Here is a 56992-nt window from a genome sequence, read left to right on the forward strand (position 1 = left end):
ATCCCTGCCACCAACCCGAAGGACAGTGGCACGGGGTGGTCCAGCCAACTAATGACCGAACCGATTAAGGCACTGGCTTTTAACACGCTGTTGAGTTCTCAAGAAACGGACACCCACCGCGCTCCACCCACTCTCGCGGGCCTCACTCCGGGGCAACCCTTCTAACTTACCAGGATCTTCCCGGCTGTCAAGTCCAGATCCGAAGATCTTTTTCGACGGTCAAGAATCACCCGATCCCCACACACCAACCACACAGACCGAAGCCTGCGACTCGATGTACCGGGGGCGCCCACCGGGCCGGCCACCTTGCGGCGTCCTGCATCCCGTTCCGGGCTGACCTTCTCATCGTACATCAGTCCGAGCGAGGCTCGAACCGATTTACCGAGCTGGTCTCCCCGGGGCCGTCCGCCTCTCGGCGTCCCGCATCCCTCGGGGCATTGAGAACATTAAATGCGCTCTCCGAAAGCGTCAAATCGGGGCTCGCGCGCTCCGAATTCCCTGTCCGTGTCCGCCGGCGCCCGGCGACGTTCACGCCGCGCCTGACACCAGGTCGGCCCAGTTCACGCGCTATATGGGCCAGGTCACCGCGCGGTACGGTTCGGTCGGCCTCGCCGAGAGGCGCCCCTTCCCGGGCGCCGGGGCTGGGGCCATCGGACCGTCCCGCGCTCCGGCTCGCCGCCGCGCAGCTCGGGCATGAGGCGGTCGTCCGGCATCTTCCCGACCCCGGCCGCCGGACGCTGCTCGCGACCGTCAGGCTGGCGGAACCTCACCGCGTGACGCGATCCAAGAGGCTCCCGTACGCGGCGACTTACGCGGTGACGCTGCGGCCGTATTCGGCGGCGGCACGGGCGTTCTCGACCTCGGTGGCGACAGGCCGGGCAGGGCAGAGCCCTCGGATGGCAGGACCCGGCCTTCCCTTCCTGAACGAACTCGGTGAGGCGGCACGGCTCGAAGGGGCGTCCTTGCGCCTTCTGCCGGGAGAGGGCGCGCAGCGCGCGGTGCTCACGACCGCTGGGGACTCCCGTTCCGACTGGCTCCGCGTGGGACAGGCGCTACAGCGCGTCCTGTTCGGCGGTACGGCCCGGTCTGTCTCGGTGGTGTTCCGCCGTCCGCCGTTCGGCCTCTCAGGCGCCGAGGACCTCGTGTCGCCCGGCGAGGTTCTCCAGGTGATGCTCGAACTGTCGCTGGACTCCCCCGCTCCCGCGCAGCCACCCGTACTAGTCGAGCCTGCGGAAAACCGATAGGACGAAGGACAGCGGCACCGGAAGCGGGTCCGGTAGTGACGCCAGCCGTTCCCGGAGCAGTTCGTCCGGGACGTGGTGCGCGCTGGGGCCCATGCCGACCAGCGTCGCGGTCTCCTCGTGTGTGAGGAGCGCTTCGCTCTCCAGCTCCTCGCGCGCGTCGAGCGTGAAGTAGCCGGCGACCGCCGCGTCGGTGCGCGCGGTCTTCTGCTCGTCCACCGACAGGATGCCGAGTGGCTCCACGAGCGAGCCGAGGTGACGCGGCGACGGCGTGACCGTGTAGAGGGCTCCCTGCGGATCGAGCACCCGATGGAACTCGGCCGCGTTGCGCGGGGCGAAGACGTTCACGATCGCGTCGGCCGCGCCGTCGCGGACCGGGAGTGGACGCCACAGGTCCGCGACCACTGCCCCGGCCCGGGGATGGGCACGCGCCGCTCTGCGCGCCGCGTGCTTGGAGATGTCGAGTGCCAGGCCGACCGCCGACGGCGCGCGGTCGAGGACCGCGCTCAGGTAGTGACCCGTGCCGGCACCCGCGTCCAGGACGCACGCCTTGCCGTCCAGCCGGGCGGACACGCGGTCGGCCAGCAGGTCGGTGGGCGCTGCGAAATGCCCGGCCCCGAGGAACCGGTCGCGGGCGCGCACCATCTCGGGGGTGTCGGCCGTGCCGGGACGGGCGTTGCCTGGCAGGAGGTTCGCGTACCCCTGCTTGGCGATGTCGAAGGTGTGCCCCTCGGCGCAGCGGAGCCCGCGTTCCTCCAACGCGAGGCCGGCACCGCACACCGGGCACACCAGGTAGTGGACGACGTCGGCGAGCATCGTTCCATCATCGACCATGGCGGGGCGGAACGCTGCCGAAGCCCCCGGACGGCCATCCGATGTACACACGCCGGCACCCGTGCCCGCGGCCGGGCGGGCCGGTCAGGACTCCAGGCGGCTGCGGACGTCCTCCATGTCGAGGCCCCGCACCTGCTCGATCACGTTCTCCAGCATGGTGTCGGGCAGCGCCCCCGGCTCGGCGAAGACGATGACGCCGTCGCGGATCGCCATCAGCGTGGGGATCGAGGCGATCCCGAACCGCTCCGACAGCGCCGGCTGGGCCTCGGTGTCGACCTTGGCGAAGACGATGTCGTCGTGCTTGGCCGCCGACTTCTCGAAGATCGGGGCGAATCGGCGGCACGGGCCGCACCAGGAGGCCCAGAAGTCCACCAGGACGATGCCCGTGCCCTGCGCGACCTGGTCGAAGTTCTCCGCGGTCAGTGTGACCGTCGCCATGTCATTTTCTCCTCGGTCGGGGTATCAGAACGGGTAGAGCCGCTGTCAGCGTCGCAGTATTCCCGAATCGGGAATCACAGAGCGGTAATTAGACGTTGTCCTCTTAGGGAGATCGCACCGGAGAAGGGTCAGGATGGCTGCAACCCGTATCAAGGGCGACAGGGTCGACGCCCCCGACAAGGACCTGGTCGGGGCGTACCTCGACCGGATCGGCCGTACGCCTCTGCTCGACGCGCACGAAGAGGTCGATCTGGCGAAGGCGATCGAGGGGGGCCTGTACGCCGAACAGCTGCTCGACGAGGGGACCGTGCCCAAGGGCGCGAGCCGCGAGGAGCTGGAGGACCTGGTCTCGGCGGGGCTGCGCGCCAAGCAGCGCTTCGTCGAGGCCAACCTGCGCCTCGTGGTCTCGATCGCCCGCAAGTACCCGACCGACTCGCTGCCCCTCATCGACCTCATTCAAGAAGGCAATCTGGGCCTGATGCGCGCGGTGGAGAAGTTCGACTACCGCCGCGGCTTCAAGTTCTCCACATACGCGACCTGGTGGATCCGGCAGGCCATCGGCCGGGGGCTGAGCCACACCGCCCGCACGATCCGGCTGCCGGTGCACGTGGAAGAGGAGCTGTCCCGGCTGCGCCGCGCCGAACGGCAGCTCAGCCGCGAGCTCGGCCGCGAGCCCAGCCGCGAGGAACTGGCCGGGTCGGTCGGCGCCGAGCCCGAGCACGTCGACGAGCTGCTGCGCTGGCGGCGCGACCCGGCGAGCCTGGACGCGACCGTCGACGACGCCGGGGAGACGCCGATGGGCGACCTGCTCCAGGACCCGGACGCGGTGACGCCCGAGGCCGAGGTGGTCGCCCTGGACGATCTGGAGGGCCTGTCCAGGCTGCTGGACCGGCTCCCCGAACGTGAGGCGGCGATCGTCCGGGCCCGGTTCGGCATGGACAACGGACAGCCGCTCTCGTACGCGCAGATCGGGGTCCGCTACAACCTGAGCCACAATCGGGTGCGGCAGATCACCGACCGATCGCTGCGGCGGCTCCGGCAGCTCGCTGGGGAGACCGACCTCGCCGGGCGCCGGGCGCTCGCGGGCGCACCGGCACCGGCCGCCGAGGAACGAGAGCGGGAGCGCGCCGCCGCCGGGAGCAGGGCGGCCTGAACGAGTGGAACCGGTCCGGACCGGACCGGACCGGTTCCCCCCATGTCACGCGGATAGTGCCGCACGGCGGAGCGTGTCATAGCCTTGTGGACTGTGAGTACATCGAACGTCACTGGGGAGCTCGACGCCTGGCGCGCCCTCCCCGCCCTTCAGCAACCCGACTGGGACGACCCCGCCGAGCTGCGCGCGGTCGTCGCGGAGCTCGCCGCGCAGCCCCCGCTGGTCTTCGCGGGCGAATGCGACCAGCTCAAGGACCGGCTCGCCGAGGTCGCCCTGGGTGAGGCGTTCGTCCTCCAGGGCGGCGACTGCGCGGAGACGTTCGCCGGTTCCACGGCCGACGCCGTCCGGAACAAGCTCAAGACCCTCCTCCAGATGGCGGTCGTGCTCACCTACGCCGCCAGCGTGCCGGTGGTGAAGATCGGGCGGATGGCGGGGCAGTTCGCCAAGCCCCGGTCCAAGCCGCTGGAGTCGCACGGCGGCCTGGAGCTGCCCGCCTACCGCGGCGACGCGGTCAACGGCCTCGACTTCACCGAGGCGTCCCGCCGGAACGATCCGAACCGGCTGCTCAAGGCCTACCACTGCTCGGCGGTCACGCTGAACCTGTGCCGGGCGTTCACCAAGGGCGGCTACGCCGACCTGCGGCAGGTGCACGCCTGGAACCGCGACTTCGTGGCGCAGAGCCCGGCGGGCCGCCGCTACGAGCAGGTGGCCGGGGAGATCGACCGGGCGCTGACCTTCATGAAGGCGTGCGGGGCCAATCCCGACGAGTTCCACGGGGTGGAGTTCTACTCCAGCCACGAGGCGCTGCTGCTGGACTACGAGCGGGCCCTGACCCGCATCGACAGCCTCAGCGGCAAACCGTACGACGTGTCGGCGCACTTCCTGTGGCTCGGCGAGCGCACCCGGCAGCTCGACGGCGCGCACGTGGAGTTCCTGCGGCACATCCGCAACCCGATCGGGGTGAAGCTCGGGCCGACGACCACCGCCGACGACGCGCTGGCGCTGATCGACCGGCTCAACCCCGAGCGCGAGCCCGGCCGGCTGACCTTCATCACCCGGATGGGCGCCGGGAGGATCCGCGACGTGCTGCCGCCGCTGATCGAGAAGGTGCACCGCAGCGGCGCCCCGGTGGCCTGGATCTGCGACCCGATGCACGGCAACACCTTCGAGGCCCCGAGCGGGCACAAGACGCGCCGGCTGGACGACGTGCTCGACGAGGTGGCCGGGTTCTTCGAGGTGCACCGGGCGCTCGGCACGCACCCGGGCGGCATCCACATCGAGTTCACCGGCGACGACGTCACCGAGTGCGTCGGCGGCGGCTCCCCGATCGTCGAGGACGACCTGCACCAGCGCTACGAGACGGCGTGCGACCCGCGGCTCAACCGCGGGCAGTCGCTCGACCTGGCCTTCATGGTGGCCGAGCTGTACCGCAAGACCCAGTGAGGCGGGAGCCGGTGCCGCTCGACGACCGGTGACGCTCCGGGACCAGTGACGAACGGGCCCGTGCCGCTCGCCCCCGCGCCGGGGAGAGCGACACGGGCCCGCACGTTCACCCGGAGACGGCACCGCCGGGCGCGGGTGCGCCGGGGCGTCGTCCCGGGAGACCAGCGTCCCGGGAGCGTGGGATCAGATGGTGACCTCGGCCCAGACGACCTTGCCACCAGTGACCGGGTCGGCGCCCCAGGAGGTGGCGAACCGGTCGACGATGAACAGCCCGCGGTGCGACTCGTCGAGCGGGCCGGGGACGGTGAGCCTGGGCAGCTGGGCGGCGCGGTCGCGGACCTCCACCCGGACCCGGCCCTGAGCGCGCAGCAGGCGCAGCTCGAGCGCGGTGCCCGCGTGCCGGACGGCGTTGGCGACGAGCTCGGCCACGATGGCGGTGACGAGCTCCTCGCGCTCCATCAGCGCCCAGGTGCGCATAGTGCGGGCGGCGAGCCTGCGGGCGTACTCGACCGCCTCGGTCTGCGGGGCCGCGCGCAGCGTGGTCTCGGTCATCGGGCCGGTCACTCCGCCCGCTCGCCGCACGCCGTCGGGTCGCCGCCCATCAGCTCACTCCTTCGGTGGGACCGCCGATGAGGAAACGGTCGAGCCCGGTGGTCCGCAGGACGTTCTCGACCCGGCCGTAGGCGCCGGTGACCGTCAGTGAGGCGTTCTGCGCCCGGGCGTGCTTGTAGGCCCGGACCAGGACGTTGAGACCGGAGGAGTCGCAGAAGTCGACCGCCGTGAGGTCGACGACCACGGACCGCTCGCCCGCGTCGACGAGCTCGGTCAACCGCGACCGCAGCTCGTCGGAGGAGTGCAGGTCGATCGAGCCGCGCGCGGCGATCGTCGCGCGGCCGTCCTGTCGTGTCGTGTGCAAGGCAAGCCCCACGCCACCCCACCTTACCGATTGTCGGTCTCCATCATGATGCCCGGAGAACTATGAGAGCAACGTCGTCGTTCGAGGGTTCGGGGCCGAAGTCGCGGACCGCGCGCTGGATCCGCGCGGCCACCGCTCCCGCGCTGAGCCCGGTGCAGCCGGCCAGCAGCCGTTCGAGGCCGTGCCCGTCGCCGAGGAGGCGGGTGCCGGAGCGGCGCTCGGTGACGCCGTCGGTCACGCACAGCAGCACCTCGCCCCGGCGGAGCTGGACGGTGTCGGTGTGGAAGTCGACGCCGTCGAACACGCCGAGCAGCGGCTGCGGGGTGGCGGCCTCGCGCACCCCGCCGTCGGGGTCGAGCAGCAGCGGCGGCGGATGGCCCGCGCTGGTCAGCCTGATCGTGACCCCGTCGCGGCGGGCCCGGGGCGTGATCTCGCCGTGCAGCAGGGTGAGCAGCCGGCCCCGCTCGCCCTCGCCGAGGATCAGCCGGTTGAGCCGGGTGAGGACGCCGGGGACGGACATGTCCTCGGCGGCCAGGATGCGCAGGGCGTGCCGGGCGAGGCCGGTGACGGCCGCGGCCTCCGGGCCGGTGCCGCACACGTCGCCGATGGCGAAGCGCCAGCGGGGCACGGGGGCCGGGGCGGCCCGGCCGGCGACGCTCTCGAAGACGTCGTAGAAGTCGCCGCCGACCTCGCTGCCCTCGCCGGCGGGCTCGTAGACCACCGCGACCTCGAGTCCCGGGATGTCGGGAATGGCGGGCGGCAGCAGGCTGCGCTGCAAAGCGCTGCTCATCGCGGTCTGGGCGGAGAACAACCGGGCGTTGTCGACGGCGAGGGCGGCGCGGCGGCTCAGCTCCTCGGCGAGTTCGACCGCGCTGCGCGGGAACCGGTCGCCGGCGGGGCGGCCGATGACGATCGCGCCGATCCGGCGGCCCCGGGCGATGAGCGGGAACGCGTACGCCTGGTCGTTGGCGGTGGGACCGGCCGCGGCCCGGTACTGCACGGGCGCGGTGGCGGGGCCGTTCCAGGGGCCGGGGGCGTCGGTGGGCGGGGTGGCCTCGGCGTGGTCGAGCAGGTCGCGGAGCCCGTCGGCGAGGGTCTCGTCGGCGTGCCACACGTAGGCGAGCCGGACGGCGTCGGCGTCGGTGACGGTGTAGACGGCGCACCAGGACGCCAGCCGGGGGACGACGAGCTGCGCGACCAGGGCCATCGTGCGCTCCTGGTCAAGGGTGCCGGCGAGCAGGTCGCTGGCCTCGGCGACGAAGCTGAGCCAGCCCCGCCAGGACCGTTCCAGCTCACCCACCCTGGCCTTCTCCAGAGAGAGCGACATCTCGTCGGCCAGCCGGCCGAGCCGGGCGCCGTCGGCCTCGTCGAAGCGGCCGGGGGCGGCGGCCACCGCGACGACCAGTCCGGTGAGGCGGCCCTGGGACTCCAGCGGGGCGGCGGCCAGCGACCTGGCGCGCAGGGCGGCGGCGAGCGGGTCGGAGGTGTCGGTGGAGACCCACGGCGAGCCGGCCCGGGCGTGCGGGCCGAGGCTGACCACCGACAGCTCGCCGAGCGGGACCTCCTCGGGCAGCCCGGCCGAGGCGCCCATGATCAGCCGGCCGTCGCGCTCGGTCAGCAGGACGGCCGCGCCGTCGGCGCCGAGGACCTCGCGGACGGCGGTGACGGCGTCCTCCATGGACTCGCGGGCCACCGGGGAGCGCAGCAGCTTGTCGCCCGCCGCCGGCACCTCGGCGGGGGCCTCGCCGCCCGTCCGGGCGTCGCCGCCGCCGAGCCGCCCCTCGGCGGCCGTACGGGAGGCGGTGCGGGGCTCGGCCGCCGCGCGCGGGCCGAGGATCCGTTCGGCGGTGCGGGTGGTCCCGTCGGCACCCGCGGGCGCCCCGGCCTGGGCGCCGCCGACGGGGCGCTCAGGCGTCCCGGCCGTGCCGGAGGCCTGGGCTGCGGTGCCGTTGGCTGCGGCGGGGCGGGGCAGTCGGAACCACACGCCCTTGGTGCGGTTGTCGTAGGAGACGCCCCAGGACGCGGCGAGGCGCGCGATGGAGGGCAGGCCGCGCCCGCTGGAGGCGGTCACGCCGGGCATCTCGATGGTGCGGGTGGGGTGCCGGTCCCGGACCTCGATCTGGATCTCGCCGTCGCCCAGGTGGCAGGTGACCTCGAAGGAGGTGCCTGCGTAGGCGACGGCGTTGGTGGCCAGCTCGCTGGTGGCCAGGATGGCGTCGTCGGCGGCATCGTCGGCGTTCCAGTCCGCGAGCACCCGCCGGACGAAGCGGCGCGCGTCCGCCACCGCGGCGGCGGTGGACGGGAAGGTGGCCGACACCGTCTGCCGATCCAACTGTCGTCCCTCATTCGAAAGCGTCGTTTACCAGGGCCCGGCTATCGTGGCAGACCGGTCGACCGCTCGGCCAGGAGAAACCGGACCGCGCCGCCACATGGAGGCGCATGTCACCGTGGCCGGACCGGTCCGGGCGGGCTGCCGGGCCCTCCCGCCGATGGCCTCGGGCCGCCTCCCCGGGGGGAAGGCACCCTCCGGGGCCGGATATCGGCGGGTCCGCCACCACAACACGACAGACCGTAACACGAAGGCTACAAGCGCAGGACCCTGCCCCTTGCCCGTTACGTCCCGTGCACGGTCGGGGCCGGGGCTCCAGGGCAACGTAGAGTACTGATGCAGCCCTACCAAGGTGTCCGTGGATTCCGGGTACCCACTCATCGCGGGCCAGGAGGATGAACAGAATGCCCCGTACCGCGTCTCGGTCCCGCCGCATCGGCGGCGGGTCCCGCGACACCGCTCCGCGCTACAGCGACGCCGACCTCGAACCACTGCTCAAGGCGCTCGTGGCGGTGCGGGACGGCAAGGCCCGCGCGGAGCTGAAGGTTCCCGGCGAGGGCGCCGTGGCGGAGGCCGCCGCGCTCCTGGAGGAGATCCGGGAGAACGGCGAGCAGCTGACCTCCGGGCTGAGCCGGGTCCGCCGCGAGATCGGCCGGGAGGGCCAGCTCCGGGGCAGGCTGACGCCGGGGGTGCTCCAGGGCACCTGGGCGGCGGCCGCGGAGGACGCCAACGCGATCATCGACAAGCTGACCGAGCTGGCCACCGGGATGGCGCAGGTGGTGGAGGCGGTCGCGGCCGGCGACCTGAGCCAGCGGGTCGAGCTGCGGGTCCGCGGCCGACCGATGCGCGGCGAGCTGCTGCGGATGGCCAAGTCGGTCAACGGGATGGTGGAGCTGCTCGACGGGTTCACCTGGGAGGTCACCCAGTTCGCCCGGGAGGTCGGCACCGAGGGCCGGCTCGGCGGGCAGGCCACCCAGCGCGGCATGACCGGCCGGTGGCGGGACGTGACGGCCGCGGTGAACGTGATGGCCAGCCGGCTGACCGCGCAGGTCCGCGACATCGCCGAGGTCACCACGTCGGTCGCCAAGGGCGACCTGACCCGCAAGGTGACGGTGGAGGCGACCGGTGAACTCCAGGAGCTCAAGCTCACCGTGAACACGATGGTCGACCAGCTCTCGGCGTTCGCCGACGAGGTCACCCGGGTCGCCCGCGAGGTCGGCACCGAGGGGCAGCTGGGCGGCCAGGCCAACGTGCGGGGCGTCAGCGGGGTCTGGAAGGACCTCACCGACAACGTCAACGCGATGGCCAACAACCTGACCTACCAGGTCCGCAACATCGCCCAGGTCACCACCGCCGTCGCGGAGGGCGACCTCGGCAAGAAGATCACGGTGGACGCGCAGGGCGAGATCCTCCAGCTCAAGGACACCGTGAACCAGATGGTCGACACCCTGTCGGCCTTTGCCGACGAGGTCAGCCGGGTCGCCCGCGAGGTCGGCACCGAGGGACGCCTCGGCGGGCAGGCCCGCGTCCCGGGCGGCGCCGGGGTGTGGAAGGACCTGACCGACAACGTCAACGGGATGGCGTCCAACCTGACCTACCAGGTCCGCAACATCGCCCAGGTCACCACCGCGGTGGCGCAGGGCGACCTGACCAAGAAGATCACGGTCAACGCGCAGGGCGAGATCCTCCAGCTCAAGGACACCGTGAACCAGATGGTCGACACCCTGTCGGCCTTCGCGGGCGAGGTGACCCGGGTCGCCCGCGAGGTCGGCACCGAGGGACGCCTCGGCGGCCAGACGAAGCTGCACGGGGTGAGCGGGGTCTGGAAGGACCTCACCGACAACGTCAACGGCATGGCCAACAACCTCACCGTCCAGGTCCGCGGGATCGCGCAGGTCACGACCGCCGTCGCGCAGGGCGACCTGACCAAGAAGATCGCCGTCGACGCGCAGGGCGAGATCCTCCAGCTCAAGGACACCATCAACACGATGGTCGACACCCTGTCGGCCTTCGCCGATGAAGTCAGCCGGGTCGCCCGCGAGGTCGGCACCGAGGGACGCCTCGGCGGCCAGGCCCGCGTCCCGGGCGCTGGCGGGATGTGGAAGGACCTCACCGACAACGTCAACGGGATGGCGTCCAACCTGACCTACCAGGTCCGCAACATCGCCCAGGTCGCGACGGCGGTGGCGCACGGCGACCTGACCCGGCGCATCGACGTCAACGCACAGGGCGAGATCCTGGAGCTGAAGACCACGCTGAACACGATGGTCGACACGCTGTCGTCGTTCGCCTCCGAGGTCACCCGCGTCGCCCGGGAGGTCGGCAGCGAGGGCCGGCTCGGCGGGCAGGCCGAGGTCGAGGGCGTGTCGGGCACCTGGAAGCGGCTGACCGAGAGCGTGAACGAGCTGGCCGGCAACCTGACCACCCAGGTGCGGGCGATCGGCGAGGTGGCGAGCGCGGTCGCCACCGGCGACCTGACCCGGTTCATCTCGGTCGAGGCGCGCGGCGAGGTCGCCGAGCTCAAGGACAACGTCAACCTGATGGTCGCCACGCTGCGCGAGACCACCCGCGCCAACGACGAGCAGGACTGGCTCAAGACCAACCTGGCCCGGATCGGCGGGCTCATGCAGGGCCATCGCGACCTGCTCCAGGTGGCCGAGCTGATCATGCGGGAGCTGACCCCGACGGCCAGCGCCCAGTACGGCGCGTTCTACCTCGCCGAGAACACCGGCGAGGAGACCGAGCTGGTCCTGATCTCCGGGTACGGCAGCCGCAAGAGCCGCACCGGCGCGGCGCGGTTCGCGCTGGGCGAGGGGCTGGTCGGGCAGGCCGCGCAGGAGCGCCGGACGATTCTGATCGCCGACGCGCCCGCCGACTACGTCAAGATCGGTTCGGGGCTCGGCGAGGCGGCCCCGGTCAACATCATCGTGCTGCCGATCGTGTTCGAGGACAGCGTGCTCGGCGCGATCGAGCTGGCCTCGTTCAGCCGGTTCACCGACGTCCATCTGGCGTTCTTCAGCCAGCTGATCGAGACCATCGGGGTCACGCTCAACGCGATCCGCGCCAACACCCGCACCGAGGCGCTGCTGGCCGAGTCGCAGCGGCTGGCCCAGGAGCTCCAGGAACGGTCCGACGAGCTCCAGCGCCAGCAGGGCGAGCTGCGGCACTCCAACACCGAGTTGGAGGAGAAGGCGGCGCTGCTGGCCCAGCAGAACCGGGCCATCGAGATCCAGAACTTCCAGATCGAGCAGGCGCGGCGCACGCTGGAGGAGCGGGCCGAGCAGCTCGCGATCTCCTCGCGGTACAAGTCGGAGTTCCTGGCGAACATGTCGCACGAGCTGCGCACCCCGCTCAACAGCCTGCTGGTGCTGGCCAAGCTGCTGTCGGAGAACCCCGGCGGGAACCTGACCGACAAGCAGGTCGAGTTCGCGCAGACCATCCACGACTCGGGCACCGACCTGCTGGAGCTGATCAACGACATCCTGGACCTGGCCAAGGTCGAGGCCGGGAAGATGGAGCTGCACCCGCAGCGGCTGTCGGTCGCGGCGCTGGTCGACTACGTCGAGGCGACGTTCCGCCCGCTGTCGGTCGACAAGGGGCTGAGCTTCAGCGTGGAGGTGGCGCCGGACGTGCCGGCCACGCTCAACACCGACGAGCAGCGGCTTCAGCAGGTGCTGCGCAACCTGCTGTCGAACGCGGTGAAGTTCACCGGCGAGGGCGAGGTGCGGCTCCGGATCGAGCGGGCCGGTGAGATCGACTTCACCCTGCCGGTGCTGTGGAACACCCCGGACGTGATCGCCTTCCGGGTGATCGACACCGGTATCGGGGTGAGCGCCGACAAGCTCCAGGTCATCTTCGAGGCGTTCCAGCAGGCCGACGGCACCACCAGCCGCCGCTACGGCGGGACCGGCCTCGGCCTGTCCATCAGCCGCAACATCGCGCGGCTGCTGGGCGGCGAGATCCACGCCGAGAGCGAGCCCGGCCGGGGCAGCGTGTTCACGCTGTTCCTGCCCGCCCAGTACACCGAGCCGGACGGACGGCGGCGCTCGACGCTGCCGATGGACGAGGCCGTCGGCGCCGCGGACGCGCCCGGCCTCATGCCGGCCGGGATGCGTGGCATCGCCCCGAGCACGGCGCGGCCGTCGATGGAGGCGGCGCTGCCGGCCGACCGGCAGGCCAAGCCCGCCGACCGTCCGGGCAAGGCCGAGCCGGAGCTGAACGGGCTGATCGAAGAGCCGCCCGCCGACTTCCTCGACACGATGCTGTCGGGCCGCAAGGTGCTCATCGTCGACGACGACGTCCGCAACGTGTTCGCGCTGACCAGCGTGCTGGAGGGGTACGGGATGGAGGTGCTGTACGCCGAGGACGGCCGGGCCGGTATCGACGTGCTGCACCGCAACCCCGACGTGGCGCTGGTGCTAATGGACGTGATGATGCCGGGGCTGGACGGCTACGCGACCACCGCGGCGATCCGCGAGATGCCGCAGTTCGCCGAGCTGCCGATCATCGTGATCACGGCGAAGGTGATGAAGGGCGACCGGGAGAAGAGCCTGGAGTCCGGCGCGTCGGACTACGTCCCCAAGCCCATCGACGTGGACCATCTTCTTGACGTCATGCGGAACTGGCTGCAACCCTCCATCGTCCGCTGAGACGGGAGGAGCGCGGACAGTAAGGTCACCCGTGGGCCCGCTGCCCGGCGATGGCCTGCGGGCCGTATTGGGATCGGAGAGATAGCGCGCGTGGACGACAAGGCGAAGATCCTGCTGGTGGATGATCGCGATGAGAACCTCATCGCGCTGGAGGCCATCCTCAGCTCGCTCGATCAGGACCTGGTCCGGGCCCGCTCGGGCGAGGAGGCGCTGAAGGCGCTGCTCACCGACGAGTACGCGGTCATCCTGCTGGACGTCGTCATGCCCGGGATGGACGGCTTCGAGACCGCCCGCGACATCAAGCGCCGCAAGAAGACCCGCGATCTGCCGATCATCTTCCTCACGGCCGTCAACAGCGATCCCGACTACGCCTTCCGCGGCTACGCGGCGGGCGCGGTCGACTTCATCTCCAAGCCCTTCGACCCGTGGGTGCTGCGCGCCAAGGTGTCGGTGTTCGTGGAGCTGCACAACAAGAACAAGCAGCTGCGCGACCAGACGACGCTGCTGCGCGAGCAGGCGGCCCTGCTCCGCGAGCAGGCGGCGCTGTTGCAGTCGCGGGACGGCGACGGCCCGTCCGGCGGGAGGGGCGGGGCGAGCGGTGTCCGGCCGGGCGAGGCCCCCGAGGTCCTCACCCGGCTGGCGGCGGTGCAGGAGCAGGCCGACACGGTGGCCAAGCGGATCCCGCCCGCGCTCCGGCCCGAATACGACGAGCTGGAGCAGCGGCTCGGCGACCTGCGCTCGGTGCTCGGCCCTTCAGAGGACCCGGGGCTCTGACGGCCCGGGACGCCGCCCCGCGGCGTCCGTGACCCGGCCCGGGGGCGAGGCGGTCGTGATGGCCACCCCCGCCCCGGGTCCGGGGCGGTCGCGTCAGGACGCGGCGAGCTTCGCGCGGGCGGCGGCGAGGCGGGCCAGGGTGCGCTCGCGGCCGAGGATCTCCAGGGACTCGAACAGCGGCAGGCCCACCGTGCGGCCGGTGACGGCGACGCGGACCGGGGCCTGGGTCTTGCCGAGCTTGAGGCCGCGCGCGGTACCGACGGCCTCGAGCCGGTCCTTGAGCTCGTCGGCGCGCCACGGCGCGTCGCGATAGGCGTCCTCGGCGGCGGCGAGGATCTCGGCGGCGGGCTCCTTCATCGCCTTCCGCCAGGACTGCTCGTCGTAGGGCGGCTCGTCGAGGAAGGCGAAGTCGACCATCGGCACGATCTCCGACAGCACCGCGACGCGGGTCTGCGCCAGCGGGGCGAGCAGGGCGAACACCTCCGGGTCGGCCTCGAACGGGGCGTCCTCCAGGAAGGGCAGGCACTCGGCGGCGAACCGGTCGGCGGGCAGCGCCCGGATGTAGTCGCCGTTGATCGCGCGGAGCTTCTTGACGTCGAAGAACGCGGGCGAGGTGTTGACGTCGTCGATCCGGAACTCCCCGACGATGACGTCCCACGGGAGGATCTCGCGGTCGTCGGCGGGGGCCCAGCCGAGCAGCATCAGGTAGTTGCGCATGGCCTCGGGGAGGTAGCCCTCGGCCCGGTAGTCCTCCAAGGCGACCTTGTCGCGCCGCTTGGACAGCTTCTGCCGCTTCTCGTTGACGATGACCGGGACGTGCGCCCACACCGGCGGCTCGGCGCCGAGCGCCTCCCACAGCAGCTGCTGCTTGGGCGCGTTGGACAGGTGCTCCTCGCCGCGGACCACGTGGGTGATGCCCTGGCTGATGTCGTCGACCGCGTTGGCGAGCAGGAACGTCACCGATCCGTCGGCGCGGGCGATGACGAAGTCCTCCAGCACGGCGTTCTCGAAGACCGGCTTGCCGCGCAGCAGGTCGACGACGGTGGTCTGGCCCTCGTCGGGGGTGCGGAAGCGCAGGGCGCGGCCCGGCCCCGGCTCCAGGCCGCGGTCGCGGCAGAAGCCGTCGTAGCCCTTGTGCTGGTCGCCGGTGCGGGCCATGACGGCGTCGCGGGTGCAGTCGCAGTAGTACGCGCGCCCCTGCTCGAGGAGCGTGCGGGCCGCGCCCTGGTGCTTGTCGGCGTTGGCCGACTGGAAGTAGGGGCCCTCGTAGGCGCCGCCGTCCATGCCGAGCCAGGCCAGCGCCCGGATGATGCCCTCGGTCCACTCCGGGCTGTTGCGGGAGGCGTCGGTGTCCTCGATCCGCAGGACCAGCGTGCCCCCCGCCTGCTCGGCCATCGCCCAGTTGAACAGGGCCGAGCGGGCCCCTCCGACGTGGAACATGCCGGTCGGGGACGGTGCGAAGCGCACCCGGATGGGAAGAGAGGATGACGGCGTGGAAGACATGCTCCCAGCCTAGAGCGTCCGGCAGGTCAGGGCTTCCAATCTGGGTCGCGGCCGGACAGCCCGAGCAGCCGGTCGAGCTGCGGGGACTCCTCGGGGACGGGCACCTCGGGGCCGAACACGGCGTACTCGCGGGCCATCGCGGCCGTCGGCACGAGCTGCCGGTGGGCGGCTTCCACGAGGTCGGCGGGCAGGTCCGGGTGCTGGCCGGTCGCGACGGCGAGGTCCCAGCCGTGCAGGACGAACTCGCCGAAGACGATCCCGCCGATGTAGGCGGCGGACATGCCGCCGCCGCCTCCGCTCAGGCTGGTGTCGCCCTCCCAGGCGGCGGGGTCGGTCCACGCCTCGGCGGTCTCGCGCGCCTGGACGGCGAACCTCTCGGCCCAGCCGGGCTCGGCGGTGAAGTCGTGGTCCTCCCCAGGCGCGGGCGGCGGCTGCTTGCGGGCGGCGGTCCCGGCCCGTCCGGTCCAGAGGATCAGATGGTTGAGCAGTGCCCGCACGTCCCAGTCCGGGCAGGGCGTGGGCGAGCCGAGCCGGCCGTCCGGGACGCCCCGCACGATCCGGGCCACCCCGTCGGCCGCGGGCACCATCAGGCTCCGCAGTTCCATGACATCCCCCTCGATCATCAGTTCGAACGACGGCCCCACGGTAGGCACCGGTCCCCGCCGCCGTCTTGAACAAACGCGCCAGTCCTGATCATTACCCTGGGGGCATGACCGGTATCCCGCCGAACGGCGCGCGGGGGATCCTGCACGCGCGGGCCGCCGAGGAGCGCTTCCAGGTCCGCCGGATCGCACCGCCTGCGGGGCTGGCGGCGCTCGTGGAGTTCTTCTGGCTGCTGCGGTGGGACCTGCGCGGCCGGCCCGCGCACCGCCAGCGGGTGCTGACCCGGCCGTCGGTGCACCTGACCTTCACGAGCTACCTGACCACCGGCGCGACCCGCGCGCGGATCGTGGGCGTGGTGCGGGACGACTTCGTGGAGGAGATCGCCGGGGAGGGCCGGGTGGTCGGAGCGGCGTTCCGCCCCGGCGGGTTCCGCCCCTTCCTGGACGGGCCGGTCTCGTCGGTCACCGGCCGGTTCGTCCCGGTGCCGGAGGTGTTCGGCGGGGCGGGCCGCGCGCTCGGCGAGAAGATCTTCGCGACGCCGGACGGCGGCGCGGCGCTCGGGCTGTTGGAGGCGTTCCTGTCCGGGCTGGGCGCCGAGGCCGGCCCGCAGGGGGAACGGGCCGCGCGGGCGGTGGACCGGATCGCGGCGCGGCCGGGGCCGGTCCAGGTGGGCGAGCTGGCGGACGGCCTCGGCATGAGCACGCGCAGCGTGCAGCGGCTCTTCCACGAGTACGTGGGCATCGGCCCGAAGTGGGTGATCCGGCGGTTCCGGATGCAGGAGGCCGCGGAGCGGGCCGCCGCGGGCGGCGGCGTGGACTGGGCGGCGCTCGCGGCCGAGCTGGGCTACGCCGACCAGGCCCATTTCACCCGCGACTTCACCGCGTCCGTCGGCACCTCCCCCGCCCGCTACGCGCGGGACGCCGGGCCGCGTCCGGGGGGTGCCTGAGAGGATCGGCGCATGACCGCCCCCTCGTCCCGGCCCCCCTGACCGATCTCGCCGCGTTCCGGGACTCGGCCGCCCGGCGGCTGGGCGCGTTCCGGCACACCTCCGTCGCCGACGCGGCCGGGCTGCGCCGGGCCGGTGTGGCCGTGTGCGTGCTCGACCACGGCGGCGTCCCCTCGGTGGTCGTCATCAAGCGCGCCTACCGGGGGCGGAACGCGGGCCAGTGGGGCCTGCCGGGCGGCCGGGCCGAGGAGGGCGAGGCCCCGGAGGAGGCCGCGCTGCGCGAGCTGGACGAGGAGGTCGGGCTGGCCGCGGGGACGGCCGACGTGCTCGGCCGGCTCGACGACTTCCCGGCCGCGTCCGGCTTCGCGATCACGCCGGTGGTGGTGGTCCTCGACGATCCGGGGCCGCTGCGGCCCAGCCCGGACGAGGTGCACTCAGTGCACCACGTGACGCTGGAGCTGCTGGCCGCCGACGGCACGCCGCGGTGGGTCCCGCAGCTGGACGGGGGGCGGCTGCTCCAGATGCGGCTCGGCCCGGAGTGGCTCGTGCACCCGCCTACGGGCGCGATGCTGTGGCAGTTCCGCGAGGTGGTGCTGCTCGGCCGCGAGGCGCGGGTCGCCGACTTCGTCCAGCCCGACTGGACGCGCAACTGAGGCGGGTCCGGGAGCGGCCGGTCAGAACGTCCCGCCGTCGACGACAACGCGCTGGCCGGTGACGTAGGAGGCGGCGCCGGAGACCAGGAACCGCACGACGTCGGCGACCTCCTCGGGCGAGCACACGTGCCCGTACGGTGAGGTGGCGTCGTGCTGCCGGATGTCGTCGACGCCGGTGGTGGCGCGAGCCAGGCGGCGGCCCATCTCGGTGTCGACGAGGCCGGGCGCGACGATGTTGACGTGCGCCCCGTTCGCCCGTTCCTCCTTGGCGAGGGTCCGCGCGAGCGCCTCCATCGCCGCCTTGCCCATCGCGTACGGGCCGCTGAACGGCGGGAAGACGTCGGTGATCACGCTGGAGACGAAGACGATGTCGCTGCGGCCCTCGCGGCGCAGCAGGGGCAGCAGCGCCTGGGTGAGCTGGTGGGGGCCGAGGGCGTGCACGCCGAGCACCCTCGCCGGCTCGGCGGGGTCGGTGTCGGCGACGGAGTGACCGCGGCTGGCGATCCCGGCGCTGTGCACCAGGATGCCGAGGGCGCCGAGGTCCTCCTCCACGCGGGCGGCCAGGCTCCGGCAGTCGTCGAGGGAGTCGACGGACGCGCGGAACGCGTGCCCCTTGGACCCGGCGGCCTCGATGCCGGCGACGGTCTCGGCCGCCGCCGCCTCGTCGCGCCGGTAGGCGATGGCGACCTCGGCCCCGTCGGCGGCGAGGCCGAGGGCGATGGCCCGGCCGATCCCCCGTCCGCCTCCGGTGACCAGCGCGACACGGCCGGCGAGAGAACTCATCGGACACTCCTTCGTCAGGGCCACTGCGGCGGTCCCCATCCTGCCGGTGGGCGGCGCCCGGCGTAAGTGGCCCCCGGCTCGCCGGGCGGGCGCGTGAACGTCACCCGATCGTGATCTGCGCTTACCAAATAGACATATCGCCTTTATCCAACTATTTCAGACTGGCGGCTCGTGCTCCCGAGCGAAAAGGAGTTCCCGTGAAGCGCACGGGGATCATCGCCACCGCTCTCACCGCCGCCGCCCTCTCCTCCACCGCGCTGCTCGCGCCCCCCGCCCTCGCCGATCCGCCCGCCCCGCCCAGCGCGTCCGTGGCCGCCCAGCACCTCGCCGGGCTCACCGTCGCGGCCGAGGGCTCCATGACGGGCTACACGCGGGAGAAGTTCCCGCACTGGATCACCATCTCCGGCACCTGCAACACCCGCGAAACCGTCCTCAAGCGGGACGGCAGCGGCGTCCAGGCGGGCGACGACTGCGCCCCCACCTCGGGCACCTGGACCAGCCCCTACGACGGCGGCACCTGGACCCAGGCGTCCGACCTCGACATCGACCACATGGTCCCGCTGGCCGAGGCGTGGCGGTCCGGCGCGAGCGGATGGACCACCGCGCAGCGGCAGGCGTTCGCCAACGACCTGAACAGCTCGCAGCTCTGGGCCGTCACCGACAACGTCAACCAGTCCAAGAGCGACAAGGACCCCGCTCTGTGGACGCCGCCCCTGGCGTCGTTCCGCTGCATGTACGCCCGGTCGTGGATCGACGTGAAGTACCAGTACGACCTGACCGTCGACTCGGCTGAGAAGCAGGCGCTTTCCGGGTTGCTCGACTCCTGCTGAGCACCCGCGCCCTCCCGGCGGGTCCCGGCCGATCCCCTCCCATCGGCCAGGGCCCGTCGGGCCCCTCCACCCGCCGCGCCTCCCGCGCACGCGGGGACTGTCAGTCGGCCACGCCCACCAGATGGGTGCGCAGCCTCCCCAGCGACGGCGGACCGGAGGCAGGGAGGGATCAGCCGGAGAGGCGGGCGAGCCACTCGGCGGCGCGTTCGATGTGGCCCTCGTCGAGGCCGGTCGCGGGGTCCACCCAGACCAGGAGGTGCTCGCCGGAGTCCGGTTCGGCGGCGACGGAGCCGGCGGCGTCGGGCTCGTCCTCGAACCAGGCGAAGGGCCGCCCTTCGGCCCAGGCCACCACGTGCCGCGCCTTCCAGGCGCCGAGGGTGCCGCCGTCCGCGGGGCCCGGGAACCACGGGATCGGCACGAACGGCAGCTCGGGCAGCCCGACCAGCGGCGCGATCCACTGGTTGGCCTCCTCGCACCAGTAGCTGGCCCAGGTGAGCTCGGCGCCGGTGGACTCGGCCAGATCGAGCAGCATCCGGCCGTGCCCGGCGTTCAGCCAGAGGCGGTAGGAGACGCCGCGGGGCGAGCATCGATGCCGGCGGAAGCCGCGATGCGGCCGTTCCAGCGGATTGAGCACGCCGTCAACGTCGAGGAGAATCACCGGCGACCCCATACCGGGACCGTACGTCATCATCGCCGCGCGGTGCGGCCTCTCCGGACACGAGCTTCATCGCGCCCGGTCAGCGGGGCGGCCACAGTCGGCCCCGGGCGGCGGCCCGCCGCTCTGGCCCGGCCGTGCCGCCCGGGACCGTAGGCTGGGTGGAATGGAGCCCGAACTCACCCTGATGGCGGTCCACGCCCACCCCGACGACGAGGTCCTCGGCACCGGCGGCCTGCTCGCGCGCTGCGCCGCGGAGGGCATCCGCACCGTGCTGGTCACCTGCACCAACGGGGACGCCGGCGACGATTCCGGCGGGCTCAAGCCCGGCGACGCGGGGCACGATGCCCCCGAGGTGGCCCGGCGCCGGCTCGCCGAGTTGGAGGAGTCCGCCCGGCTGCTCGGCATCGACCACGTGGAGGTGCTCGGCTACCGCGACTCGGGCATGGTGGGGTGGGCGACCAACGACGACCCCGCGGCCTTCTCCAACATCGCGGCCGGGGAGTCCGCCGGGCGGCTGGCCGAGCTGATGGAGCGGTACCGGCCGCAGGTCGTCGTCACCTATGACGAGAACGGCGGATACGGGCACCCCGACCACATCCAGGCGCACCGGATCGCGGTCGCCGCGGCCGAGAGCACCGGCATCCCCGACAAGCTCTACTACACCGCGATGCCGCGCAGCGGCATCAAGCAGATGCTCGACTACGCGGCCTCGGCCGGCCTCGACCTCGGCTTCGAGCCGGACGACGACTTCGGCACCCCCGACGAACTCGTCCACGGCGTCGTCGACGTGTCCGCCCACTTCGACAGCAAGCGCAAGGCGCTGGAGGCGCACGCGAGCCAGGGCGACAACATCTTCCTGCTGCGCCTGCCCGAGGAGGTCCAGCGGCTGGTGTTCGGCACCGAGGCGTTCACCCGCGTCTTCAGCCGAGTGGCCGTCCCCGACCACGAGGACGACCTGTTCACCGGCCTGCGTGCGGCCGCGTCGGGGTGACCCGCTTGGGCCGCTGGACGGTGCGGCCCCTGCGCGCATCCGCGCGGTAGCGGTTCAGGACGTCCTTGCGCAGGAGGTAGCCGAAGCCGGCGCGCTCCAGGCGCAGGCCGAGGCCGGTCGCGTCGGTGCCGAGGGCGGCGGCGGTGTCGGCGATGTTCCAGCCGTGCGCGGCGAGCCGGCTGAGCAGGTAGCCGCGCTTGACCTGGCTGTCCGACAGGCGGAACGTCTTCAGGTAGGCGACGCCGCCGCCCTCGCCGGTAATGACCTCTCCGATGTGGTTCTCGCGGCGCAGCGCGAACGATGGCAGGAACCGCGAGAGGACGAAATCGTCGATGTACTGGACGTGCTTGTACGAGCCTTCCCTGTCGAACAGCCGCCCCGCCATGACGTCGTCGTGGAACTCCGCCCATTCCCGCTGCCGCAGGGCCGCCTGGGCGCGCAGGTCCGCCAGTGAGCGCACCGACGTGTCGTCGATCCTGGCGGCCATGTCCTGCACGTGCAGGCCGAGCAGCCCGTACTGGTAGATCTGCTCGCCGTACAGGTCCTCGATCAGCGTGGCGTGCAGGGCCCGGTAGTCGTCGGGGTGCGGGACGGCGAACGCGCCGGCCAGGGCGTCGAGGACGTAGACCAGCACACCGCACTGGCCCGGCAGAATCTCGAAGACGCGCAGGGCGTCCTCCAGACCCTGCACCCGGGCGCCGGTGTAGGCCCTCTCGGCGCGCGGCGAGAGGCCGTGCGAGAGCGCGGAGCGCGACCACTCCTCCCAGGCGATCTCGGGACCTCCGAAGTGGAGCGCGAGGTAGCCCTCGACGGCCAGGTGCTGCGGCAGGAACCGCAGCCGGTCCTTGGCCACGCGGCGGGCCATGCGGCGGGTCTTCTGCACCGGCACGCGGGACGGCGGCCTGCGGAGGTCCTTGTCGAGCAGCCGGGTGCCGTAGGAGGCGGCCGGGTCCTCGCCGTCGACGTAGGTCGCGACGAACGCGTGCGGGATGAAGGAGGTGTAGGACGTGCCGTCGCCCACGTCGACGACCGGGGAGCCCTCTGCGTAGGCGCGGCGGTGCAGGCGCAGGTGCGGGACGGGCTCGTCGCGGACGAGCGGCACGAGCCGGACCGAGCCCCAGGTCTGCGCGGGACCGGTGTCCAGCCCCTCCAGGGTGAACGGGATCATGCCGGCTCCCCCAGGAAGCGGGCCGCCTGCTCGTCGAAGTAGCCGCGCAGGTCGTCCAGCCCGACGCGGCCCTCGGCGAAGCGGGCCAGCTCGACCAGCGCGGGCAGGTCCTCGGCGTCGCGGACGCCCGCGGTGGGCACCGACGGCGCGAGGCGGCGCACGTCGTAGCCGCTCGCGTCGTACACCGGGTTGAGGTGGGTGATCGCCACGCGGCCCTCCGGGTCGAGCCGGGAGCGCCAGATCCGCAGCACGTCGGCGGCGAGGCCGGGCGGCGCGTTGTCCCAGCCGTCTGAGACGACGATCAGACGCTCGGGCGCGGTGTCGAGCGCGTCGAGGAGGCGCATACCGAGCGGGGTCGGGCCGTGCGGGAACAGCAGCAGCGCGTCGGTGCGGCCCGACAGCCACAGCGGCCTGTACGCGCCGGGCGCGGCGAGCGCCTCCAGCAGGTAGTGGCCGGCCAGCGCGACGGCGAGGGGACGGTGCCGCTTCTGCGCGGAGCCGGAGGTGGAGTGGCTGTCGTCGAGCACGGCGGTGACCCGGCCCCACGTCCCGGCGCGGTGGCCGGCGACGCGGCGCGCGGCGGACCGGAGCGCCCCGGTCAGCTCGGTGCGGCGCTTCGAGCGGTCGTCCAGCGTGAGCGACAGGACGTAGGAGGCGAGCCGGGTCGGGCCCATCGCGGCCAGGTCGGTGTTCCGGCGGATCGCGCTGGTCTCGCCCACCTGGGCGTTCTCCTGGAGGCGGAACCGCTCGAGCCGCGTCATGCGGGGCTCGATGCGCTCCAGGAAGCGCTCGCGGGGGATGCCGTACTTGGCGGCGAAGCCCTCGGCGACGGTGAACGGCAGCTCGTACAGGGCGGCCTGCTCGTAGTGGGCGCGGCGCCACGTCTCGAAGAGCGGGGTGCTGAACCGCTTGACCGACTGCGGGGCGAACAGGAACCGTGCGAGCTCGCCGTCCAGCGGCAGGTGCGCGTGCCGGGCGGCCGACTTCACCCCGGCGCGGTACTTCACCGCGTCGAACGCCGGGTCGCGGCGGCCGGCCAGCCAGTCGCGGATGATCGCGCGGGTGCGGCGGTTGTTGACCCCGGCGCGGCGCAGCGCGCCGAACAGGTGGTACACGCGGTGCTGGGGCAGCAGCTCCAGCCGGCGCGCGATGAGGCGGCCCTCTCGGCGGCGGGACTCCACGTCCACGTCGCCGGCGTGCACCAGCAGGTTGAAGACGATCAGCATCGCGTTGGTGTCGTTGACGTTCAGCGCGAGCGCTCCCGCGTACAGGTCGCGGTAGTTCTCCCGCATGTACGCGTGCAGGAAGCTCAGCGAGAGCTGCTGCTCCCTCGCATCGTGGTGGAACTCGCGCTGGCCGGTGGAGGTGATCGCCGCGTTGACGAACATCAGTGCGTCCTCGCAGGCGATCAGGCCCGCGATGGTCTCGCTCATGGCATCCCGCGATCGGCGACGGTGGTCGGGGGCCGGCCGGGGAATGGGGGCGCGAACGGCGAACAGACGCGATCGAAGCGGGTTGCGGAAGTCGCACCGGAGTCCCGCGGCCGGCTCCCGAACCGTAGCACCACCGGATGTGGGTCTTCCGCCTATTTACGGACGGTACGTGGCGGGGTGCCGGTCGGCGCGGATCCCGGTGTCGTGCGAGTCCGGAGCCTGACTGCATGCGCGTGCGGCATTGTTGCTCTCCGGAACGACCGTGCGCCTGAAAGGGGTCGCCGTGGAGCAGCCTGAGCAGATCGACCCGGAGCTCGTGGACTTCGCCGTCCTGGACGGCTGGATGGACGCGGAGGGGCTGCCGGGCGGGCCCTTCGAGAACGCCGCGCACCTGTCCGGCGGCACGCAGAACGTGCTGATCCGCTTCAGCCGCGGGGGCCGTGACTACGTGCTGCGGCGCGGCCCCCGGCATCTGCGGGCCAGGACCAACGAGGTGCTCCGCCGCGAGGCGCGGGTGCTGGCGGCGCTCGACGGCACCGGCGTGCCCGCGCCCAGGATCATCGCCGCCTGCCCGGACGAGCGGGTCATGGGCGGCGCGGTGTTCTACCTGATGACGCCGGTGGAGGGCTTCAACGCCTCGGTGTCCCTGCCCGAGCGGCACACCCGCGACGCGGCGGTGCGGCACGCGATGGGCCTGAACGCGGCGCGCGCGCTGTCGGCGCTCGGGGCGGTCGACCACGAGGCCGTGGGCCTGGCCGGGTTCGGCAAGCCCGAGGGGTTCCTGGAGCGGCAGGTCGGCCGCTGGACGTCCGAGCTGGAGTCCTACCGCGAGCTGGCGGGCTATCCCGGGCCCGACATCCCCGGCCTTGGCCGGGTCGCGCGGTGGCTGGAGGCCGGGCGGCCCGCGACCTGGCGTCCCGGGGTCATGCACGGCGACTACCACCTGGCCAACCTGATGTACTCCCACGGCGGGCCCGGCGTCGCGGCGATCGTCGACTGGGAGATGTGCACGATCGGCGACCCGCTGCTCGACCTCGGCTGGCTGCTGGCCACCTGGCCGGGCGACGACGACGAGAGCGCGGCGCTCGCCGGGCCGCTCGGCGACGCGGGCGGGCTCCCCGGGCCGGACGAGCTGGTCGCCGCGTACGCCGAGCGGGCGGACGCGACGGCGGGCCGCGACCTGTCGGCCATCACCTGGTACGCGGTGCTCGCCTGCTTCAAGCTCGGCATCGTGCTGGAGGGCACGCACGCGCGCGCGTGCGCGGGGAAGGCCCCGAAGGAGACCGGCGACCTGCTGCACTCCATCACCTTGGGCCTGTTCCGCCGCGCGGAGGCGTTCATCGCCGCCTGAGCCGGTGTCTCCGGGACTCGCGGGATATGCCAGTATTCCGGGCAGTGGAGGTGGGCATGGAGATCATCCGAGGCGGTGCCGCGGACGCGCCGCTGATCCTGGCGATGCTGGACGGTGCCGTTGCGTGGCTCGTGCGGAACGGGCGTCCCGGCCAGTGGGGCTCCGAGCCCTGGTCGGCGGACCCCAAGCGGGTGGAGCGCATCACCGCCATCGCGCGCGACGAGGACGTCTGGGTCGCGCGGGTGGACGGCCGTCCGGCGGGCGTGATGGCGACCGGTCCGGCGCCGCCGCACTACGTCTCGGCCGCGGACGAGCCCGAGCTGTACATCGGCCTGCTGGTGACCGACCGCGAGTTCGCCGGCCACGGCGTCGGCTCGGCGCTCATCGCCCACGCCCTCGACGAGGCGCGGCGCCTGGGCGTCGGCCTGGTGCGGGTCGACTGCTATGGGGGCGACGACGGCCGCCTGGTCGGGTACTACCGGGGCAACGGCTTCGACCCGGTCCGGACGTTCAACGTCGGTGAATGGCCCGGGCAGCTGCTCTCGCAGCGCGTCGACTCGCCTCCCGCGTCCGCCTAGCACCTAGGCGGACGCACGGGTGGCGGGAGCCCCGGCGTCGTCCGGCTCGGCGCGGACGCGCAGCAGGTTGCGGCGCGACGGGATGCCGCACTCCTCCAGCCGGGTGTGCAGGTCGGCCATCAGCTCGCGGGTCTCCGGCTTGAACGCGCGTGCCCGCAGCTTCGACGGGACGGCGATGACGCCGAGCCGGGCGAGCCTGAGGCCGACGCCGACCAGCGGGCCGGCGCCGGGGAACTCGGGCAGCGCCCGGTAGTGGTCGCGGGCCCAGCGCGGCAGCGCGTAGTAGGCGAGCGCGCCGACCGGGAACCACAGCGCCTTGAGCGGCGCGAGGAACCGCAGCTTGTGCGGCACCCTCGGCCACAGCAGGAAGCGCACGGTCGCGCGGGACTCGGGGATCACCCGCAGGTCCAGGTCGGTCCGGGCCGCCGCGAAGTAGGCGTCCATCTCGGCGACGCCGCCCGGGACCTCTTCGGCGTGCAGGCCGACGTAGGTGGCGGTGTGCCGCTGCTCGTCGTAGTAGCGGTCCTTCTCGGCGCGGGTGAGCTTGAGGCCGCCGCGCTCGATCACCTCCAGGTAGGAGGACACCTCGGCGCAGTGCACCCACAGCAGCAGCTCGGGGTCGTCGACCCGGTGGGTGCGGCCGGTGTCGGGGTCCTCGATCCGCAGCCGCTTGTGCACGCCGCGGACGCGGGCGCCGAGCCCGGCCGCCTGCTCCGGCGTGCCGACGGTGGTGACGGCGACGAAGTTGGCGGTGTTGAAGAGCCGTTCGAGGGGTTCCCGGAGGAAGTCGGAGTTCTGCCAGACCCCGCGCATCGTGGTCGGCTGCAACGCCTGCAACATGAGCGCCCGCACCCCGGCGATCATCATCAGCGGGTCGAGCACCACCCGCCAGGACACGGTCTCGGGGCCGTGCACGATCAGTCTCCGCGTGTTCACCATAGTAAGCACAGGCTTACCCCATCCGGGCCGTCCGGTCCAGTGGTCAGCGGCCTCCCCCCGAGAGCAGGGCGTGCCAGCCGGCGAGGGTGGGCGTCTCGGCCAGCTCGGCGAAGCCGATCTCGGCGCCGCGGTCCCGCCACCGCTCGATCAGCATCATCACCCGGATCGAGTCGAGCCCGGCGTCGATCAGGTCGTCCTCGAAGCCGAGCTCGGCCGGGTCCAGGTCCAGCAGTCCGGCCACGTCGGAGCGCAGCTCGTCGCGCGTCTGGTGCATGGTCTTCCTCTCCTTCAGGCGGTGCCGGCGGCGACGCCGCTCAGGGCGTCCGCGAGGCGGGCGGTGGTCGTCGTGGTCGCGCAGCGCTGCGCGGCGTAGGTGAGGGCGGCGCGGTGGTGGCCGGCGGAGAAGTCGGCGACGGCGTCGGCGACGAAGAACGGCTGGACGTCGCGCGAGAACGCCTCGACCGCGGTGGTCTGGCAGCCGATGTGCGCGTACACGCCGGTGACGATGAGCTGGTCCCGTCCGGCGGGCAGGAGCAGATCGGCCAGGTCGGTCCGGACGAACGCGCTGTAGCGCCACTTGGTGAGGACGGTGTCGTCCTCACCGGGCGCGAGCTCGTCGACGATGCCGCGCTCGCGGGCGGTGGGGCCGATGCCGTCGCCCCAGAAGTCCCGCAACAGGCCGCGCTGCTCGCGGGTCTGCGCGCCGGGCTGCGCGGAGTACACGACGGGGACGCCGGTGGCGGCGGCGACGGCGCGGAGCCGGGCGATGTTCTTTAGCAGGGCGGGCAGCGGGTCTCCGGCGTAGGCGTCCAAGAAGTAGTTCTGCATGTCGTGGACGAGCAGGACGGCGCGGCGCGGGTCGGGCGTCCAGCGCACCCGGGGCTCGGGCAGGTCGTGCTCGGCGGGCATCGGGTACGGGGCGATGGCGGGGATGGCCATGGGCCGGCTCCTATCGAGGGGGCGGGATGGACGGGCCGCGGGCGAGCCCGCGGGCGAGGGCGGCGCGCAGGTCACGCTTGCTGACCTTGCCGACGCCGGTGTGCGGGAAGCGCTCGGTGAACTCGATCCGGTCGGGGATCTTGTACGCGGCGATGCCGCGCCCGCGCAGGAACGCCTTGAGCTCGGGGGCCCGAGGCGGCGCGCCGCGCGGGATCACCACGGCGCAGGTGCGCTCGCCGAGCAGCGCGTCGGGGACGGCGACCACGGCGGCGTCGTGCACCGCGGGATGGGCCAGGAGGTGGTTCTCGACCTCCTCCGCGGCGATCTTCTCGCCGCCGCGGTTGATCTGGTCCTTGGCGCGGCCCTCGACGATCAGGTGCCCGTCCGCGGTGCGGCGGACGACGTCGCCGGTGCGGTAGAAGCCGTCCGGGGTGAACGCGGCGGCGTTGTGCGCCTCGGCCCGGTAGTAGCCGCGGATCGTGTACGGGCCGCGGGTGAGGAGGTGCCCGGTCTCCCCCGGCCCGACGTCGCGGTCCGCGGCGTCGACGACGCGGACCTCGTCGGCCGGGGAGATGGGCCGTCCCTGGGTGCCGACGCGCACGTCCTCGGGGTCGTCCAGCCGGGTGTAGTTGACCAGGCCCTCGGCCATCCCGAAGACCTGCTGGACGGCGCAGCCGAGGGCGCCGCGCACGCGGGCGGCGGCCTCGGCGCCGAACTTGGCGCCGCCGACCTGGAGCACCCGCAGCGACGACAGGTCGTGCCGGGCGGCCCGCGCCGCCTCCATCCAGACCAGCGCGAGCGGCGGGACGAGCCCGGTGATCGTGACGCCCTCCCGCTCGATCAGCGGGAAGGCCGCGTCCGGGCCGGGCCGCGGCGCCATCACGACCTTCGCTCCGGCGGCGAGCGCGCCGAACACGCCGGGCGAGCTCATCGGGAAGTTGTGCGCGACCGGCAGCGCGCACAGGTAGACGCTCTCGGGGGTGAGGCCGCAGATCTCGGCGCTGGCGCGGAAGCTGTAGAGGTAGTCGTCGTGGGTGCGCGGGATGAGCTTGGGCGTCCCGGTCGTCCCGCCGGAGAGCTGCATCAGCGCCACGTCGGACGGGTCGGGGCCGGGCAGTCCCACCGGGTCGGCGTCCAGGTCGGCAAGCGCGGTGAACTCCTGCGCCTCGCCCGCGACGATGACGCGGCGGGCCTTCAGCTCGCGGGCCAGGGCGCGGTGGTCGAAGCCCGCGTGCCGGTCGGGGACGATGTAGGCGGCGGCCCCGGCGTGCTCCAGGAAGTAGCCGATCTCGGCGGCGCGGTGCGAGGGCAGCGCGAAGACCGGGATCGCGCCGAGCCGGAACAGCGCGAAGCAGACCGCGAGGAACTCCGGGACGTTCGGGAGCTGGACGACGACCCGGTCGCGGTCGCCGATCCCGAGGCCGCGCAGCCCGGCGGCGAGGCGGTCGGCGCGCCGGTCCAGTTCGGCGTAGGTCCAGCGGGCCTCGCCGCCGACGACGGCCGCGCGGTCGCCGTGCTCGGCCGCCGCGTCCCGCAGCAGCGTGCCGAGCGTCCGGCCGCGCCAGTACCCGGCCGCGCGGTAGCGGGCGGCGTACTCCTGCGGCCAGGGGACGGCACCGGGCAGCATCAGGCCGTCGCCTCCATGTCCCCGGCGTCGTCCAGGCCGAGGGCGCGCAGCAGGGTGCGGAACTTGGCGGCCGTCTCGGCCAGCTCGCCGGCGGGTTCGGAGCCCGGCACGATCCCGGCGCCGGCGAACAGCCGCAGCACGCGGCCCTGGGCCTCGGCGCAGCGGATGGTGACCGCCCACTCGCCGTCGCCGGACGCGTCGCACCAGCCGACGGCGCCGCCGTAGAAGCCGCGGTCGAAGGGCTCGAGCTCGGCGATGACGGCGCGGGCGGCGGGGGCGGGGGTGCCGCAGACGGCGGGGGTCGGGTGGAGCGCGACGGCGAGGTCGAGCGCGGTGACGCGCGGGTCGGCGAGGCGCCCGGTGACGCGGGTGCCGAGGTGCCACATGGTGTCGGTGCGGACCAGCGCGGGCCGGGACGGGACGTCGAGCCGCGGGCAGTACGGGCGCAGGGCGCGGGCGACGGCGTCCACCACGAGGGCGTGCTCGTGCAGGTCCTTGGCCGACTCCAGCAGCGCGGCGGCGCGGCGCTCGTCCTCGGCGGGGTCGGCGCTGCGGGCGGCGGACCCGGCGAGCGGATGCGAGACGACCTCGGACCCGCGCCGGGAGACCAGAAGCTCGGGGCTCGCGCCGAGCAGCGTGCGGTTCCCGGGGTGCCCCGCGACGGTCACGGCGTAGAGGTGGCCGTGCGGGTCGCCCGCGGCGAGGTTGCGCAGGAGGCGGGCGGCGTCGACCCGTCCGGCGGCGGTGAGGTGCAGTGCCCGTGCGAGGACGACCTTCTGGAGGCCGCCGCCGGCGAGCCGGCCGAGCGCCTTCGCCACGGCGCGCTCGTACTCGGCCGGTTCGGGAAGCGACCGGATCGTGACGCGCGGGACGGGCGGCGGCTTGTGGTCGTGCCCGAAGCGGGCGGGCGGCGCGCCGGTGGCGGGCCCGGTCCGCTGCACGGTGGCGGGGACGAACAGCCGCGCGGGCGCGTCGGGCCGGAAGGGCAGGGCGCCGACCACGATCGGGTCGCGGTGTCCCGACCGGGCCGCCGTGCCGAGGGCGCTCGCGGCCCGTCCGGGCAGGGTGCGCGGGGCGTGCGGGGCGGCGGGGACGTCGGCCCAGGTGCCCTGGGCGAGGAGGGTGCGTTCGGGCGAGGAGAAGAAGAACGAGGATCCCGGCCGGTAGTCGGTCAGCAGCCCGGCCGCGTCGGTGGCGACACCGTGGGCGGTGGTCATGGGGCAAACGGCCCTTTCGCTCGGGGACGGAGGTCCGGGTTCGCTCGGGGACGGAGGTCCCCGGGGGGGCGGTCAGCCGCGCAGGGAGGCGCCGCCGTCGACGTAGAGGTCGTGCAGGGTGATGTGCCGGGCCCGGTCCGACACCAGGAACCGGACGGCGTCGGCGACGTCGGCGGGATCGGCGACGCGGCCGAGCGGGATGCCCGTCCGGTAGGCGGCGGGGTCGCCCTCGACGGCCGAGCGGACGCCTTCGGCCGGGTCGGCCCACAGGTCGCGCTGCATGGCGGTGTCGGTGGAGCCGGGCGAGACGATGTTGCAGCGGATGCCGTGCTCGGCCAGCTCCAGCCCGAGGCACTTGGTGTACTGCACCGCGGCGGCCTTGGACGCGGCGTAGGCGGCGAGCTGAGTGCGGGGTACCCGGGCGGCGTTGGAGGCGACGGTGACGATCACGCCCGCGCGGCGCGGCACCATCCTGCGGGCGACGGCGCGGCAGGTGTGGAGGACGCCGCCCGCGTTGACCGCGAGGGTCGCGGCCCAGTCGGCGTCGGTCACCTCCAGCGCGGGGCCGGGACGCAGGATCCCGGCCGCGTTGACCAGGACGCCGATCGGGCCGAGCTCGCGTTCGGCGCGTCCGGTGAGGTCCTCGACGGCGGCGGGGTCGGACACGTCGGCCGGGCAGGCCAGCGCGGGGCCGGGGAGCCCGGCCGCGACCGCCGCGGCGCCGGCCGCGTCGACGTCGACGACCGCGACGCGGGCGCCGGCCTCGGCGAGGGCGCGGGCGACGGCGGCGCCGATGCCCCGGGCCGCCCCGGTCACCACGGCGGTCCTGCCCTCGATCCCGGTGCGGTCCATGCGGCTCCTCGCTCGGCGGCGAACTGACTTAGGCAAACCTAACTTAGGGATGCCTTGCCTAAATTCGCGGATCGGGCGGCGGCCGTCAACCCCCGGCCGCGGGTGATCGTCATCACTGGGGTTCGAAGGAAAGTTAGGTTAGCCTTCCCTCATGTCTTCGTCGTCCGCCGTGTCCGCCGCGCCCCGGGCGACGCCCCCGGCGCCCGCCGCGCGGCCGTCCCGCACCGGCGGCCCGCGGGTGCTCGCGGTGCTCGGGGGCCTCGCCGCGCTGGTCGCCGCGCTCGCGCTGGTCTCGCTGCTGGTGGGCGCCGGCGACACCCGTCCGGGCCAGGTGATCGGCTACCTGCTCGGCCGGGCGGACGCCCGCGACGACGGGCGGCTCCACACCGTCGTGGCCACCCTGCGGCTGCCGCGCACGCTCGCGGGCCTCGCCCTCGGAGCGGCGCTCGGGCTGGCGGGCGCGCTGCTCCAGGCCGCCACCCGCAACCCGCTCGCCGAGACCGGCCTCCTCGGGGTGAACGGCGGCGCGGCGCTCGGCGTGGTCGTCGGCATCTCCGCCTTCGGCGCCGGAGCGGGCTTCGGTTACGTCCCCTGGGCGCTCGGCGGCGCCCTCGCCGCCAGCCTGCTGGTGCTCGTGCTGGCCGGCGCGGGCCGCGCCGGCGCCTCGCCGCTGCGGCTGGTGCTTGCCGGCGCCGCGATCACCTGCACCGTCGGCGGCCTGATCAACTTCATCGTGCTCGGGTCGGGCCGGACCTACGACGAGTACCGGTTCTGGGTGCTGGGCTCGCTGGCCGGCGTCACGGCCGAATCCCTCACCGGCGTGCTGCCCGTGCTGGCCCTCGGCGCGCTGGCGGCGCTGCCCGCGATCCGCCCGCTGTCGGCGCTGTCGCTCGGCGACGACGCCGCCCGCGCGCTCGGGCACCGCCCCGCGGTCACCCGCGTGACCGTCGCGGTCGCGGTGACGCTGCTGGCCGCCGGGTCGGTCGCGCTCGCCGGGCCGCTGACCTTCCTCGGCCTGGTCGCCGGGTACGCGGCGCGGCGGCTGATGGGCCCCCGGACCAGGGCGCAGCTCGCCGCCGCCGCCCTGGTCGGCCCGGCGGTGCTGGTCGCCGCCGACGTCGTCGCCCGGGTCCTGATCAAACCGTTCGAGACGTCGGTGGCGCTGGTCCTGGCACTGATCGGCGGGCCGCTGCTGATCGTGATGGTGCGCTCAAGGAACGTGCTGCTGCTCGGCACCTCCGGCGACCTCTCCGGCTCCGGCGGCGCGTCCCGCACGGCGCCCGGGGCGCGCCGCGCACGGCGGGCGGCCGGGCCGGGCGACAGCCTCGTCCTGCGGAGCGGCGGCCGGTCGGTGCTGATCCCGCGCCGCGGGGCGCTCGCGGTGCTCGGGCTGGCTGCGCTGACCGCGCTCGTCCTCGCCGGGTGCGTGGTCCTCGGCTCCTCGGTCCTGTCCCCCGCGGACGCGCTCGGCGCGCTGTTCGGCCGGGGCAGCCGCGCGGCCGTGCTGATGGTCCGGGAGTTCGGCCTGCCCCGGATCGTCGCGGGGATGCTGGTCGGCGCGGCGCTCGGCGCCGCCGGCTGCCTGACCCAGACGCTGGCCCGCAACCGGCTGGCCACCCCCGACTTCCTCGGCGTGAACGAGGGCGCGACGCTCTCGGTCCTGCTCGCCCTGGCGGGCGGCGCCGGCGGCCTCGGCGCGTGGTGGTCGGGGCCGCTCGGGGCGCTGCTGGCCGCCGGGCTCGTCCTGCTGCTGTCGGGCGGGACGGGCGCGCGGGGCTACCGGGTGCTGGTGGTCGGCCTGGCCGTGGCCGCGATCCTGCGCTCGCTGGTCGAGCTGCTGCTGGCCAAGAAGGACCTCGATCTCGCGGAGGCGATGTTCACCTGGAGCGTCGGCAGCCTGAACGGCCGCGGCTACTCCTCGGCCGCCGCGCTCGCCGCCGGGCTCGCCGTGCTGCTCCCGCTCGCGCTGCTCGGCGGGCGGCGGCTGCGGCTGCTGCGCTTCGGCGAGGACGTGGTGCGGGTGCTCGGCACCGATCCCGGCCGGACCCGGCTGCTGGTACTGGCCACCGCGACCGCGCTGGCCGGCCTCGCCGTCGGCGTCGGCGGCCCGATCGGCTTCATCGCGCTCAGCGCCCCCGTCGTCGCCGCCCGCCTGACCGGGCCCGCCCGGGTGCCGCTGGTCGCGTCCGCGCTGGTCGGGGCGGTGTTCGTCGCGCTCGCCGACACCATCGGCCGGACCGTGATGGGCGACACCGAGGTCCCGGCCGGGGCGATCGCCGGCATCGTCGCCGGCCCCTTCCTGCTGTACGTGCTGCTGCGCGAGCAGCGCGCCTGACCGACGAGGAGCGTCCGTGGAACTGGTGGTCGAGGGGGTCCGGTCCGGCTATCCCGGGCTGGTCGCCGTGGACGGCGTCGACCTGCGGGTCCCGCCGGGACAGGTGGTCGCGATCGTCGGCCCGAACGGCTGCGGCAAGTCCACACTGCTGCGCGGCATGGCCCGCCTGCACCGGCCGCTGGCGGGACGGATCACCGTCGGCGGCCACGACGTCTGGAAGCTGCGGCCCCGGCAGGCCGCCCACCACATCACCCTGCTCCCCCAGGCGCCGGTCGCGCCCGAGGGCATCACGGTCGCCGGGCTCGTCGCCTACGGCCGGCACCCGCACCAGGGGCTGTTCCGCCAGTGGTCGCGGGGCGACGAGCGGATCGCGGCCGAGGCGATGGCCGCCACCGGCGTGACCGGCCTCGCGGGCCGCCGCGTCGACCGGCTGTCGGGCGGGCAGCGGCAGCGCTGCTGGCTGGCGATGGTGCTGGCGCAGCAGACGCCGGTGACGCTGCTCGACGAGCCGACCAGCGCGCTCGACCTCGGCCACCAGGTGGAGGTCCTCGGGCTGGTGCGGTCGGTGGCGGGCGGGGGCCGCACCGTGGTCATGGTGCTGCACGACATCGCCTCCGCCGCCCGCTACGCCGACGTGCTGGTGGCGATGCGGGACGGGAAGGTCGTCGCCTCCGGCCCGCCGAAGGACGTCGTCGACTCCGCGCTGATCCGCGCCCTCTACGACGTCGACGCCGACATCCTCAGCGCCCCCGGCGACGGCGCGCCCGTCGTCGTCCCGTCCACGGCCCCGAAAGCGAACGCGAACGCGAACGCGAACGCCGTGACCGTGGTCTCGGCGAAGTGACCGGGCCGTCCGGCGAGCAGATCGAGCCGTTCAAGCCCTTGGAGGTCCTGAGCGGACCGCCTCCGGAGGCGCGGCCCGGGACGGGCCCGCCGGTCCGCGACCTGGGCGGCGGGCACCACGCCGTGACGTTCCTCTGGCAGGGGGACGCGGCGCAGGTCCTGGTGCTGGTCAACACGGTCTCGGAGGGGCAGCGCCACGATCCCGGGCCGATGCTGATGGAGCGGCTCCCGGGCAACGGCGGATGGCACCGCACGTTCCGGTTCCCCTCCGATCTGCGCGCCACCTACCAGTTCCACCCGTCCGACGGCCCGGTCGACACCGCCGACCCGGAGTCCTGGGCGCGGGTGAGGCGCGGCGCGGTGCCCGACCCGCTCAACCCCGAGACGCTCCCGTCCTGGATCCCGGGCGTCACGACCTCGGTGCTGGAGCTGCCCGGCGCTCCCCCGCAGCCGTGGCGGGACGCCCGGCCGGGCGTCCCGCGCGGGACCGTCACCGCGCACCTGGTCCCGAGCGCCGCCCTCGGCACCGCGCGCACCGTGCACGTGTACGTCCCGGCGGGGCCGGTGGAGTCGCCCGACCTGCTCGTCCTGCTCGACGGCGGGCTGTGGGCGGAGACCGTGCCGATCGCGCCGACGCTCGACAACCTGATCGCCGAGGGCCTCGTCCCGCCGATGGTCGCGCTGATGCCCGCCTCCGGCGACGCCGCCGTGCGCGACGCCGAACTCGGCGGCGACGAGCCGTTCCTGGCCTTCCTCACCGGCGAGCTTCCGCGCTGGGCGCCGCGGCACTGGCCGGTGACCGCCGATCCGGCCCGGTCGACCATCGCGGGACAGAGTCTCGGCGGGCTGACGGCCGCCGCCGCGGCGCTGCGCGCACCCGGCCGGTTCGGAAACGTCCTCGCGCAGTCCGGCGCGTTCTGGCTGGACGGCGAGGCGCTCACCCGCGCCTCCGCGGGTTCGCCCCCGCCGCGCGTGCGGTTCTACCTGGAGGTCGGACGGAACGAATGGCGGCTGCGGCCCGCCGTCCGGCGGTTCCGCGACATGCTCCGCGCCCACGGCCGCGACGTCGCGTTCACCGAGTACGGCGGCGGTCACGACCTCGCCTGCTGGCGCGGCGGCCTGGCCGACGGGCTCCTCGCACTCGCACACCGCTGACCCCGTCCCCCGGACGTCCGCCCGGGGCGCCGCGTCACGGCGTGGCCTCGGCGGCGGCGCCCAGCAGTTCGGGCAGGGACCCGGCGAATCCGTCCTCCAGCAGCTTCAGCGCCGCCATCCACGCCTCGGGCCGTCCGGACAGGTTCGCGTGCACGTGCTCGGCCAGCCGCCGCAGCACGCGGGGATCGGGCGGCGCGGCGCCGGACGCGGCCAGGATCGCGTCGGTGTCGGCCTCGGCCAACACCTCGTCGGCGGTCATGCCCCGGTCGCCGCGCGCACGGAGCACCGCGGCGAGCCTCGGGCCGTAGACGGCCCCCGGATGCCAGTGCGCGGGCCGCCGCGGGTCGCGCAGGCGGCGCCGCGTCCCCGCCCCGGTCTCGTCGACGAAGAAGGGGTCCAGCTCGACGTCGCCCGCCAGGCCGACCAGCGTCCGCACCGCCGCGAGGCCGCGCAGCCCGGGCAGCCACAGCGCGCCGGTCACGCTCTCCAGCAGCTCCTCCGGCACGATCTCGACGACGTCCTGCGGGGTCAGCGTGCCCGCGGCGAGCCCGTTGCCGACGACCTTGGTCACCACCGGGGTGCCCGGCCGGGGGCTCTGCCCGCACAGGTCGGCGAGCACCCGCGGGACCGGATCGCTCAGGAAGACGGCGAGCTCGGGATGGTCGGCCACGACCGCCCGCACCAGCTCCAGCGGGACGTCGGCGCGCTGCGCCATGATCTTGGCGGCGAAGCGCGGGAGCGCGCCGTCGGCGGCGCGGCGGCGCGGCTCGTCCGCCAGCACCGCGGCCCAGTCCACCCGGGGCACGGCCGGGTTGCGGCGGTCCACCCGGGTGCGGACCAGCCGGGTGTCCTCCCAGCGGGTGGACCGGGCGTCGGAGTCGGACATCTCACCTATGGAGCGGAGCATCTCGGGCTTGCGGACCCGCTCGGACAGCTCGCGCAGCCGCCGCTCCCCCTCCGCGCCGGCGAGCGCGTCCCGCGCGTAGTCCAGCACGCTCGGCTCCCGCTCGTGCGGCCCCCACCGGTACGCGGGCAGGCGGCCCTCGTCCACCAGCGCGCGCAGCTCGTCGCGCAGGCCCGCGTCCAGCATCGTCCGGCACGCCCGCGCGGCGCCGTGCGGGTCGGCGCCCGCGCCGAGGAAGCGCAGGGCCCGCGCCGCGAGTCCCGCGTCCGCCGCGTGCAGCAGCGCGTGGTCGGGTCCGAGGGAGGCCCGGTCGCCCGGACCGGGCACCTCGCGCAGCCCCTCGGGGAGCGGCACCGGCGTGACGCCGTCCCGCCGCGAGGTCTGGTGGGCGAGCTGCCTGCGCAGGTTGCGCGGGACGTCGGTCCGGCCCGGGGCGGCCATCAGCCGCTCGTTCACCACGGGATCGTCCAGGTCCAGGAGCCGCCCGAGCAGCACCGGCCAGCTCCCCGGACGGAGCGCCTGCACGACCAGCCAGCCGAGGTGCTCCTTGTCGCCGCGGCGCAGCATGGCCTCGGCGACCACCCGGTTGGGCATCCCGTAGCTGTTCAGCGACTGGCGGGCGCGGACGGAGGGGATCTGGCCGAGCAGCGCGTCCGCCTCGTGCGGAGTGGCGAACCGCAGCAGCCCGGCGGTGCAGCCGCCGATGTCGGCGGCCCGGGTCCTGAGCTGGTGGGCCTTGGGAAGGCCGGCAGGCTTGGGGGTCACGAGCCGATACCGTACGGAATCCAGGGGCCCGGAACCATCTTCGCCACATCATCGGCCGCGTCACCAGGCCAAAGAGTGCGGTTCGCCCTCCGGAACCGGGAATCGCTCCGCCCGCGCCGTCCCGATGTCGATCCGGTGGCCCCACCCGTTGGAGACCAGCAGCAGCCTCCGGCCGGACGCGTCGCGGACCAGCACGGTGAAGTTCCAGACGGTGTTGGTGGAGCTGTCGCCGTGGCGCTGCTCGAACAGCACGCGGAGCTGGCGCCCGGAGGCGGCGTCGACCTCGATCAGCCGGGTCCACGACGGGCCGCCGTCCTCGGCCGGCTGCGCCGCGATCACGTACACCTTGGAGCCGTCCGCGCCGAGCACCGGCGTGGTCAGCTGGCCGAGTCCCCGCTCGGCGACCGGACGGGAGGCCTTCAGCAGGTCGTGTCCGGCGGCGGCGTCCAGGATCCGGAGCTCGGTGCGGCCCCCGCGGAAGGTGGCGGCGAACCCCAGGCGGGCCCCGTCCGCCGACCAGCTCAGGCTTTCGGCGCCGATGAGCGCGGAGCTCTGGAACACCTCCCGGTGCCCGCCGGCGAGGGTGACCACGTGGATCTCGATGTGGTCGGCGACGGCGGTCTTCCTCGGGCCCGCCTTGACGTAGGCCAGGCGCGTCCCGTCGGGCGATACGGCCACCCCGTCGACGACCGGCAGGTCCACGCCTGCGACGGGGTCCAGCCGCCAGGACGCGCCGGTGGAGGGACGGAGCCGGTACAGGAGCGAACCGGCGGCGTCCCCTCGCGACCCGACCAGGTAGAAGGAGCTCCCGTCGGCCGTCGCGGCGGCGGCCGACCATTCGGTCCCCTCCGGGGCGGGCGCCACGTGCACGACCTCCCCGGTCGCCGAGTCCCGTACCGCTGCGCCGTTGCCCGCGGGCCCGGCGCCCTGCGCCGTCAGCGAGACGAAGTACCGGCCGGACGCGCCGGCCGGTGACACCGGCTTCGGGGCGGCCGGGGAGCGCAGCGACGCCGCGGTGAAGACGCCCGCGACGACGACCAGCAGGACCGCCGCCATCGTGGCCGGCACCAGCCAGCCGGAGAACCGCCGGCGCCCGCGCGCCGCCGGGACGCGGGCGCGTTCGGTTCCGTGCACGAGTTCGGCGACGCCGTTCAGCGCGTCGCGGAGCTGTTCCTCTGTCCTGGTCATTCTTGGTTCCCCAGCAGACGTGCGAGTGCGGTCAGGGCCCTGGCGGCGGTGGTGCGGACGGTGACCTCGGCGATGCCCATCGCCTCGGCGATCTCGGCGTCGCCCAGGTCGAGGTAGTAGCGCAGGACGAGGACCTCGCGGCGCCGCCGCGGCAGCTTCTGCAGCGCCTCCATCACCCCGCGCCGCTCCTCGCCGACGAGCACCTCCGACTCCGCCGACCAGACCGGCGGCTCGTGGACGATCCCGAGCCGCCGCGCGATCGACCGGCGCCGCAGCACCGACCGGCAGCCGTTCAGCACCGAGGCGCGGGCGTAGGCCGGCGCCTTGCGCTCGTCGTCCAGCCCCGACCAGCGGCGGTGCAGCCCGATGAAGGCGTCCTGCACCACGTCCTCGGCCGTCGCCTCGTCGCCGACCATCAGCACCGCGAGCCTGAGCAGCTTCAGCCGGTTGTCGTGGAAGAGGGCGGCCACGCCGTCCCGGGGGTCGCCGGGCGGGTCGGCCACCTCTGTTTCAAGTCCGTCCATGTCCTATAGACGGTCGGGACGCCGCGATGTTGCTCGCCGCGGCCGGTCTTCCGCCGGGCGGGGCGCGCGGTCCGGGGGCGGGCGGTCATCCTGGAGGCACACCGATCGAGAACCTGAGGAGGCTTCATGGTGGACGCGCGCGCCGGGCAGCCCGCCCTTCCGTCCGACCTCGTGGACGTGCCGCGGCTGGTCACCGCGTACTACAGCCTGCGCCCCGACCCCGCCGTGGCGGCGCAGCGCGTCGCGTTCGGCACGTCCGGGCACCGCGGGTCGGCGTTCGACACGGCCTTCAACGAGGACCACATCGCCGCGACCGCCCAGGCGATCTGCGAGTACCGGACGGCTCAAGGGATCGACGGCCCGCTGTTCCTCGGCGCCGACCCGCACGCGCTGTCGGCGCCCGCGCAGGCGACGGCGCTGGAGGTGTTCGCGGGCAACGGCGTCCGGGTGCTGATCGACGCGCGGGACGGGTACACCCCCACCCCGGCGCTCTCGCACGCGGTCCTCGGCCACAACCGGGGCCGCGCCACCGGGCTCGCCGACGGCGTGGTCATCACCCCGTCGCACAACCCGCCCCGGGACGGCGGGTTCAAGTACAACCCGCCGGACGGCGGCCCGGCCGGCACCGAGGCCACCTCGTGGATCCAGGACCGGGCCAACACGATCATCGAGGGCGGGCTGAAGGCGGTCCGGCGCGTCCCGTACGCGCGGGCGCTCGCCGCCGACACCACCGGCCGCCACGACTTCCTCGCCGGCTACGTGGACGACCTCCCGTCGGTGCTCGACCTGGACGTGATCCGCTCCGCCGGGGTCCGGATCGGCGCCGACCCGCTCGGCGGCGCGAGCGTCGCCTACTGGGGCGAGATCGCCGAACGGCACCGGCTCGACCTGACCGTCGTCAACCCCGCGACCGACCCCACCTGGCGGTTCATGACCCTGGACTGGGACGGCCGGATCCGGATGGACTGCTCGTCGCCGCACGCGATGGCGTCCCTGATCGAGAACCGGTCGTCCTACGACGTGTCCACCGGCAACGACGCCGACGCCGACCGGCACGGCGTCGTCACCCCGGACGCGGGGCTGATGAACCCCAACCACTTCCTCGCCGCCGCGATCGCCTACCTGTACGGGCACCGCCCCGGCTGGCCCGCCGGCGCGGGCGTCGGCAAGACCCTGGTGAGCAGCGGCATGATCGACCGGGTGGCGGCCGGGCTCGGCCGCGACCTGGTCGAGGTCCCGGTCGGCTTCAAGTGGTTCGTCCCGGGCCTGCTGGAGGGCTCGCTCGCGTTCGGCGGCGAGGAGAGCGCGGGCGCCGCGTTCCTGCGCCGCGACGGCTCGCCCTGGACCACCGACAAGGACGGGCTCATCCTGGCCCTGCTCGCCGCCGAGATCACCGCGGTGACCGGCGAGTCGCCGAGCCGCCTGTACGCCGGGCTCGCCGAGCGGTACGGCGACCCCGCCTACGCCCGCGTGGACGCCCCCGCCACCCCGGCGGAGAAGGCCGTCCTCAAGAGGCTGGCCGCCGATCAGGTCACCGCCCGCGACCTGGCCGGGGAGCCGATCACCGCCGTCCTCACCGAGGCGCCCGGCAACGGCGCCCCGATCGGCGGGCTGAAGGTCGCGACGGAGTCGGCGTGGTTCGCCGCCCGGCCGTCCGGCACCGAGGACGTCTACAAGATCTACGCCGAGTCGTTCCGGGGGCCCGAGCACCTGGCGGCCGTCCAGGAGGAGGCCCGGGACCTGGTCGCCTCCGCCCTGGCGGGCTAGCTAGGGCAGCGCCGCGACCAGGCCGGTCAGGGCCTTGCCGAGGGGGACGTCCAGGTTCAGCCGGGCGAGGTCGTCGCCGCGGGTCGGCCCGCGGTTGACGATGACCACCGGGATGCCGGCCCCGGCGGCCCGCCGGACGAACCGGAGCCCGGACATCACCGTCAGCGACGACCCGAGCACCAGCAGCACCCCGGCCCGCTCGGTCAGCGCGTAGCAGTCGCGGACGCGCGGCGGCGGCACGTTCTCGCCGAAGAAGATCACGTCGGGCTTGAGCGGGCCGCCGCACCGCTCGCACGGGACGACCCGGAACGACTCGACCTGATCGTCGTCCAGCACGGCGTCGCCGTCGGGGTTGATCATGTCGGCCTGCGCGTCCCAGCCCGGGTTGGCCTCACGCAGCCGCCGGTCGAGCCGGTCGCGCGGCGTCCGCTCACCGCAGGACAGGCACAGCACCCGGTCGAGGCCGCCGTGCAGCTCGATCACCTCGCGGGCCCCGGCGGCCTGGTGCAGGCCGTCGACGTTCTGGGTGATGATCCCGTCCACCAGCCCGCGGGCCTGGAGCTCGGCGACGGCGCGATGCCCGTCGTTGGGCGCGGCCCGCGCGATGTGCCGCCACCCGAGATGGCTGCGCGCCCAGTACCGCCGGCGGGCCGCCTCGCCGCCGACGAACGCCTGGTAGGTCATCGGCTCGGCCCGCCGCCTGCGCCCGGTCTCGCCCCGGTAGTCGGGGATCCCCGACTCCGTCGACAGCCCGGCGCCGCTCAGCACCACCACACCGCCGCCCGCGACGAGGTCCGCCAGCGAGGCGCCCGCGTCAATGGCCTGTGTCACCCTTCCATACTGCCCGAAACGGCCCGGTGCCCGAACCCGTCAGGGCTTGCGGGCCACCCCGCCGTACATGTGCACATGCTCGTCCGGAACCGCTGCGGCCTGCTCGTCGGGCCGCCAGTGGTTGACCAGCACGATGCCCGGATCGAGCAGCTCATAGCCATCGAACAGGTGTTCGACTTCGGTCCGGTTCCGCGCCCGCGTGGGGATGCCGCCCGCGTTGTAGCCGGCCACGCCGCTCTCGACCTCCTCGGGCGCACTATCGGCCGTCACCGTCGACAGCGCCAGCACGCTGCCGGATGCCAGCGGCTCCATCAGCCTGTCGATCACGCCCTTGGCCACCGCGTCGTCCACGACGAACTGGAGGATGGCGAACAGGCTCAGCGCCACCGGCAGGCCCAGGTCCAGCGTCCCCTTCAACTCGGGGGACGACAGGATCGCCTCGGGGTCGCGGAAGTCGGCGTCGAGGTAGGTCGTCCGGCCCCCCGGCGAGCTGGTCAGCAGCGCACGCGCGTGCACGAGGACGATCGGGTCGTTGTCGACGTAGACGATCCGCGCGTCCGGCGCGACGCCCTGCACGACCTCGTGCAGGTTGGGCGCGGTGGGCAGCCCGGTCCCGATGTCGAGGAACTGCCGGAACCCGTGCTCGGCGGCCAGGAACCCGGTCGCGCGGCGCATGAAGTGCCGGTTGGCCCGCATCGACTTCGGCAGGTTGATCCAGTCCTTGACGATGTTCCCGGCGGCGCCCCGGTCGGCGGGGTAGTTGTCCTTCCCGCCCAGCAGGTAGTCGTAGATCCGAGCCGAGTGAGGAACGTCGGTCCTCAAGTCCACTGCGTCCGCCACGCCGGTCTCCCCCCTGAAAGATCGTTCCATTCGATCTTAGAGTTGCAGCACCTACAAAACCCCACGTTGCCGACGTTCAGCGTCACCGAAGCAAAAGAGCCCACACCACGCGTCCCCCTCCGGGCAGCGGGCACGACCCGTGCGAACGCGCCAGCTCGCGCACCCCGAGGAGGCCGCGGCCGTTCTCGGCGAGCTCTTCCGGCCCGTCCGGAACCCCCGGCACCCCGCCGCCGCCGTCGTCGAACACGCACACCCGCACCACGAACGGCGACCGCGCCACCTCCACCGCGAACGTCCCGTCCGGCAGCCCGGAGCGCGAGTGCACGACCGCGTTGCCCGCCAGCTCCCCCGCGATCCAGACCGCGTCGTCGCACACCGGGTCGGCCGCGAGCAGGGACCCCACGAACCGCCGCGCCTCGCCCACCTGCGCCGCGACTCCCGGGAAGGCGCGCCGCCAGCACAGCAGCCGGTTCATGGTCACGCCGGGGGCCTCCAGCAGACCGGTCTGGTGCGGGCACATCGTCGCCTCCGTCGGCTCGGTTCTCGTGGAGGTACGACGGTTTCGCACCCGCCCACCTGCGGCGACCCCCCGCTTCCCGGCCACGACCTCCCCGCGGGCCAAGCCTCTGACCTGCACGAACAGTGCCCGTCTCGGGCACGCCTCCCCACTCGGGCCGATCTCCGGCCAACATCCGTCTCGCTCCGTGCACGCGGTTGTACGATCCGTGCACGACCATCGAGGGAGCCGCCATGACCTCCGAAGGCCACACCACGCAAAGGCACTGCCGCCGCAAGGCGGAGGCGCTGGGAGCACGCGGCTTCACCGTCGAGCAGATCGCCGTGATCCTCGCGCTCGACCACCCCTCGTTCAGTCCGCTGCGCGTCTACCGCTGCGCGGCCGGCCTGACCGCCCGCACTGCCGCCGACCTCTACAACCAGGCCGACCCCGCCGGGACGGCCTCGCTGCGCGAGTCGCGGCTGTACGACTTCGAGGCGTGGCCCGATCACGGCAGGCGTCCGCCCGCCTGGACGCTGTGCCTCCTCGCCCGCGTGTACGGGACCGCCACCCGCAACCTGATCACCACCGAGGTGTACGCCTCGTACCCGCCGAAGGAGCAGGAGGTCGTCGACGCCGCCGTCCCGGGGGTTGCGTCCGGCCGTTCGCGTGTCAGCATGGAACGGTCACGCGAGGGCAGGGCCGACGCCCTCCCCTGGGATCAGGACCCGGGTCCGGCCACGTCCGCCCCGTCCCCGCAGGCGACCGTGGAACTCTTCCACGCGCTCAGCGGTATGGAGGCGGACGTGAAGCGACGGGACCTGCTCTTCCAGCTCGCCCTGGCCCTCGGCGGCACCGCCGCCCTCCCCCTCCTCCGGCGGCTGCCGCCCGCCGAGACCGAGCGCCTGGCCCGCGTCGTCACTCAATCCGGCCGGGTCGACGCCCAGACCGTCACCACCATCGAGACCCTCATCGCCCACTGCCGCCAGCTCGACGACACCCACGGCCCGGAGAAGGTCATCGCGGTCATCGACGCCCAGCGCGCAGTGGTCGGCGACCTGCTCGCCAAGGGCGGCATGCCGGAGGCACTCCGAGAGCGGCTGATCTCGGTGTACGCGAATCTGTCGCATCTCTCCGGCTGGCAGCACTTCGACCTGCTCGACCACGCGGGCGCGGCGACCCGCTATGACGACGGCCTGCGCGCGGCCCACGAACTGTCGGACGCGACGCTCATCGCACACCTCCACGGATCCATCGCCAACATGGCCGAGTACCGAGGCCAAGTGCCTCGGGCGCTGGACCACGCGTACGCCGCGCAGGGCTGGGTGCGGAGCAGCACCAGCCCCCTTCAGCAGGGCACCACGGCGCTGATGCTGGCGAGGGTGCTCGCCTCAGCGGGCAAGGAGAAGACCGGCGCGAGCCTCCGGGCCATGGCACGGGCGACCGAGGTGGCCGACCGCATCCGCTCGGAGAAGGGCCCGGCACACCTGTACTGGTGGACGCCCGAGCGCGTGCAGCATCACGCGGTCTTCTGTCACGCTCGGCTGGGCCGTCACGACGAGGCGCTCGGCACCGCGGAACACACGCTTCCCACCCTCAAGCGCACATGTCCGCGCGAGTACGCGTTCGCCCAGCTCGAATGCGCGGGAGTCCTCATCCAGAAGCGCGAGATCGACTCCGCGGCCGGACGGATACTGGCTGGCATGGAGGTCACATCCGTGCACAGCTCGGCACGCCTGGTGCGCAGCGTCCTCAAGACCCGTGAACAACTGGAGCCCTGGGCGGGGTCGCGGCATGTGCGGGAGGTCGACGAGCGGCTGCGCGGGCTGGGGCTGGTGGGTCAGTCCTCCTGAGGTTCCAGGGCGGCGTTGAGGTCGTCCTGGTAGAGGCGGTCCCGAGCGACCTGGCCGGTTCGGTAGGCGGCGCGTCCGACCATGTGGGCGGCAATCGGGACGGTGACGAGCTGGAGCGCCATCACCAGGACCAGGGTGGTGATGACCGAGGCGGACGGAAAGTGGATGCCGACCGCGATGAGGACCAGCAGGAGGCCCACCGCCTGCGGTTTGGTGGCGGCGTGCATGCGGGTCAGCAGGTCGGGCAGGCGGAGCAGGCCGAGGCCGGCGCCGAGGGACGCGGTGGCGCCGAGCAGCAGGCAGAGCGCGGTCACGCGTCCTCCTCGTTCCGGTAGACCAGGAACCTGGCGATCGAGGCCGAGCCCACGAACCCGATCAGCGACAGGGCCAGCAGCGTCGGGAGCACCCAGGGGTCCTCGGCGGCGATCGCCTCGACGCCGAGACCGGCCATGATGACGGCCGCCAGCACGTCCAGGGCCACGGCGCGGTCGAGCATCGTCGGGCCGCGCACCAGGCGGGCCAGGGTGAGCGCGGCGGCGACGCCGAGGGCGGCGGTCGCGACGGCGATGACGATCGTCATGGGGTCTCCTCCGAGATCGCCCGCAGGTCCTCGCGGGTGCCGAACGCGCGGACGACCCGCGTCTCCAGCTTGAGCACGTCCTGGCGGGCCTTGGCCACGGCGGCGTCGTGGTCGGCGCCGAGGACGTGCAGGAACAGGGTGGACGTGCCGCGCCGGACGTCCACGACGAGGGTTCCGGGGACGGCCGACAACGCGATGGCCATGGCGGTGAGGATCAGGTCCGAACGGGTGCGCAGCGTCACGCCGACCACGGAGCTGACCACGTCGCGGTCGGCCGAGCCGAACGCCTGCCAGGTGAGCGGCCCGGCGCTGCGCAGCAGGTCGGCGGCGAAGCGCGCGAAGAACCGGACGAGGCCGAGCGGGTGCAGCCGCAGGCCCGGGTCGAGCGGCGGGAACGGGAAGACCAGCACCAGCGCCAGCGCGACGGCGAGGCCGGACAGCAGGTTCGCGATGGAGATCCGGTCCCACATGAGCTGCCAGATCGCGACCAGCCAGACGACCAGGGGCAACTGCACCACCCGGCGCCCGATCCGCAGGCTGAACGGCGGCAGTTCGCTCATGACGGCCCTCCCGGTTCTTGTGGCCGTACGGCCTGGATGTAGCCGGCGGGGCTGAGGAGCTCGGCGGCGGCGCGTTCGGTCAGTGAGACGAGGGGGCCGCCGGCGGCGGTGTAGGCCAGGCTCAGCGCAAGGAGCGCGACGGTCGCGCCGACCATGGCGGCGGGCAGCCGGACCGACGGCGGTGCGGCCCCTTCGTCCTCGGCCTCGGCGGACGTGCCGGGCATCTCGGCGGGTACGCGCCAGAACGCCTGGTTCCAGACCTTCACCAGCGCGTAGAGGGTCAGCAGGCTGGTGCCGACCGCCGTGACGACCAGGACGTCGGCGAACGCGCCGCCGTCGGCCAGGCCGGCCTGGAGCAGCCCGAGCTTGCCGAGGAACCCCGACAGCGGCGGGACGCCCCCGAGGTTCATCGCCGGGACGAAGAACAGCAGGCCGATCAGCGGCGCGGTGCGGGCGAGGCCGCCGAGCCGGTGCAGGGAGGTACTGCCGCCGCGCCGCTCGATCAGCCCGGCGACCAGGAACAGCGTGGTCTGGATGGTGATGTGGTGCAGGACGTAGAAGACGGTGGCGGCCAGCGCGGCGGCCGAGCCCAGCGCCACCCCGAAGATCATGTAGCCGATGTGGCTGACCAGGGTGAACGACAGCAGCCGCTTGATGTCGACCTGGACCAGCGCGCCGAGCACGCCGACGACCATGCTGAGCAGCGCGGCGGCGAGCAGCAGGGGCCGGGTGGCGTGGCCGGGGAACAGCAGCGTCTCGGCCCGGATGAAGCCGTAGATGCCGATCTTGGTGAGCAGCCCGGCGAACACCGCGGTCACCGGCGCGGGCGCGGTGGGATAGGAGTCGGGCAGCCACATCGACAGCGGGAACACCGCGGCCTTGATGCCGAACGCGGTCAGCAGCATCAGCTCGGCGAGCAGGGTGATCCCGGACGGCAGCGCCTGGAACCGCTCGGCGAGCTGCGCCATGTTGACCGTCCCGGCCGCCGCGTAGATCACCCCTATCGCGATCAGGAACAGCATCGAGGACAGCAGCGCGACCATGATGTAGGTGGTGCCGGCGCGGACCCGGGCGGCGGTGCCGCCGAGGGTGATCAGCACGTAGCTGGCCATCAGCATGATCTCGAAGCCGACGAACAGGTTGAACAGGTCGCCGGCCAGGAACGCGTCCGCGACGCCGGCGACCAGCAGCAGGTAGGTCGGGTGGAACACCGACAGCGGGGTGCGGCGGTCGGCGTCGGCCACGTCCTGGCCGATGGCGTAGACCATGACGCACAGGGTGACCGCGGCCGACACCGTCAGCATCACCGCCGACAGCCGGTCGGCGACCAGGGTGACGCCGAGCGGCGCGGGCCAGGCGCCGACCTGGACGGTCTGCGGGCCGAACCGGTCGGCCCGCACCAGCAGGACGACGGCGACGGAGAGCACCGCGGCGAGCACCGTCACGCTGATCACGCGCTGGAGCCCGGGGTGCCGCGGACCGAGGGTGATCTTGACGCCGGCGGCGAGCAGCGGCATCAGGACGGGCAGCGGGAGCAGCTGGTTCACCGGTCGGACCCGCTCTCGTCGTCGCCGTCGTCGAGGTCGCCTGGGTCGTCGACCGCGCGGCGCTCGCGTTCGGCCCGGATGCCCGCGCGCAGCTCGCGGCGGGCGCCGCGGATCTGGCCGCGCTGCTCGCGGGACCACTCGCGGAACTCGCGGCGCCGGGCGCGGACCTGGGTGCGCAGCTCGTGCCGGCCGCGGGTGACGCGGCGGTCCTCGATGTCGTCGCGGACGTCGTCGTCGTCGCTGTCGCCGAGCCGGCCGGACCGGTAGGCGATGGCGAGGGCGAACGCGGCGGTGCCGAGCGCGATCACGATCGCGGTGAGGATCATCGCCTGCGGCACCGGGTCGTTCATCGGCCGCCGGTCCGCGCCGGGCGGCACGCCGTGCAGGATGGGCGCGCGGCCGGCCGGGCCGCCGCCGGTGAGGATCAGCAGGTTCACCCCGTTGCCGAGCACGAGCATCCCGACGACCAGCCGGCTCAGGCTGCGCTCCAGCACCAGCGCGACGCCTGCGGCGACGAGGGCGCCCCCGGCGGCGGCGAGCACGACGGTCCCGCTCACCCGGCCTCCTCCGTCCCGGCCTGCCGGTCGACCTCGGCGCCGAGCGCGCTGAGGACGTCCAGCATCAGCCCGATGACGATCAGGTAGACGCCGGCGTCGAACAGCAGCGAGGTGGCCAGGTGGACGTGGCCGAGCAGCGGAACGTGCGGGTCCCAGCCGCCGCTCTCCAGGATCGCCGAGCCCCACAGCGGCCCGCAGAACGCGGTGCCCGCCGTGATGATCAGCCCGACGCCGAGGAGCCGGCCGACGTCGACCGGCGCGGCCTCGGCCAGCTCGAACGGGCCGCCGGCCAGGTAGCGCACGACGAGCGCGAGCCCGGCCACGATCCCGCCCACGAACCCGCCGCCCGGCGCGGAGTGCGCGGTGAACAGCAGGTACAGCGAGAACAGCAGGACGGTGTGGAAGGTCAGCCGGGCGACGACCTCGAAGACGATCGACCGGCGCTCGGCGGCGAGGGTCGGTCCGGCCGCGAGCCAGTCCCGCCCGCGCGGGGACGGCTCGCCGCGGAACGCCGCGTCCACCGAGGTCATCCCCGCGACCGCCCACACCGCGGTGCCGGACGCGGCGTCGGCGGCGCGCGGCGGCACGGACGCGCGCCGCCGGGCGAAGACCATGCTGGTGACGCCGAGCGCCGCGAGCGCGATCACCGAGCTCTCGCCGAGCGTGTCCCAGGCCCGGATGTCGACCAGGACGGTGGCGACGATGTTGGAGCCGCCCGCCTTCTCCGCCGCGCCGGGGAACCCGGCGGCGATCGGGACCGCCCGCCGGGCCTGGGCGGCGAGCAGGGTGGCGCCGGTGGCGAGGAGCCCGATGAGGAGCCCGATCGCCACGTGCAGGCGGTAGCGGGACTTGGGCCGCGTGCGGGGGAAGCCGACCGGCAGGCGGCGCAGCACGAGCACGAACACCACCAGGCTCGCGGTCTCCATCAGGAGCTGGGTGAGCGCGAGGTCGGGGGCGCCCTGGAGGACGAACAGGGTCGCGACGCCGTAGCCGGACGCCCCGGCGAGCACGACGGTCTGGGCCCGGCCGTGGGCCCGCGCCGCCGCGACGGCCGCGGCCACGGTCAGCACCGCGACCATCGCCTGCGCGGGGCCGTCCCACAGCCGCCAGGGCGCGGGGGTCGGCCAGGGCCGTCCGAGCAGGATCGCCGAGCCGGTGAGGCCCGCCGCGGTCAGCAGGATGACCACGAGGTAGCCGGGCAGCGATCCGCGCTGGACGGCGCCGGTCACTTGCAGCGCGAGATGGTTCAGCGACCGCATGAGCCCGGCGTACACGTCGGCGGGCTCGACGAACACGATCCGCCGCTGGAGCCGGACGACGACGCGTCCGGCGAAGAACAGCCCGGCGCCGACCAGCAGCGAGACGGCGGTCAGCAGCAGCGCCTCGCCGAACCCGTGCCAGGCCGACAGGTGGTAGCCGCCGTGACCGTCGGCCGGGTACGCGGCGGCCTCCCTGGAGAGGGGCGCGTCCAGCGGGGCGGCGAGCAACCCGAGGGCGACGCCGGCCAGCGCGAGGACGACCGGGGGGGCCAGCAGCAACGCCTCGATCCTGTACGCGGAGAGTTCGTCCGCCCCGTGCTTGCGCGCGAACGCGCCCCACAGGAACCGCAGGCTGTAGGCGGCGGTGAAGGCCGAGCCGAGGACCAGGACCCCGAGGAGCACCGGGCGGCCCCCGATGAACGCCTCGTAGGCCGCCTCCTTCCCCGCGAACCCGAGCGTCGCGGGGACGCCCGCCATGGACGCCGCCGCCACGATCGACGTGCCGCACAGGACCGGGGCGGCCCGGCCCAGACCCGACAGCCGCCGCAGGTCGCGGGTCCCGGTGGCGTGGTCGATGATGCCGACCACCATGAACAGCGCCGCCTTGAACAGCGCGTGCGCGAGCAGCACCGTCACTCCGGCGAGCGCGGCGTCGCGGGTGCCCGCGCCGACCAGGACGACCATGAATCCGAGCTGGCTGACGGTGCCGTAGGCGAGCAGCAGCTTGAGGTCGTGCTCGCGCAGTGCGCGCCAGCCCGCCAGGACCATGGTGAGCGCGCCGAGGACCAGCACGACGGGCCGCCAGACGGCGGCGCCCGCGAACGCGGGCGCGAACCGCGCGACCAGGTACACGCCCGCCTTCACCATCGCCGCGGCGTGTAGGTACGCGCTCACCGGGGTCGGGGCGGCCATCGCGGCGGGCAGCCACAGCCCGAACGGGACCAGCGCCGACTTCGACAGCGCGCCGATCAGGATCAGCGCCAGCGCCACCCCGACGGCGGTGCCGCCCGGCGGCCGGGCCAGGATCTCCGAGAGCCGGTAGGTGCCCGCGGCCCGGCCGAGCATGATCAGCCCGACCAGCATGGCCAGCCCGCCGAAGGTGGTGACGATGATCGCCTGCGTCGCGGCCCGGCGGGCGGCGGCGCGCGCGGAGTCGAACCCGATGAGCAGGTAGGAGAAGACCGTGGTCAGCTCCCAGAACACGTACAGCAGGATCAGGTCGTCGGCGAGGACGAGCCCGAGCATCGCGGCGGCGAACGCGAGGAGCTGCCCCGCGAACCCGCCCAGCCCCCGCTCGGCGGCCTCGAAGTACCGGGCGCAGTAGGCCACGATGAGCGCGCCGACGCCGCCGACGATGAGCACCATCATCCAGGCGAGTGGATCGGCCCGCAGCGCCAGTTCCAGGTGCAGGCCGGGGATCCAGGCGTGCGACTCGGCGCGCGGCGCGGCGCCGTCCAGCCAGGGCGGCAGCGCCCAGACCGCCGCCGCCGCGGGCACCAGGGCGAGCGGCAGGAACGCGTTGCGGCCGAGCCCCCGGACGAGGAGTGGAGCCACCGCCGCGGCCGCGCAGTGCACGGCGAACAACAGGAGCATGACTCCCCAGCGAGATCGATCGATGACCGCCCGTCACGTTAACCATGGCGCGGCGGACCGGCGCGCGCCACGGCGCTGACACGCGGGATTTGGTGATCCGCTGGAAGAGTCCGGCCCCGGCACTGGCCAGGCAGGACGGGCGCATCAGGCTGAGGGCCGGTGAGCTGCTTGCCGCGGTCAGCGGACGGCGGGCGAGGCGGCCGGGCGATGCTCCGGCCTGCGGGCGAGGATGGAGTCGAGGATCTCGCCCGCGCGGACGGCGCCGTTGGACAGCAGCGACGACGTGATCCCGTGCGTGTGCTCCGTGCCGCCCTGCAAGTAGACGCCGGCGGTGACGGACGGGCCGGTGGACACCCGGTAGTCGCGTTCGACCAGCGGGCGCCCCTCCCCGTCGCGGCGGCAGAGGGCGGCGGCGGGGCCGAGGAGGCCGAGGGCGTCGAACGGGCGGTAGCCGGTGGCGCAGACGACGACGTCGGAGTCCAGCACCTCCCGTTCACCGGTGGGCAGGAACTCGTAGGTCGTGCGCGCCCCACCGGGCACCTCGCGGACGTCGAGCACCTTGCAGGCGTTGAGCATCCGCAGGCGCTCCCGGCCCGCGACCCTCTCCTGGTAGGCGCGCCGGTACAGCTCCTCGATGAGGTCGAGGTCCACCACCGAGTAGTTCGTGCCGCGGTGGTGGTCGAACAGCCGCCGCTTGACCTCCTCGGGCGCGCCGTGGAACAGGTCCACCGCCTCCGGGTCGAAGATCCGGTTGGCGAAGGGGCTGTCGTCGGCGGGGCTGTAGCCGTAGCGGGAGAACACCGAGCACACCTCGGCGTCGGGGTGGGTGCGGTGCAGGTACTCGGTGACCTCGGCGGCGCTCTGCCCGGCGCCGATCACCGTCCAGCGCCTCGGGGGCGGGCCGGTGCGCTCGGCGAGCCGGATCAGCAGCCGCTGGTTGTGCCAGACCCGCTCGGACTCGGCGACGCCGGGCGGCAGGCACGGCTGGAGGCCGCCGCCGATCACCAGGTTGCGGGCGCGGACGGCGCGCGGCGTCCCGGCGGCGTCCCGGACGGTGACGGCGAACTCCGCGACCTCGCCGCCCGCGTCCACCGGCTCGACCGCGACGGCCTCGGCGTCGTACCGGACCAGGTGCCCGAGGCGTCCCGCGGCCCAGGAGAAGTAGTCGTGGAACTCGGTGCGGGTCGGGAAGAACGTCTTGTGGTTGATGAAGTCGACCAGCCGGCCCTTGTCCCTCAGGTAGGCCAGGAAGGAGAAGTCGCTGGACGGGTCGCGCATCGTGACCAGGTCCTTCAGGAACGACACCTGCATCGTGGCGCCGTCGATGAGCATGCCGCGGTGCCAGCCGAAGCGCGGCTGCCGCTCGACGAACAGCGCGGTGAGGCGGTCGCCCCGGACGGCCCGCGCGTTGTGGTCCTCCAGGGCGATGGCGAGGGCGAGGTTGGCGGGGCCGAAGCCCACGCCGACGAAGTCGTACGGTCGGTCTCCCGGCTGGGGCACGGACGGCTCCTTCGGTTCGGGGTGTGCGGGAGGACGGGACGGGGGTCTACGCGGGGCCGGCCGCGGCCCTCTCGCGTTCGGCGAGCTCTTCCTTCCCGGCCCGGTAGTAGTCCTGGTCCCGGTCGTTGTCGTGGCGGTCGTGGTAGGCGGTCTCGGTCATGCCGTGCTTCCAGTAGCCGATGGCGAGGAGGTCGCGGCGGTTCAGGCCGAGGTCGTCGCGGGCGTACGAGCGGATCGCGCGGACGGACGCGGACTCCCCCGCCGCCCACACGAACGCGCGCTCGCCGCCGTCCGGCCGGGGCAGCGCGCGGACGGCGTCCTGGAGGAGGGTGGTCGTGCCGGGCCCGGCGCCGTCCTGGAACAGCCAGATCAGCTCGACGCCGGGCGGCGGGGCGAGGTCCTGGATCTCGCCGGGGTCCGGCACCTCGACCAGCACGTGGCCGCGGGCGTGCCGCGGCAGCTCCGCCACGATCGTCCCGATGGCGGGCAGCGCGGTGTGGTCGCCCGCGACGAGATACCGGTCGGCGTCGAGGACGGTCCGGCCGCCGGGGCCGACGACGCCGAGGACGTCGCCCGGCCGCGCGGCGCCGGCCCAGCGGGAGGCCGGACCGCGGTCGCCGTGCAGGACGAAGTCGACGTCGAGCTCGCCCGCGGCCGGGTCGTGCCGGCGGACGGTGTAGGTGCGCATCGCGGGGCGGCGGTGCTCGGGCGGCCAGGTCGTGCGGCCGTCCGGCCCGGCCGCCGGCCACTGCGGGTCGGGGTCGCCGGGCGGCGGGACCAGCACCTTGATGTTGGGACCGGTGCCGAAGCCGGCCAGCTCCGGGCCGCCCAGGGTGATCCGCCGCATCCGCGGGGTGACCGGCGCGGTCCGCAGGACCGTCAGGACTCTGAGCCCGGGCAGCCGCGCGGGTGCCTCGTTCTGCGCCGACATGGGGAACGCCTCCTGTGTGGGGATCGTCATGACCCGGCCGCACGGACCGCCGCGGCGGCGGCCGGGACGGGCGGGCCGATCTTGGTGAGCCGGAACGCCAGCAGCGCGGCGATCACCGCGCAGCCCGCCGCGGCGCCCATGGCCGCCCGGTACGGGACCAGGCCGCCGGCGGAGTGGGCGGCGGCGAGGACGCCCGCGGCCATGGAGACGCCGAGCGCCGACGCCATCTGCCGCTGGGCGTTGTAGAGGGTGGACGCCGCGGCGGTCGCGGCCTTGCCGATGGTGGCGAACGCGGTGACCTGGAGCTGAATGGAGGACTGCCCGACGCAGAACCCCATGGCGAAGTGCAGCGCCCCGATCGCCCACAGCGGCGTGCCGGCGCCGATGAGGTCGGTGGCGGCGATCGCAGCGGCGGCGCCGAGCATGCAGGCGGTGACGACCCGGCCGGCGCCGAAGCGGCGCTGCAGCCGCCCGGCGACCTGCGAGGCGCAGATCAGCCCGACCGCCTTGGGGAAGACCGCGAGCCCGGCGTGCGAGGGCGAGGCGCCCAGACCCTGCTGGAACAGCAGCGTGAACGCGTACCCGGCGGCCATGAACCCGGCGACCAGGAACACCATCGCCGAGCCCGCCGCGCGGAACGTCGCGTCGCGGAACACGGTCAGGTCGACCAGCGGGTGCGCGGTGCGGCGCCCGGCGAGCGCGAACGCCACCACCAGCGCCGCGCCGAGGACGCCGAGGCCGGTCTGCGCCGGGCCCCAGCCGTGCGCGGCGCCCGCGTTCAACGCGTACATCACCAGCCCGGCGCCGGGCGCGATCAGCAGGAAGCCGCGCAGGTCGAAACAGCGCCGGACCCGTTCGGCCGGTCCGGCGAGCGCGAGCGCGCCCGCCACCAGCGCGGCGGCGCCGACCGGCACGTTGATCGCGAACCCCCACCGCCAGGACAGGTGCTCGACCAGGAGCCCGCCGACGACGGGCCCGAGGGTCGGCGCGAGCGCGCCCGGCAGGACGATGGCCCGCGCGAGCCTGATCCGGTCCTCGGGTGGGTAAGCAAGGTAAAGCAGGGTGAGGCCGACGGGTGTCAGCAGCCCGCCGGCCGAGCCCTGCACCACCCGCGCGGCGACCAGCGTGCCGAGCCCGCCGGAGACCCCGCACAGCACGGACGCGGCGGTGAACGCGGCGAGCGCCGCGAGGAACACCCGCTTCGCGCCGAACCGGTCGCTCAGCCACCCCGACAGCGGGATGCAGACCGCGACGCTCACCAGGTAGGCGACGTCGACGGCGCCGGTCGCGGCGGCCGGGACGGCGAACTTGCGGGCGATGGCGGGCAGCGCGAGGTTCACGATGGTGGTGTCCATCCCGACCATGAACACCACGGTCACGTACACCACGCACACGATGAGCCGCCCGCGCGGCGCGGCCTCCTCCGCCCCGCGCCCGTTCTTGTCCGCCCCGCGCGGCGGGGCGCCGCCCGCGTCGCTCACCGGCGGCCCTCACGCAGCCGCGCGCCGACGAGCGCGCCGATCTCGGCGATCGGGCCGGGAAGGGTCATGTCCCGGTGCGCGCAGTCCAGGTCGTGGTTGTCGATCGCGCCGCCGACGTGCGGCTCCCACAGGTGGTGGGTCGGCGCCGTCGCGCCCGGCCCGAGCGCCGCGGGGTCCAGCGCGGCGGTGAAGAACAGCAGGTCGCCGTCGAACCGGCCGAACGCGGCGTCCTTCTCCAGCCGGGCGCTGACCGCGAAGTTGTCGATCATCGCGGCGGGGGTGAAGTCCCTGAGGTTGGCCAGCGCGCTGCCCTCGGCCCGCAGGATCGCCATCACCCGCTCGCGGTCGACGGGCCGGTCCGCGGCGGCCAGGTCGTGGCCGACCATGTACAGCAGCGCGCGGAGCGCGTCCTCCTCGGACGGATGCGTGTCCCACACGCCGCTCGGATAGGAGTCGAGCATCACCACGAGCTCGACCTCCTCGCCCGCGTCCTGGAGCGCGACCGCGACGTGGTGCGCGATGACGCCGCCGAACGACCAGCCGAGCAGCGCGTACGGGCCGTGCGGGCGCACCTTGCGCATCTCGGCGACGTACTCGGCCGTCATCTCCTCGAGGGTCTGCGCGGGGGCGGTCCGCCGGGACAGGTTGCGCGCCTGGACACCGTAGATCGGCACGTCGTGGACGTGCTTCATCAGTCCGGAGAAGCACCAGGCGATGCCGCCCGCCGGATGGAAGCAGAACAGCGGCGTGCCGGTCCCCGAGGTCCGGAACGGGAGGAGGATCTCCAGGGCCTCGCCATCCGCGCCGCTCTCCAGCCGGTCCGCGAGCTCGGCGGGGGTCGGCGCGGCGAACACCGTCCCGACGCTGATCCGCACGCCGAACTCGGCCCGGACCCGGCCGATCAGCCGGGCGGCGAGCAGCGAGTGCCCGCCGAGGTCGAAGAAGGAGTCGTCGATGCCGGCCCGCCGGACGCCGAGCACCTCGGCGTACAGCTCGCACAGCATCTCCTCCTGCCGGTTGCGCGGCCCCCGTCCGGGCGCGGCGGACGCGGCGGGGTCCGGCGCGGGCAGCGCGGCGCGGTCGAGCTTGCCGCTGGGCGTGAGCGGCAGCGCGCCGAGCAGGGTGATCGACGGCGGCACCATGTGCTCGGGCAGCTCCGCCGCGAGGGCCCGCTTCAGCTCCCGTCCGCCCGGCCCGCGCTCGGCGGCGTCCCCGGCGGGCACCACGTAGGCGGCGAGGCGCACGTCGCCGGGGCGGTCCTCCCGGACGACCACCGCCGCGCGCGCGACGCCGTCCTGCCGGGCCAGCACGGTCTCGATCTCGCCGAGCTCGATCCGGAAACCCCGCACCTTGACCTGGTCGTCGGCGCGTCCGGCGAAGTGCAGCGCGCCGTCCCGGGACCAGCGGGCCAGGTCCCCGGTGCGGTACAGGCGGGTGCCGGGCGGCCCGAACGGGTCGGCGACGAACCGCTCGGCGGTCTGCCCGGGGCGGCCGAGGTAGCCGCGCGCGAGGCCGTCGCCCGCGAGGTAGAGCTCCCCGGTGACCCCCGGCGGGACGGGCCGCAGCGCCGCGTCGAGCACGTACGCGCGGGTGCCGGGGTCGGGCCGGCCGATCGGGACGGGCCCGGCCGCGTCCGGGTCGCAGTCCCAGAGGGTGGCGTTGACGGTGGCCTCGGTCGGGCCGTAGGCGTTGACGACCCGGTGCCGCCGCCCCCACCGGGCGGCCAGCTCGGGCGGGACCTTCTCGGCGCCGACGACCAGCGTGGCGCCCTCAGGCAGCTCGACGTCCTCGGGGATCATCGCGAGCAGGGACGGCGGCAGGCCCAGCAGCCCGACGCGGTGGCGGCGGGCGTAGCCCGCGAGCTCGGGCCCTGGGACGCGCAGGTCGGCCGGGCAGATCACCAAGGTGCCGCCCGACAGCAGCGGGATGCACAGCTGCCAGAACGCGGCGTCGAAGCTGAGCGAGGCGAAGTGCAGCACGCGGAGGCCGGGGCGCGCGCCGAGCCGCCGCTCCTGGGTGGCGACCAGGCCGGCGATCCCGGCATGCGTGACGACCACCCCCTTCGGGCGGCCGGTGGACCCGGAGGTGTAGATCACGTACGCGGCGTTGCGCACGGACGCCGGCCCCGGGACGCGGACGTGCGGCTCCGGTTCGGGGACGTCGCCGCCCAGCAGGATCTCGCGGGCGCCGCCCGGCGGGCGGGTCCCCGGGGTGGTGATCACACCGGCCGGGCGGGCGTCCCGGACCATGTGGGCGAGCCGGTCGGCCGGGTAGTCGGGGTCGAGCGGCAGGTAGGCGGCGCCCGTCTTCAGCACCGCCAGCACCGCGACGATCATGTCGATGGAGCGGGGCAGCGCCACCCCGACGAGCTCCTCCGGACCCGCGCCCAGCTCGGCCGCGAGCCGCCGCGCGAGCCGGTCCGCGCGGGCGTCGAGCTGCGCGTAGGTCAGCTCCCGATCGCCGAGGACCACGGCCGTCGCGTCCGGCGACCGCCGCACCTGGGCCTCGAACAGCGCGGGGAACGTGGCGGGCGGCGTGCCGTGGGCGGTGTCGTTCCAGTCGCGCAGGAGGGTGCGGCGCTCGTCGGCGCCGAGCACGTCCAGCTCGGTGATCGGACGGCCGGGGTCCGCGGCGG

Annotated in this window: 48 protein-coding genes (1 of these 48 cut by a window edge); 15 read left to right on the forward strand and 33 right to left on the reverse strand. The window is 74.1% G+C overall.

Features of this window, described 5'->3' with window-relative positions:
- Positions 1-1217 precede the first annotated feature (1217 nt).
- A complete protein-coding gene (locus QP090_RS00005) occupies positions 1218-2075 on the reverse strand; it encodes a putative RNA methyltransferase (RefSeq protein ID WP_285936302.1) in 858 nt (285 codons plus the stop codon).
- Positions 2076-2159: 84 nt separating this feature from the next.
- Complete coding sequence (trxA, locus tag QP090_RS00010) at positions 2160-2513, reverse strand: thioredoxin (protein WP_285936303.1); 354 nt, start codon at positions 2511-2513, stop codon at positions 2160-2162.
- Between the two features lie 133 nt (positions 2514-2646).
- On the opposite strand from trxA, the gene QP090_RS00015 reads away from it, so the two are divergent.
- Both QP090_RS00015 and QP090_RS00020 read left to right on the forward strand, forming a co-directional pair.
- Positions 2647-3666 (forward strand): sigma-70 family RNA polymerase sigma factor, encoded by a 1020-nt coding sequence (locus tag QP090_RS00015; protein WP_285936304.1) that lies wholly within the window; start codon positions 2647-2649, stop codon positions 3664-3666.
- 93 nt (positions 3667-3759) lie between these two features.
- Entirely contained in the window at positions 3760-5109 is a 1350-nt protein-coding gene (locus tag QP090_RS00020; protein WP_285936305.1) for a class II 3-deoxy-7-phosphoheptulonate synthase, read from the forward strand.
- A gap of 183 nt (positions 5110-5292) precedes the next feature.
- Here the strand turns inward: QP090_RS00020 and QP090_RS00025 are convergent, their stop codons facing one another.
- The 3 genes from QP090_RS00025 to QP090_RS00035 are packed head-to-tail and all read right to left on the reverse strand — an operon-like array spanning position 5293 to position 8357.
- A complete protein-coding gene (locus tag QP090_RS00025; protein ID WP_285936306.1) occupies positions 5293-5661 on the reverse strand; it encodes an ATP-binding protein in 369 nt (122 codons plus the stop codon).
- Positions 5662-5710: 49 nt separating this feature from the next.
- Positions 5711-6025, reverse strand: coding sequence for an STAS domain-containing protein (locus QP090_RS00030; RefSeq protein ID WP_285936307.1), 315 nt, complete (start codon positions 6023-6025; stop codon positions 5711-5713).
- A gap of 43 nt (positions 6026-6068) precedes the next feature.
- The gene (locus QP090_RS00035; protein WP_285936308.1) at positions 6069-8357 is read right to left on the reverse strand and encodes a SpoIIE family protein phosphatase; all 2289 of its coding nucleotides are present in this window, start codon (positions 8355-8357) and stop codon (positions 6069-6071) included.
- Between the two features lie 401 nt (positions 8358-8758).
- On the opposite strand from QP090_RS00035, the gene QP090_RS00040 reads away from it, so the two are divergent.
- Together QP090_RS00040 and QP090_RS00045 are read left to right on the forward strand one after the other, a co-directional pair.
- Positions 8759-13003 (forward strand): HAMP domain-containing protein, encoded by a 4245-nt coding sequence (locus QP090_RS00040; protein WP_285936309.1) that lies wholly within the window; start codon positions 8759-8761, stop codon positions 13001-13003.
- Positions 13004-13093: 90 nt separating this feature from the next.
- A complete protein-coding gene (locus QP090_RS00045; RefSeq protein WP_285936310.1) occupies positions 13094-13777 on the forward strand; it encodes a response regulator in 684 nt (227 codons plus the stop codon).
- Between the two features lie 93 nt (positions 13778-13870).
- On the opposite strand, the gene gltX is transcribed toward QP090_RS00045, so the two are convergent.
- Positions 13871-15280 (reverse strand): glutamate--tRNA ligase, encoded by a 1410-nt coding sequence (gene gltX, locus QP090_RS00050; RefSeq protein ID WP_285936311.1) that lies wholly within the window; start codon positions 15278-15280, stop codon positions 13871-13873.
- Between the two features lie 26 nt (positions 15281-15306).
- Positions 15307-15885: a TIGR03086 family metal-binding protein gene (locus tag QP090_RS00055; protein WP_285936312.1), complete on the reverse strand. Its 579-nt coding sequence runs from the start codon at positions 15883-15885 to the stop codon at positions 15307-15309.
- A gap of 104 nt (positions 15886-15989) precedes the next feature.
- On the opposite strand from QP090_RS00055, the gene QP090_RS00060 reads away from it, so the two are divergent.
- Together QP090_RS00060 and QP090_RS00065 are read left to right on the forward strand one after the other, a co-directional pair.
- Positions 15990-16829 (forward strand): helix-turn-helix domain-containing protein, encoded by an 840-nt coding sequence (locus tag QP090_RS00060; protein ID WP_285936313.1) that lies wholly within the window; start codon positions 15990-15992, stop codon positions 16827-16829.
- Between the two features lie 80 nt (positions 16830-16909).
- Complete coding sequence (locus QP090_RS00065; protein WP_285938532.1) at positions 16910-17482, forward strand: NUDIX hydrolase; 573 nt, start codon at positions 16910-16912, stop codon at positions 17480-17482.
- 21 nt (positions 17483-17503) lie between these two features.
- On the opposite strand, the gene QP090_RS00070 is transcribed toward QP090_RS00065, so the two are convergent.
- Entirely contained in the window at positions 17504-18265 is a 762-nt protein-coding gene (locus tag QP090_RS00070; RefSeq protein ID WP_285936314.1) for an SDR family NAD(P)-dependent oxidoreductase, read from the reverse strand.
- 197 nt (positions 18266-18462) lie between these two features.
- On the opposite strand from QP090_RS00070, the gene QP090_RS00075 reads away from it, so the two are divergent.
- The gene (locus tag QP090_RS00075; protein WP_285936315.1) at positions 18463-19095 is read left to right on the forward strand and encodes an HNH endonuclease family protein; all 633 of its coding nucleotides are present in this window, start codon (positions 18463-18465) and stop codon (positions 19093-19095) included.
- 169 nt (positions 19096-19264) lie between these two features.
- Here QP090_RS00075 and QP090_RS00080 read toward each other — a convergent pair whose 3' ends face one another.
- Positions 19265-19765 carry an HAD domain-containing protein gene (locus tag QP090_RS00080; protein ID WP_285936317.1) on the reverse strand — a complete coding sequence of 167 codons (501 nt, stop codon included), beginning with the start codon at positions 19763-19765 and terminating at the stop codon, positions 19265-19267.
- A 151-nt stretch (positions 19766-19916) separates the two neighbouring features.
- Between QP090_RS00080 and QP090_RS00085 the strand changes: the two genes are divergently transcribed.
- The gene (locus QP090_RS00085) at positions 19917-20744 is read left to right on the forward strand and encodes a PIG-L family deacetylase (protein WP_285936318.1); all 828 of its coding nucleotides are present in this window, start codon (positions 19917-19919) and stop codon (positions 20742-20744) included.
- Here QP090_RS00085 and QP090_RS00090 read toward each other — a convergent pair.
- A complete protein-coding gene (locus QP090_RS00090; RefSeq protein ID WP_285936319.1) occupies positions 20713-21912 on the reverse strand; it encodes an ARPP-2 domain-containing protein in 1200 nt (399 codons plus the stop codon). The two genes, QP090_RS00085 and QP090_RS00090, sit on opposite strands and share 32 nt — an antisense overlap.
- Complete coding sequence (locus QP090_RS00095) at positions 21909-23345, reverse strand: hypothetical protein (RefSeq protein ID WP_285936320.1); 1437 nt, start codon at positions 23343-23345, stop codon at positions 21909-21911. The genes QP090_RS00090 and QP090_RS00095 overlap by 4 nt, the downstream gene beginning before the upstream one ends.
- Positions 23346-23628: 283 nt before the next feature.
- Here QP090_RS00095 and QP090_RS00100 point away from each other — a divergent pair, with 283 nt between their 5' ends.
- Positions 23629-24696, forward strand: coding sequence for a phosphotransferase family protein (locus QP090_RS00100; protein WP_285936321.1), 1068 nt, complete (start codon positions 23629-23631; stop codon positions 24694-24696).
- A 56-nt stretch (positions 24697-24752) separates the two neighbouring features.
- Positions 24753-25274, forward strand: a complete 522-nt coding sequence (locus QP090_RS00105; RefSeq protein ID WP_285936322.1) for a GNAT family N-acetyltransferase — start codon at positions 24753-24755, stop codon at positions 25272-25274.
- A 3-nt stretch (positions 25275-25277) separates the two neighbouring features.
- On the opposite strand, the gene QP090_RS00110 is transcribed toward QP090_RS00105, so the two are convergent.
- The 6 genes from QP090_RS00110 to QP090_RS00135 all read right to left on the reverse strand — a co-directional run bounded on the left by QP090_RS00110 (position 25278) and on the right by QP090_RS00135 (position 30848).
- Positions 25278-26213, reverse strand: coding sequence for an oxygenase MpaB family protein (locus QP090_RS00110; RefSeq protein WP_432763004.1), 936 nt, complete (start codon positions 26211-26213; stop codon positions 25278-25280).
- A gap of 43 nt (positions 26214-26256) precedes the next feature.
- A complete protein-coding gene (locus tag QP090_RS00115; protein WP_285936324.1) occupies positions 26257-26487 on the reverse strand; it encodes a phosphopantetheine-binding protein in 231 nt (76 codons plus the stop codon).
- Between the two features lie 14 nt (positions 26488-26501).
- Positions 26502-27152: an isochorismatase family protein gene (locus QP090_RS00120; protein ID WP_285936325.1), complete on the reverse strand. Its 651-nt coding sequence runs from the start codon at positions 27150-27152 to the stop codon at positions 26502-26504.
- 10 nt (positions 27153-27162) lie between these two features.
- Positions 27163-28779 (reverse strand): (2,3-dihydroxybenzoyl)adenylate synthase, encoded by a 1617-nt coding sequence (locus QP090_RS00125; RefSeq protein ID WP_285936326.1) that lies wholly within the window; start codon positions 28777-28779, stop codon positions 27163-27165.
- The gene (dhbC, locus tag QP090_RS00130) at positions 28779-29996 is read right to left on the reverse strand and encodes an isochorismate synthase DhbC (RefSeq protein WP_285936327.1); all 1218 of its coding nucleotides are present in this window, start codon (positions 29994-29996) and stop codon (positions 28779-28781) included. The genes QP090_RS00125 and dhbC overlap by 1 nt, the downstream gene beginning before the upstream one ends.
- 72 nt (positions 29997-30068) lie before the next feature.
- Positions 30069-30848: a 2,3-dihydro-2,3-dihydroxybenzoate dehydrogenase gene (locus QP090_RS00135; protein WP_285936328.1), complete on the reverse strand. Its 780-nt coding sequence runs from the start codon at positions 30846-30848 to the stop codon at positions 30069-30071.
- 151 nt (positions 30849-30999) lie between these two features.
- On the opposite strand from QP090_RS00135, the gene QP090_RS00140 reads away from it, so the two are divergent.
- From QP090_RS00140 to QP090_RS00150, 3 genes are read left to right on the forward strand one after another with little or no spacing between them, the layout of a single operon-like run.
- Positions 31000-33183 (forward strand): iron chelate uptake ABC transporter family permease subunit, encoded by a 2184-nt coding sequence (locus QP090_RS00140; RefSeq protein ID WP_285936329.1) that lies wholly within the window; start codon positions 31000-31002, stop codon positions 33181-33183.
- Between the two features lie 16 nt (positions 33184-33199).
- Positions 33200-34027, forward strand: coding sequence for an ABC transporter ATP-binding protein (locus QP090_RS00145; protein ID WP_285936330.1), 828 nt, complete (start codon positions 33200-33202; stop codon positions 34025-34027).
- A complete protein-coding gene (locus QP090_RS00150; RefSeq protein WP_285936331.1) occupies positions 34024-35181 on the forward strand; it encodes an alpha/beta hydrolase-fold protein in 1158 nt (385 codons plus the stop codon). The genes QP090_RS00145 and QP090_RS00150 overlap by 4 nt, the downstream gene beginning before the upstream one ends.
- A 34-nt stretch (positions 35182-35215) precedes the next feature.
- Here QP090_RS00150 and QP090_RS00155 read toward each other — a convergent pair whose 3' ends face one another.
- Genes QP090_RS00155 through QP090_RS00165 form a run of 3 tightly spaced genes read right to left on the reverse strand, consistent with a single transcriptional unit; the run spans position 35216 to position 38562 of the window.
- Positions 35216-36850 carry a hypothetical protein gene (locus QP090_RS00155; RefSeq protein ID WP_285936333.1) on the reverse strand — a complete coding sequence of 545 codons (1635 nt, stop codon included), beginning with the start codon at positions 36848-36850 and terminating at the stop codon, positions 35216-35218.
- Between the two features lie 60 nt (positions 36851-36910).
- A complete protein-coding gene (locus tag QP090_RS00160) occupies positions 36911-38038 on the reverse strand; it encodes a hypothetical protein (protein ID WP_285936334.1) in 1128 nt (375 codons plus the stop codon).
- Entirely contained in the window at positions 38035-38562 is a 528-nt protein-coding gene (locus QP090_RS00165; RefSeq protein WP_285936335.1) for a sigma-70 family RNA polymerase sigma factor, read from the reverse strand. Before QP090_RS00165 ends, QP090_RS00160 begins: the two co-directional genes overlap by 4 nt.
- 126 nt (positions 38563-38688) lie before the next feature.
- Between QP090_RS00165 and pgm the strand changes: the two genes are divergently transcribed.
- Positions 38689-40329: a phosphoglucomutase (alpha-D-glucose-1,6-bisphosphate-dependent) gene (gene pgm, locus QP090_RS00170; RefSeq protein WP_285936337.1), complete on the forward strand. Its 1641-nt coding sequence runs from the start codon at positions 38689-38691 to the stop codon at positions 40327-40329.
- Here the strand turns inward: pgm and QP090_RS00175 are convergent, their stop codons facing one another.
- The 3 genes from QP090_RS00175 to QP090_RS00185 all read right to left on the reverse strand — a co-directional run bounded on the left by QP090_RS00175 (position 40330) and on the right by QP090_RS00185 (position 42520).
- Positions 40330-41160: an NAD-dependent protein deacetylase gene (locus QP090_RS00175; RefSeq protein ID WP_285936338.1), complete on the reverse strand. Its 831-nt coding sequence runs from the start codon at positions 41158-41160 to the stop codon at positions 40330-40332. It abuts the gene before it with no gap.
- A gap of 39 nt (positions 41161-41199) precedes the next feature.
- Positions 41200-42000, reverse strand: coding sequence for an SAM-dependent methyltransferase (locus QP090_RS00180; protein WP_285936340.1), 801 nt, complete (start codon positions 41998-42000; stop codon positions 41200-41202).
- Between the two features lie 82 nt (positions 42001-42082).
- On the reverse strand, positions 42083-42520 hold the full coding sequence (locus QP090_RS00185; protein ID WP_285936342.1) for an ATP-binding protein: 438 nt from the start codon (positions 42518-42520) through the stop codon (positions 42083-42085).
- 230 nt (positions 42521-42750) lie between these two features.
- Here QP090_RS00185 and QP090_RS00190 point away from each other — a divergent pair, with 230 nt between their 5' ends.
- Positions 42751-44349 (forward strand): NsdA family TPR-like regulatory protein, encoded by a 1599-nt coding sequence (locus QP090_RS00190; RefSeq protein ID WP_285936343.1) that lies wholly within the window; start codon positions 42751-42753, stop codon positions 44347-44349.
- Here the strand turns inward: QP090_RS00190 and mnhG are convergent.
- From mnhG to QP090_RS00240, 10 genes are all read right to left on the reverse strand, one after another.
- Positions 44337-44663, reverse strand: a complete 327-nt coding sequence (mnhG, locus tag QP090_RS00195; protein WP_285936344.1) for a monovalent cation/H(+) antiporter subunit G — start codon at positions 44661-44663, stop codon at positions 44337-44339. The genes QP090_RS00190 and mnhG overlap by 13 nt on opposite strands.
- Positions 44660-44929: an MrpF/PhaF family protein gene (locus tag QP090_RS00200; protein WP_285936345.1), complete on the reverse strand. Its 270-nt coding sequence runs from the start codon at positions 44927-44929 to the stop codon at positions 44660-44662. The genes mnhG and QP090_RS00200 overlap by 4 nt, the downstream gene beginning before the upstream one ends.
- A complete protein-coding gene (locus tag QP090_RS00205) occupies positions 44926-45489 on the reverse strand; it encodes a Na+/H+ antiporter subunit E (RefSeq protein ID WP_285936346.1) in 564 nt (187 codons plus the stop codon). The genes QP090_RS00200 and QP090_RS00205 overlap by 4 nt, the downstream gene beginning before the upstream one ends.
- Positions 45486-47006 (reverse strand): Na+/H+ antiporter subunit D, encoded by a 1521-nt coding sequence (locus QP090_RS00210; RefSeq protein ID WP_285938533.1) that lies wholly within the window; start codon positions 47004-47006, stop codon positions 45486-45488. Before QP090_RS00210 ends, QP090_RS00205 begins: the two co-directional genes overlap by 4 nt.
- Positions 47007-47032: 26 nt before the next feature.
- Complete coding sequence (locus QP090_RS00215) at positions 47033-47593, reverse strand: Na(+)/H(+) antiporter subunit C (protein WP_285936347.1); 561 nt, start codon at positions 47591-47593, stop codon at positions 47033-47035.
- The gene (locus QP090_RS00220; RefSeq protein ID WP_285936348.1) at positions 47590-50445 is read right to left on the reverse strand and encodes a Na+/H+ antiporter subunit A; all 2856 of its coding nucleotides are present in this window, start codon (positions 50443-50445) and stop codon (positions 47590-47592) included. The genes QP090_RS00215 and QP090_RS00220 overlap by 4 nt, the downstream gene beginning before the upstream one ends.
- Before the next feature lie 177 nt (positions 50446-50622).
- Entirely contained in the window at positions 50623-51945 is a 1323-nt protein-coding gene (locus QP090_RS00225; protein ID WP_285936349.1) for a lysine N(6)-hydroxylase/L-ornithine N(5)-oxygenase family protein, read from the reverse strand.
- Between the two features lie 46 nt (positions 51946-51991).
- Positions 51992-52906 (reverse strand): siderophore-interacting protein, encoded by a 915-nt coding sequence (locus QP090_RS00230; protein WP_285936350.1) that lies wholly within the window; start codon positions 52904-52906, stop codon positions 51992-51994.
- On the reverse strand, positions 52903-54357 hold the full coding sequence (locus QP090_RS00235; protein ID WP_285936351.1) for a DHA2 family efflux MFS transporter permease subunit: 1455 nt from the start codon (positions 54355-54357) through the stop codon (positions 52903-52905). Before QP090_RS00235 ends, QP090_RS00230 begins: the two co-directional genes overlap by 4 nt.
- A protein-coding gene (locus tag QP090_RS00240) for an amino acid adenylation domain-containing protein (RefSeq protein WP_285936352.1) crosses the window boundary here: on the reverse strand, positions 54354-56992 show its 3' end. It continues 4438 nt past the right edge of the window; the window shows 2639 of its 7077 coding nt (coding positions 4439-7077); the start codon falls outside the window, past its right edge — the gene reads right to left on this strand; it ends in the stop codon at positions 54354-54356. The genes QP090_RS00235 and QP090_RS00240 overlap by 4 nt, the downstream gene beginning before the upstream one ends.

Source organism: Actinomadura xylanilytica, assembly GCF_030283145.1.
Lineage (GTDB): Bacteria > Actinomycetota > Actinomycetes > Streptosporangiales > Streptosporangiaceae > Spirillospora > Spirillospora xylanilytica.

Excerpts from the sequence above, each read along its gene's own strand:
- QP090_RS00005 (WP_285936302.1), bottom strand. The coding sequence starts at position 2,075 with ATGGTCGATGATGGAACGATGCTCGCCGACGTCGTCCACTACCTGGTG.
- trxA (WP_285936303.1), bottom strand. The coding sequence starts at position 2,513 with ATGGCGACGGTCACACTGACCGCGGAGAACTTCGACCAGGTCGCGCAG.
- QP090_RS00015 (WP_285936304.1), top strand. The coding sequence starts at position 2,647 with ATGGCTGCAACCCGTATCAAGGGCGACAGGGTCGACGCCCCCGACAAG.
- QP090_RS00025 (WP_285936306.1), bottom strand. The coding sequence starts at position 5,661 with ATGACCGAGACCACGCTGCGCGCGGCCCCGCAGACCGAGGCGGTCGAG.
- QP090_RS00040 (WP_285936309.1), top strand. The coding sequence starts at position 8,759 with ATGCCCCGTACCGCGTCTCGGTCCCGCCGCATCGGCGGCGGGTCCCGC.
- gltX (WP_285936311.1), bottom strand. The coding sequence starts at position 15,280 with ATGTCTTCCACGCCGTCATCCTCTCTTCCCATCCGGGTGCGCTTCGCA.
- QP090_RS00055 (WP_285936312.1), bottom strand. The coding sequence starts at position 15,885 with ATGGAACTGCGGAGCCTGATGGTGCCCGCGGCCGACGGGGTGGCCCGG.
- QP090_RS00060 (WP_285936313.1), top strand. The coding sequence starts at position 15,990 with ATGACCGGTATCCCGCCGAACGGCGCGCGGGGGATCCTGCACGCGCGG.
- QP090_RS00070 (WP_285936314.1), bottom strand. The coding sequence starts at position 18,265 with ATGAGTTCTCTCGCCGGCCGTGTCGCGCTGGTCACCGGAGGCGGACGG.
- QP090_RS00080 (WP_285936317.1), bottom strand. The coding sequence starts at position 19,765 with ATGGGGTCGCCGGTGATTCTCCTCGACGTTGACGGCGTGCTCAATCCG.
- QP090_RS00085 (WP_285936318.1), top strand. The coding sequence starts at position 19,917 with ATGGAGCCCGAACTCACCCTGATGGCGGTCCACGCCCACCCCGACGAC.
- QP090_RS00090 (WP_285936319.1), bottom strand. The coding sequence starts at position 21,912 with ATGATCCCGTTCACCCTGGAGGGGCTGGACACCGGTCCCGCGCAGACC.
- QP090_RS00095 (WP_285936320.1), bottom strand. The coding sequence starts at position 23,345 with ATGAGCGAGACCATCGCGGGCCTGATCGCCTGCGAGGACGCACTGATG.
- QP090_RS00105 (WP_285936322.1), top strand. The coding sequence starts at position 24,753 with ATGGAGATCATCCGAGGCGGTGCCGCGGACGCGCCGCTGATCCTGGCG.
- QP090_RS00110 (WP_432763004.1), bottom strand. The coding sequence starts at position 26,213 with ATGGTGAACACGCGGAGACTGATCGTGCACGGCCCCGAGACCGTGTCC.
- QP090_RS00115 (WP_285936324.1), bottom strand. The coding sequence starts at position 26,487 with ATGCACCAGACGCGCGACGAGCTGCGCTCCGACGTGGCCGGACTGCTG.
- QP090_RS00120 (WP_285936325.1), bottom strand. The coding sequence starts at position 27,152 with ATGGCCATCCCCGCCATCGCCCCGTACCCGATGCCCGCCGAGCACGAC.
- QP090_RS00125 (WP_285936326.1), bottom strand. The coding sequence starts at position 28,779 with ATGCTGCCCGGTGCCGTCCCCTGGCCGCAGGAGTACGCCGCCCGCTAC.
- dhbC (WP_285936327.1), bottom strand. The coding sequence starts at position 29,996 with ATGACCACCGCCCACGGTGTCGCCACCGACGCGGCCGGGCTGCTGACC.
- QP090_RS00135 (WP_285936328.1), bottom strand. The coding sequence starts at position 30,848 with ATGGACCGCACCGGGATCGAGGGCAGGACCGCCGTGGTGACCGGGGCG.
- QP090_RS00140 (WP_285936329.1), top strand. The coding sequence starts at position 31,000 with ATGTCTTCGTCGTCCGCCGTGTCCGCCGCGCCCCGGGCGACGCCCCCG.
- QP090_RS00160 (WP_285936334.1), bottom strand. The coding sequence starts at position 38,038 with ATGACCAGGACAGAGGAACAGCTCCGCGACGCGCTGAACGGCGTCGCC.
- QP090_RS00165 (WP_285936335.1), bottom strand. The coding sequence starts at position 38,562 with ATGGACGGACTTGAAACAGAGGTGGCCGACCCGCCCGGCGACCCCCGG.
- pgm (WP_285936337.1), top strand. The coding sequence starts at position 38,689 with ATGGTGGACGCGCGCGCCGGGCAGCCCGCCCTTCCGTCCGACCTCGTG.
- QP090_RS00185 (WP_285936342.1), bottom strand. The coding sequence starts at position 42,520 with ATGTGCCCGCACCAGACCGGTCTGCTGGAGGCCCCCGGCGTGACCATG.
- QP090_RS00190 (WP_285936343.1), top strand. The coding sequence starts at position 42,751 with ATGACCTCCGAAGGCCACACCACGCAAAGGCACTGCCGCCGCAAGGCG.
- QP090_RS00200 (WP_285936345.1), bottom strand. The coding sequence starts at position 44,929 with ATGACGATCGTCATCGCCGTCGCGACCGCCGCCCTCGGCGTCGCCGCC.
- QP090_RS00205 (WP_285936346.1), bottom strand. The coding sequence starts at position 45,489 with ATGAGCGAACTGCCGCCGTTCAGCCTGCGGATCGGGCGCCGGGTGGTG.
- QP090_RS00210 (WP_285938533.1), bottom strand. The coding sequence starts at position 47,006 with ATGCCGCTGCTCGCCGCCGGCGTCAAGATCACCCTCGGTCCGCGGCAC.
- QP090_RS00220 (WP_285936348.1), bottom strand. The coding sequence starts at position 50,445 with ATGCTCCTGTTGTTCGCCGTGCACTGCGCGGCCGCGGCGGTGGCTCCA.
- QP090_RS00230 (WP_285936350.1), bottom strand. The coding sequence starts at position 52,906 with ATGACGATCCCCACACAGGAGGCGTTCCCCATGTCGGCGCAGAACGAG.